Raw genomic sequence first — 55576 nt, 5'->3', positions numbered from 1 at the left:
CGCCGAACTTGCGCCGGTGGCCACCGATGCGTCCGCCAAACTCTCGGCCACTATCGCCGCATTGGAAGCCATAGCCTCCGCGTGAGCAAACACATCTAGCAGTCCGCGATCTGAGGAGTACCTACGAGCGCAGTCACGTTCTGTTGACCCGGCATGCCCGTTCGCCTCCTCGGCATCATGTTGGCGCAGAACCGCGTTGGACCAGTGGCATGACGGTGGTGGTGAAAGTGATCGGAGCGGCATAGGTAAAGCCCAGTATTGCTCACGTCAGGGGCGGCCCATCGGGGCCGTGGTCATGACCACCCACGCTGCGTCGGGCACGCTGATCTTCGAACTAATCGCCATGGCGTGCAGCAGCTCGAGGCCTTCGGTGGAGGACGCGTTGTTGTATTCCATCAGCATGCCGACGGCGACTGCGATCGTGCAACTGACCTCGAGGGCCGCGCGAACCTCATCGCCGTCCATGGGGTCCTGTCCGTTGATAGCCAACGAAGAGAACTCCTCGCCCGCTTCAGTGTGCGCCCCACGGGCGACGTGGGCGGTGACCTACCGGAAACAGGGGAGTTCATCAGATCAGAGAGCGTCACTGAGCTATGCGCAGACCCCCACCGCAGCGAGGCCTGAGGGTGTACCGCCTTCGGCTAACTACTACTTCGTATAGTAGTTTCGCGGCGTGGGACAACACGAATCTGGACGCGCGTCATGGCTGGTGACTGTAGGAAGGCTGGTCGCGATTGCCGCGCTCGCCGCAGTGGGCACGTTGCTGCTGGGTGTGGGGCAGGCGTCGGCGCATAGTGCGCTGACATCGTCGACCCCGACCGATGGGGCGGTCCTGGAACAGGCTCCGGCAACGATTGATTTGGTGTTCAACCAGTCCATCTCCAAAAATTTTGCCGAGGTAGCGGTCCTGAGCACTGAGGGCGAGCCGGTGCAGGTATCTGCCCCGGCGGTCACCGGAGCGCAGGTCAGTGTCAAGGTGCAAACCGCTCTGGGTTCGGGTGCCTACACCGTGAATTACCGGGTGGTCTCTGCGGACGGACATCCGATCACGGGCCAGGTCGCTTTTTCGGTGGCCCCGTCGTCGTCAGCGCCGACCGCGTCGGTGCCCTCGGCGACAGGTGTTGAACCGCCACCGCCAGCGGGCACGGTGACGGGTGTGCCGGCGTCGACAAGTCCGTCAACAGGTTTGCATCCCGGCGATGATCCCGAGGGCAAGCTGGCAGATAACTGGGTGGTGATGGTGGTGATCGTTCTGGTCGTGGCGGGGTTGGGCGCGATTGCGCTGCTGTTGGTGCTGCACTCCCGCGATGACCACGACAAGGATGACCACAACAAGGCAGTGCCGCCGCCGGCGGAGCCTTCAGCGACGACGCCGCAACCCCCGGCATCGCCAACTCCTGACTCTGATCAGCCTCCGAAGGGCGATAGGTCAGGACACGATGGTGCAGAAGAGGGCTGAGAGCGCGGCCATGGTCGCCACTGCGGCGGTGGCCGCGATGGCCGCGGGCATCACGGCGTACGCGGTGTAGGTCAGCGCGGTCGGGTGTGGGGTGAGGGGAGCACCCAGGGTGCGTAGTCGGCGGTCGGTGGTGGTGTGGGCTCTGTGCGTGGCGCAGCCCTGGCTGGGGCGGGGGGTGATTGTGCTTTGTTGTTGTTCGATAACCCGGCTCAACGCTGACCGTAGGACTGCGGCGCCACTGGCGGTGGCGGCGGTCTGATCGGCGTCGAGTTCGACCAGGGCCGCGATCGCGGTCGGCGCTTGGGTCATCAACGGCACGAACGGCAGCGCGCTGGCCAGCACTTCGCAGACTGCGAGGATGCGGTGGTGGCGGCCGTTGAGGTGGGCCCTTTCGTGGTCGAGTACGGCTTGAGCCTCTGAGGAGGTCAAACACTTTTTCAGGCCTTCGGTGGCGACGACGAATCCGGGGTTGCCGGCGATGCTGTAGGCGAAGGGCAATGGATGATCGAGCCACAGGATCGGGTACGGCCCGTCCTGCTGGCCGGTGCGCGCCAGCACGGTCACGATGTCGTGGTGATAGTCCAATAGTTGAAGGCGCGAGCGACGGTGGCGACTGCTGACGATCGCGACCCGAACCGCGATATAGGAAGCCACGGCCACTGCGACCGAGATGATGATCTCGGTGACCCAGGGACGCATGGTGTGTTGCGCTGAGCTCAAACAGCGGATCCACACGTCGGTGAGGCTTTCTCCGGGAGCGTGGCGGGGCCAGGCGGCCACGACCACCGCCGAGACGGCGAGGAGGAAGAACGCGGCGATACTGCCCAGCCAGAGCGCGACCATCGACCTGGGCGCGGTGGTCGCCAGGGGACGCAGCAACAGCCGCGGCATCAGCACTGCGATCAGTGCCGCGGCCAGTCCCAGGGTGAGGGCCAGGGTCACCGCCGAGCCTGCTTGGTGCGAAGACTTTTCCGTAGAGCGTCTTGTTCTGCGGGGGTGGCGGTTTGGGCGAAATGCATCAGCACCGCCGCCGAATCGTCACTGCGATCGAGGATGTCTCGCAGGGCCTGGGAGGTGGCTTCTTCCCTGGTCTGCACCGGTGAGTACAGGTACGCACGGCTCACCTTGACGCGGTTGAGGAAACCCTTGGTGTGCAGGTTCGTCACGACGGTCAAGATGGTGGTGTACGCCAACTGCCGATCCGCAAGAGCATCGAGGATATCGTGCACCGACTGCGGTTGCGGTCCGGCGCTCCACAGGACGTCCATGACGTCCGCTTCGAGTGCTCCCAGCCGTTTCATACCTTTATTGTCTCTGCCACGTCGGGGCCCGTCCACCGAGGCTCATCCGACCTCGACGCCGCAGCTGCCTAACCATTGCACCGGATCGAGTTTTCTGTGCCGCCCTCCATCGGTTCCACTGCCGCACCCGACGGCAAACTCCCACCACCGCGTGGTGCGGTGGCGCACCGTCTCGTTACCGCAAGTGGATAGCCGGCAATTCCCGACCTTGGTTCAATCAGGGTTGAGATCCCGTAACGTGGCCTGTCGAATGTTTTCGTCGGTGTCCGGTATGTCCGCTCTGGTTCCGTAAACTACTAATCGTCCTAGTAGTCACGACGGAGGAGTGTTCTTAGTGCCGACGCAGCGGTCTGGGTGGAATGGGGTGCAGCTCAATCGCCGGAGTGTGCTCGTGGCCGGGGCCGGCGCGCTGATCACTGGCGTGGCAGCAGCGTGCTCTTCCAGTAACGGGGGATCCTCCTCACCGCCGTCGCGTTCGGGGGCGTCGGCATCGGTGGACGCGCCCGCCGTGACATTTGCTCCCGCGCCCGGTGCCCGCGATGTCGACCCGCTCACCGCGGTGATGGTGACCGTCACCGGCGGCACCCTGGCGGAGGTGGTGATGACCAACGACGACGGTCGCCTCATCCCAGGGATCATGACCCCCGACCGGCTGACATGGAAACCCGATACGCCGTTGGGCTACAACAAAACCTATGAGCTGGTCGCAACAAGTACCGACGCCCAAGGCCGGACCGCCGACCACACCAGTGCGTTCACCACGGTCGCACCGAACAACCTGACGCAACCGTCGCTGTTGACGACTGGCGGCGGCACGCTCAGTTCCGGACGCGCCTACGGGGTAGGGCTGGTGGTGGCCGTACGGTTCGATGAGCCGATCACCGACCGGGCCGCGGCCCAACGAGCGCTGTCAGTGCAGACCGAGCCGGCGGTCGAAGGGCAATGGAACTGGATCGATGATCAGACCGCGCACTACCGGCCCCGCGACTACTACGCACCGGGCACCGCGGTCACCGTGGCAGCCGACGTCTACGGAGTGGACCTGGGCAACGGACTATACGGCCAAGAAGACGTGCGCGTGTCCTTCACGATCGGCGATGCCCACGTCTCGATTGCCGATGACACCACCAAGCAGGTATCGGTGTACGCCAACGGGGAACTGGTGCGCACCATGCCGACCTCGATGGGCCGCGGCGGCACCGAAACGGTGAACGGCCGCACCATCCACTTTTGGACTCAGCCGGGCATCTACACCGTCCTGGACAAGGCCAATCCGGTCATCATGGACTCCTCCACCTACGGGCTACCGGTGAACTCTCGACTCGGATATCGCCAATCGATCAACTACGCCACCCGCATCAGCAACGACGGTATCTACTTGCACGAGCTCGTCGATACCATTGCCCAGCAAGGCAATACCAACATGTCCGCCGGCTGTCTGAACCTCAACCCCGACAACGCCCGGTGGTTCTACGACTTCTCGGTCACCGGCGACGTTGTGGAAGTGCGCAACACCGGCGGGCCTGCCTTGGAACTGTGGCAAAACGGCGACTGGAGCGTGCCCTGGGACACCTGGGTAGCCGGCAGCGCGCTCTAATTCGTGCCGCTCCGCGCGGGCACGCCGTCTGTCCGTGGGTGTGAATACACCCCGAACAAAACTACTATTGTGCGTAGTAGTTAGGGTGGTCGTGTCCGGTGTGTGCACGAAACAGCGAGGAGGGCGCAGGTGTCCGACTTTGCGGTGGCCGGGGTAGGCGAGGCGTTCTCGACCGCAGCGGCCGGTGGGCCGCTGCTTCTGGCGCTGGGTGCATGCCTGGCGGCCGGACTCATCTCGTTCGCCTCACCCTGTGTCATTCCGCTCGTGCCCGGGTATGTGTCCTATCTCGTCGGCATTTCCGCAGGCGGAAACTCCCCGGAGGCGGACGGTCATGCGCTGCAGGGTATTCGGCGGTTCCGGGTGGCCGGTGCTGCACTATTGTTTGTCGCCGGGTTCACTGTGGTGTTCGTGTTGGCCACCGCCACCATTTTTGGTGTCACCTCGACGTTGATCGTCAATCGCGAGATTCTTCAGCGCGTCGGTGGCGTCATCACCATTGTGATGGGGCTGGTGTTTATCGGTGCTTTTCCTGTCCTGCAACGGGAGGCGCGGTTTCATCCTCGTCAGGTATCGCACCTGGTGGGTGCCCCGCTGTTGGGCGGGGTGTTCGCTTTGGGGTGGACCCCGTGTCTGGGGCCGACGCTGGCGGCGATCATCGCCACCGCCAGCGGTACCGCTGACACCACCGCGGCTCGGGGGGTGGCGATGATCGTGGCGTACTGCCTGGGTTTGGGGCTGCCGTTCGTGGCGATGGCGTTTGGCTCGGCGTGGGCGGTGCGGGCTGTGGGCGTGTTGCGGCGCAATTCGCGGCGCATCCAGATAGTGGGCGGGCTGCTGATGGTGGCGGTGGGTATCGCGCTGATCACCGGCATCTGGGACCACTTTGTGGTGTGGGTCCGGGACATGTTCATCACCGACACCACCCTGCCGATCTAACCCCACCCCAGGCGCGCGTGCGTCGGTGAGGAGTACGAGGTCAGCCCAGAGTGGACCAGTACCACCAGAACTCGATGATGATGAGCGTGAGGATGCTCAGCGCCCACACGACCGGGACCACCGAGTGCACACTGATCAATGCATCGACCAGACGCCGTGCCCGGCCCCTGACGATCATCTGGTCAAGGTTGCGCAGGGTGACGTACCAGAACGCCACCACCACCACGATCCATACCGCCATGCAATACGGGCACAGCGCCCCGATCTCGTACAAGCTCTGCACGATCAGCCAATGGACGAACACCACGGCCGCGCTCAACCCCACCTGGGTGCTGATCCATATCCAGGCGGGAGTGGCGGGGGTGAGCAGCACTGCGATCGCGAGGACAGCGGTGAACCCGGCGATACCCAGCAGAGAATTGGGAAAACCGAACACCGCAGCCTGCGGGGTATCCATGATCGACCCGCAGTTCACAATGGGGTTGAGGCTGCAGGTGGGGGTGTAGTCCGGGTCGGTGGCCAGCTCGAACTTTTCCACCGTCAGCGTGAACGCTGCGATCAGGCCGATGACCCCGCACACGCCCAGCACCCACCGAAGCAACCGCGGAAACAGCACAGCGCGTCCCCCAGGATCGTTCCGCACACCTGGATCATCACCGGTGCCGGACAGGTGCGACGACATCGAAGTCACTGTGCCAGAGCGTCGTTCAATGCGGCCTTGAGTTGATCGTAGCTGCCGGCCTCCACCTCAGCGTCGTCAATGAAGAAGGTTGGGGTGCCGCGGACCCCCAGTTCGGCGCCGTCGCGCAGGTCGGCATCGATGCGCGCCCGTGTGGCCGAGGATGTGTAGTCGGCCTGGAACTGAGTCATGTCCAGGCCGAGGTCGGCGGCGTAGGACGCGAACAAATCATCCAACGGCACCTGCTGTTCACCCCACTGTTTTTGGCTGTCGAACATCTTCCGGTACATCGCCTCAAACCGGCCCTGGTTCGCAGCCGCGACCACCGCCCGCGCCGCCCGGTCGGCGTTGAAATGGCCCGGCAACGGAAAGTATCGAACCACGAACGTGACCCTGTCACCGTACGTTTGGCGCAGTTGCTCCACGGCGGGGTACATGGCCCCACACGCCTCACATTCAAAGTCTAGGAACTCGACGAACGTGGCCTCAGAGTCCGCCGGCGAGGTCAACCGTTGCGAGTCCGAACGCACCACCGCGCCGTCGGACTCGGTAGCGGTGTCACCGGCCCGGGTCACCACGAACACTGCGGTCAAAGCCAGGCAGAATGCAAACACCACCCCCAAGGTGACCTTAACGCTACGGCTCATCAGCAGGCCCCGGTCACAGCAACACCACCGCGGTACACAGTCAAGTCATCGCTCCTCACTTCGTGCTACTACGATGCTTAGTAGTTTACGTGGTGTGGCCGCCGGGTCAGCGGCCGGTAGTCGATGGCGAGTAAGCGAAAGGATGGCGGTATAAAGCGATGGGCGTTGCGTTGATGGACTTGCCCCAGGCGCCGCCGAACCTCCTGGCGATGGTCGGATGGGACCTGCCCGCGATTCCGCTGTTGCCCGCGGTGGGCGCTGTGCTTGGAGCTGCTTACTGTGCGGCCTTGCTGCGGCTACGCCGGCAGGGTCGACGATGGCCGTGGCATCGTTCGGTGAGTTTTCTGGCCGGGTGCCTCATCCTGATCGCGGTCACCGGGCTGGCCATCGAAAGCTATGGTCTCGGACTGTTCAGCGCCTTCATGTTCCAGCACATGACCCTATCCACCCTGGTCCCCCCGCTACTGGTCCTGGGCTCACCCGGGTTGCTGCTCTTTGCCGTGGTACCGAACCAGGGCACGGGCAGAAGTATCCGGCGAGCCATCCTCCGCGCGGCCAGGTCACTGCCGAGCCGGGTGCTGCTGCACCCGGGTTTCGCGATCCCGGTGTTCTTGTTCAGTTTCTACGGTCTGTATCTGTCACCGATCTTCGATGCCCTCAACACCACCTGGGTCGGCCACACCGCCATGGAAGTGTTCTTCCTCGTCAGCGGTCTGCTGTTCATCATCCCGATTCTCTCGATCGGTCCGCTGCCGCGACGACAATCGAACATCGGACGGCTCCTCGACATCTTCTTGGAGATGCCGCTACACGTGTTCTTCGGAGTGGTGTTCATGATGTCGCCGACCGTCCTGGTAGCCAGCTTCGCTGACCCACCGCCGCAGTGGGGCATCGATCCGGTCGAGGACCAGTCCATCGCCGGAGCGCTGGCGTGGTCCTACGGCGAGCCAGTGGCGTTGCTGATCGTGCTGGTCTTCGCCTCCCGGTGGCGCCGCGATGAAGAAAAGATGTCCTCTGCTGCCACCGCGGCCCAGACCGCGCAGCACGACGACGAGCTCGAGTCCTACAACCGTTTTCTTCGTCAGTTGGGAAGCAGCCGATGACCACCACGACATCGTCACCACCGTCGCGCCCCAGGTGGCGATGGGCCATCGCGGTGGTGGCGGCCCTCACACTGGCCCTCGCTGGGTGCGGTACCGGCGATGATGCGGTCCGCCAAGGCGATTCGTTCGAGTTCGTTTCCCCGAACGGGCAAACTGTCATCTTCTACGATCCGCCCGCCAGTCGCCAGAAGGTTGCCGCGCTGCGTGGCCCCGATCTGTTCGCTGATCAGAAGACCATTCGCCTGGACGACTACACCGGGCAAGTGGTCGTGATCAACGTGTGGGGCTCATGGTGCGGACCCTGCCGCGCTGAGGCCCCGGTACTCGAAGAGGTCTACGCCCAAACCAAAGAACGCGGAGTTGCGTTCTTGGGGATCGACTTTCGAGACCGCAAAGAAACAGCCCGCGATTTCGTGGTCGACCGCGCGGTGACCTACCCGTCGATCTACGACTACGACGGACGCACCCTCGCCGCGCTGGGAACCCCAACGTCAGTGGTACCCACCACCGTTGTCTTGGACCGCCAGCACCGAGCGGCGGCGGTGTTTTTGCGGGCGGTCACCGCCGCGGATCTCTTGCCCGTCGTGCAACGCCTGGCCGACGAAACCTGACCCACTGTGAAAGGCCCTCTGCTGTGAACGATGACGACGTCAGCAAGTCGTGGAATGATCCCACCGCCCTACGCACAGGCGGCGCCTACCTCGCGACCGTCATGGCCGCAGGTCTGGCCGCGGTGATCTTGTACAACAAGACCGGCTGGCCCATCTGGGGTTTCGGGGCGCCGGCCATCTTCTTCCTCGGCGGGCTGGGCGCATTGGCCCAGACCTACCGCGTCTGGAAGCGCGGCGGCACCTGGCCGATTTGGCAAGGCATCGGCTGGCTGCTGCTCATGACCATGCTGGTCGCACTCGGAGTCCCCGACATCAGCTGACCCCGTGCGGGCGGCCACCCGTGCAGGTGTATGCAAAGTCCGCCGGCGCCCGGTGGGGCAGAGGGCTGCTCACTCACCACGACAAGTCGTGGCAGCCCGACCCCTGCGCGGGTTCGACCTGCACGGTGGCGTGCTCGAGACCGTGCCGGGCAGCCAACATGTGCTGGACAGCAGCGAGCACCACAGCAGAGTCGGCATCGGGTGTGATCACCACATGAGCCGAGGCCACCTCCATGCCCGAGGTCAGCGTCCACACATGCAGATCGTGTACCTGCACCACTCCTTCCACGGCGACCACATCCGCGCGCACCGCGTCGACATCGATGCCTGCCGGGGCATGCTGAAGCAAGATACGCAGCGCCCCACGAGCGAGGGTGAATGCTCGCGGCAACACGAACAGGGCAATACCGACCCCGATGAGCGGATCGGCGTACCGCCACCCAAACAGCACCGTGAGCACCCCACTGACCAGCACGCCGAACGACCCGATCATGTCGGCCATCACCTCGAGGTAAGCACCCCGAACATTGAGACTCTCTTTGGCGCCAGATCGCAACAGCGCGAACGCGGTTACGTTCATCACCAGCCCCACCACCGCGACCGCGATGACCGGGACTCCCGGAACTTCGGGCGGATCGGAGAGCCGCTGGGATGCCTCGTACAAGATCCAGGCGGCGACCGCAAACAACAGCACCGCATTGAACAACGCTGCGAACACCTCGGCCCGGTACAACCCGAACGTGCGATCAGCTCGAGCAGCGGCCCGCTGAGCCACCATCACCGCCACCAACGCCATCGACACCCCGAGCACGTCGGTGAACACATGCGCCGAATCAGAAAGCAACGCCAGCGACGACGTCGCCAAACCCACAATCACCTGAGCCAGCAGGGTAATGAGACCCAGCCCCAACGCCATCCACAGGCGACGAACATGGCGTCCAGATGCACTGGCCGCACCCCCGGGCTCAATGCCACTGTGCGAGTGTCCGGCCCCCATCAAAACTCGTTACGTAGTCGTATGCGCATGCGTGCAAGTATGGCCTGGTTGCGGGTCGGCTCGCAAGACATGTTCGTAGTGTGGGCGGTCTCAACTTAGACAGCCAACGGGGTGGAGGCATCAAAGCTATGCGCCGTCGACGAAGCCGATTGGCGATAGCCGACGCTCCGGCTCGTCGGTCCGGGATTCGGATCAGCGGAAGCGTACCAACCCGCCGCGTGCTCGCAGCAGGACCACTGTCTTGCAAGCGATTTCCGACGGACTGTCGAAGCAGACCTAGCCGACTACGGTGGGATAGATCAACGCCACATTCAAAACGATGATGACCACCGCGGTTAGCCACGCCATGGCACTTGTGACGCGATGATTGGTGTCCCGTCCCATTAGCGTGCGATCGCTGGTTAACCGCACCAGAGGAATCAGCGCAAACGGTATTCCAAACGACAACATGACCTGCGACAGGTGGTTCGCTTGCACAAAAAAGTTCAGACGATAGGACGTTCGAGTGCCGAGTTACGCAAAGAGTGGCGTAGCAGGCTAGGAAGCGAAGAAACAGTACGCCGCCGACAGGGTGGCCATCGCTACGATCGCGGAGATGGCCGCTGTCGCCAGGGGCAGGAGTGCCGCAGCGGCGTAGATGAGGTGGTGTGGGGTCGGTAAGGTGGCGGCGCTCAGAACGTGTAATCGTCGGTCGTTGGTGGTTTTGAGGTCAGGTGCGGTAGATGTGTAGCCCATGGCCTCAACAGAGGGTTCGCCACCTTGAACCTCAAGGACTCGACATAGGGCTGAGTGAACGTTGGCAGGGCTGGTCTTACGCGCGGCGACGCGGTCGGCGTCGAGTTCGACGAGTATGGATATCGCCGCCGGAGCGCGGCTGAACAAAGGGACGATAGGTGCCGTACGTGCCAGCACAGCACAGATCGCCAGGATGTCGTGATGGCGACTGTGTAGATGGGCGCGCTCATGTTCGAGGACGGCGGCCGCTTCTGTGGGCGTCAAGAACGTATTTAGGCCCTCAGTCGCTATGACCAGCCCGGGGCTACCGGCAATACTGTAGGCAAATGGTAGGGGATGGTCGAGCCACAAAACCGGGTATCGACTGTCGGGATCGGGTTTGATGCGGGCGATGACTGTAAGTACATCGTCGTGGTAATTGCGGACTTTCATTCGGGAACGGTGTAGCCGTCGCCCGGCAGCAGTGAACTTGCCCGACAAAAACACTGCGACGAAAGAGGCTGCGCCTAACGCGATCTCGGATACCCAAGGCGACATTGTATGTTGCGCCGAGCTTAGGCATCGGATCCAAATATCGGTGACGTTCTCGGCGGGAGCGTGGTCGGGCCAGGCGGCCACCACCACCGCCGACAGTGCCAAAAACACAAATGCGGCGATACTAGCTAGCCAGCAGATAATCATGAGACGCGGCGACGCGGTGGTTTGGTGAAATGTTAGGAGTCGGGGCATAGTCACCCCGATGAGGGCCGCCGCCAGGGCCAGCGTCACTGCAAGGGTCATTGGCGGAGCCGTTTTCCAGGCAGACCATCGCGTAGCGCCTCGGTCTCTTCGGAGGAGGCGGTTTGTGCGAAGTGAACTAGGACTGCTGTGGGGTCGTCGCTGGAATGGAGTATGCCGCGCAAGATTTGCGCGGTCACCTCTTCACGGCTGTACGTCGCGCAGTATCGATATGCCCGGCCGAATTTTTTGCGGGTCAGGAAGCCCTTGCCGTAGAGATTGGTCATAACGGTCGAGACGGTGGTGTACGCCAGTTGTCGGTCGGTCAAGACGGCTAGGATGTCGTGCACTGACAGCGCTTCAGGAGCGCCATTCCAGACGGCGTTCATGACGTCACCCTCCAGGGTGCCCAATTGCTTCATACCACTAAAGCCCCACAATCGTGTGTAGTCCCGCTTAGTGGACTACTCGATTACGATTCCCCGGTTGCTTAGCCACTGTGCGGGGTCGAGTTTGAGTCCGTCTTGCTGCCAAACCTCAAAGTGCAGGTGCGGACCGGTGGAATTGCCACGGTTTCCCACCGTCGCTATCTGTTCGCCAGCCAAGACCCGTTGTCCAACACTCACCAATGTCTCGTTGATGTGCCCATACACGCCGATCGTTCCGTCGTCCTGGAGGACGCGAATCCATAACCCAAAGCCATCGGCGGGCCCTGAATCGATAATTTCACCGTCGCTGGTCGAAACCACCGGTGTGCCAATGGTATTGGCTATGTCAAGACCGTAGTGTGTAGTGTTCCAGCGCGACCCATAGCTCGATGTCAAGGTTCCGTAGGTGGGTGCGGCTGAGCGCGGCCGCGGCGGCGCGGGCGGCTCGGGAGGTAGCCCTTGTTTTGGCTCGACTAGGTCCCGCATGGCTGTGGTCAGCTCATCGAGCGGCGGTATCGGCGGCGACGTGGGGGAGCCTTCTTGGGTGTTTGCGGCAGCGAAAGGCTGCGGCGAGGTGACGGGCTGGCCGGTGACGGGCTCGCTGATGGTCTGGGCCACCGGGGTGATTGCGAGATCGGGTCGATCAGCGAGTGCAGTAGCCGCCGTGCCCCCAGCCGCGAGCAAAACCACAGCGGCAACGAGGGAGCCGCTGATGCCGGCAGCAGTGGTCGATCGAGCCGACGTGCCCGGCAGGTCCTTGTTGTCAAGCCGCTCCAAAAAACTAGCTGTCGCGAGCTCGCAGCCTCTAGCAGCCTCGTCACACAGCGACCGCTCCCAGGGGGCAAGGGGTGTCAGGGCGGTTGAACCATAATTGGCGATGATCGGGTGCTGTGGGCGAGGCCTCGGCGCGAAGTCTTGATAGTCAGGGCTGGCAGCATGGCGACGGGCGGGCGGGGTCGCAAAGGTCAACGCAGAGGGCGCTTTCGTCGATCGAGAGCGCAACGCGTGTGGTGGCATGACAGTTTTAATCTGAGTGGGCGCAAGTGGCTCGGAAGGGCCCGGCAGTCGATGCCGTCCAGGTTGGACCAGCGCGACTGTCTGCTGTGACCGCCTCGATCTGGTGGCGAGGGGGGCCGGCGCGGCCACCACACGGGCGGGTCGAAGATCAAGCATGCCAGGAACGGGCAGTGTCGGATCGGTTCTGCGGTGTCGTGCCAAGGAAATGTCCTTCAGTCCAACGGCGGGCAGGATGGAAACGGTTTGATATCGAGGAGAGCACGGACAGGTTACTACTATCCTGGCTAGTTGTTCAGCGGCGGTGTCGGAACGGGGAACCGTGTCGTTTGTTCTGGGCAGGTCAGAGGCAAGTGGCGCGATCGATCATGGGCGTCGGGTGTTGCCGGGCCATGCGAGAATGGTGGTGACCGCCCAGCGAAGGACGTTGCCCGGGTTTACCTCCTGATGAGTCGTGATGACGAAGACGGTCAACAGCCATGTCGTCCACTCGACTCGCCCGAGGGCCGTGTTTAGAGCACCACCGCTGGGCCCGCCAGGCTTCTTTCTTCGATGCCTCATCCGCCCTTTCACGGCGTAAGCCACGGCACGGATGTACGCATCTGTCGCCACAACTCTGGTGTCAGACTCCGCACGAAGGTTGCGCTGAGATGGTGCCAGTCGTGGTATACGACAATGTTGCCGATCACAGCGGGGCACATGCTCTTATTGCATAAACCTTCAGATAGGTCTAGCGGCAACACGTTGGGGTTGGAGGCGAGGATCGCCAATGTTGGATTGGTCGGTTCGAGCGCGAGCGATCGTGGGGTGCCGCAGTCGTTTGCGCTGCCGCCTTCGGCCAAACACGTTGGGGTATCGATGAGACCGTCGTCGTTGTGCGGCCAGACAGTATCGCGCATGCCGAGTACGGGGATGCCCGCAGCGGCGAATCGGGCGAAGATTGGCAAATAGGTCGGGGGAACCCAGTCTCCCGGAGCAGTGTCGCGAGGTCGGGTCGTGGTGGTGAAGACAGCGTCTGGACGATCCGCGATGATCTGTTGCATGGCTCGTTGAACCCAATCGAAACAGCCGGGGTAGGGAACGCCCCGCTGGGTGGGCATAGGGTCGGTTGACAGTGGGCATCCCATTTTGAGATAAGTGGTGACCTTAAAATTGTTTCTCTTTCCCAACTCATCGAGTGCAGTAATCCAAAATTCGGAGTGCGACCCGCCGGCCAGCGCGATCGTGCGGCTGGCGGTGGTATCTCCGTAAGTGCCCACGCGGACCTCCGGGTCGGCGAAATCGCTAATTTCTCCCCGCAGCGATGTGATGGGGAGGTCTTTGACCACTTCGAGCGGCGACGGTTGCGGATCGACGGGTGCCACTGGCATGCCGTCGAGCAGGGCGCGAGCTCCAGGGTAAATTGTCGGGTCGAGATTTGCAGTGTCGACGCGAAGGCTACTGACATGATGGTCCCAAACTTTGATAGCAACGCCGCAGGCCAGCACTCCGACGAGCAGCAGACTTACGGTGACGCTCGTGTACGTCATGGGTCTGCGACGACGTAGCTGGCCACCCTGCTCAGTGACGTCGCACGACGCAGTCGAAAGCGCGGTGTGCGAGCCCGCGCGTAGGGGTTGCTCGATAAACCGGCAGGTTCCCCATGCCAGAGCGATCGACGTGCTCAGAACGAATAGGCCGCCAACAACGCCGGCATGATTGGACTTGCTCCAGGACAAATAAAATATCAGCAGCGGCCAGTGCCATAAGTACATCGCGTAGGCGATCGATCCCAACCAGACTGGGACAGCGGTTGCCAGTAGCCGGTTAACGGGAGTACCTGTACTGCCTGCGGCCGCGCGACTCACGCTCCCGGACAGAATTAGCGCCATCGTGGCCAAGACCGGGACCAGGGCCCAGGGCCCAGGATAGCTTCGCAGTCCGTCTATCCACCAGCCGCTGGTCAGAATTAGCCCTAGGCCGGTGAATGCCATCGCGCTGCGCAGCCGGCAAGACTTGATCGTCGGAGCCCAGACAGCCATGAGACCGCCGGCCAGCGGTTCCCAGGTTCGGGCAACGGTGTCGTAGTAGTTGAACGGCTGGTTGACCTCCATCCGCATCGTCGCCCAATACAGCGACACCGCCGCCACACCAGTGATCGCAATGCCTACCATTACGCGTAAAACCGCTGGATGTGCCGCAGCCGAGACTTTACGGGCGGCGAGCTTGAGCAGAGCGCCGATACAAAGTCCCGTGACCAATGTGACAACAAAATACTGGCCCTGCACTGCCATGGACCACACGTGCTGCAACGGGCTGTTGACCGAACTTGCAGCGGTGTAGTCCTGGGACCTGAAGGCCAGATACCAATTCTGGTAGTACAGCGCACTGGCCACAACCTCACGCCCTGTAGTGAGCCATCGCGTCTGAGGGAAGACGACTACAGTTCCGATGACGACCGCGATCAGGACCACAGCCAAGGCCGGCACTAACCGGCGGACCAACCGGATCAGACGTGGGATTGGCGAAATCGTGAACCACCAGCCGGCGGAGGGCGCCTGGCTGGCAGTGACATGCCGCAGGAGTGATCCGACAAAAAAGTAGCCCGACAACACCAAGAAGACATCAACACCGCCTGAGACACGGCCTAACCAGATGTGAAAGCACGCGACCAGCATGATCGCAACCCCGCGCAGCCCGTCAAGATCGAGGCGGTGAGACTCGACGGGAACGGCCAGGTCTTGCTTCACGGTTGTAGCCGGCGCGGTGCCCGTCCCCGGTTGTGCCACTAGCTGCCCTACTCTCCGTTGTGCTGCTCGTCTGCGCTGGCCGTGGTAGTTCGACGCGATCGCAACGCGGAATAATACTATTTCGCATAGTAATTACAGGCCGTAGTGGTTGTGTGGGACGCCTCGGCCGACGTCAAGGCCGCTAATCGATGTCAGACGAGACTGCTACTTCGGCTGGCGGTAGATCAACAGGCACTGTTAACTCGTGCTTCAGGTCTGAAGAGGTGTATCAGACGGCCAGAACTGGGTTGCAACTCGAACACCGACACCCTCGGGTAGCTTCGGTTTCAAGACCCATACCAGTGAGGGAAAGTGCCTTTCGCGTCGTGGTGGCGCGCCCGGCACCTGCTGGGCCTGGGCTGGCACGTTGCTACTATAGTAGATAGTAGTATGTGCGGCGTGTATGACTTTGCCTCTAGTCGGCTGATCCGCGACGTCATCGTTCTTAACGGTGCCCGGTTGGGTGCAGTTGCCCTAACGGTGGCCATAGTCTATTTCGGTGGCCGTCTGGTGGGAGTGGATGTGCCCCTCTTCGTTTCTATGATGTGCGGACTCGGCGTCGCACTTGCTGCTTCAGCATCCGTTCTGCGTCCCCTACGCAAGCGGGTCAATGACGGTATAGCTGCGGTGGACGCCGAACGCAACGTGCGCGACTCCTTCCTCCAGTAGTGACCTTCAATGTGGTTCTCCCTACATCCACAGCAGTCGCCTTCAGGTCACGCACAGAGCAACAATGCGGTCCAGCTGTTCGGTGCCGTCCGCGAACGTGGTACTGGGTGGACTAGCCCGGATACTATCCGGGCTAGTAGTTAGCCTCACTAGGGATGGCCATGCAGTCTGGATCCTGCCCCGAGCTGGTACACCTAACTACTATGCTGCATAGTATCTGTGTGACGGTTGATTGGTTCTCGGTGAGTTGGGTGATCATATGAGTCTTTTGGACGAACCAGCGAAAGTGGAACCGGCGCGGCCGTTCCCGGCTCGTACCGGCCCGAAAGGGTCGTTCATCTACAAGATGCTCACCACCACCGATCACAAGACGCTAGGCGTGATGTACCTGGTGGTGTGCTTCGCGTTCTTCCTCATCGGCGGATTGATGGCTCTGTTGATTCGGACCGAACTAGCTGCACCGGGGTTGCAGTTCCTGTCCACTGAGCAGTACAACCAGATGTTCACCATGCACGGCACCGTGATGCTCTTGATGTATGCGACCCCGATCGTCATCGGCTTCGCGAACGTCGTGCTGCCGTTGCAAATCGGCGCCCCTGATGTTGCGTTTCCGCGCCTCAACGCGATGAGCTTCTGGCTTTTCGTGTTCGGATCGAGTGTCGCGTTGGCCGGCTTTATGACCCCGGGCGGCGCTGCGGACTTCGGCTGGACCGCTTACACCCCGTTGACCGACGCTGTGCACTCGCCGGGCCCTGGTGCTGATATGTGGATCTTGGGGCTTGTGGTTTCGGGGTTGGGCACCATCCTGGGGGCAGTCAACATGATCACCACGGTGGTGTGTCTACGAGCGCCGGGTATGACGATGTTCCGGATGCCGATCTTCACCTGGAACATCTTGGTGACCAGTGTGCTGATCTTGCTGGCGTTTCCGCTGTTGACAGCGGCATTGCTGGCCCTGGAGTTCGATCGGCAATTCGACGGCAACATCTTCGATCCCGCCAACGGCGGCGCGCTTCTGTGGCAGCACTTGTTCTGGTTCTTCGGCCACCCCGAGGTGTACATCATCGCCCTGCCATTTTTCGGAATCGTCTCAGAGATCTTCCCCGTCTTCGCCCGCAAACCGATCTTCGGGTACACCGGATTGATCTACGCCACCCTGGCGATCGCGGCACTGTCAGTGGCGGTGTGGGCCCACCACATGTACGCCACGGGAGCGGTATTGCTGCCGTTCTTCTCGTTCATGACCTTCCTCATCGCAGTACCCACCGGGGTGAAGTTCTTCAACTGGATCGGCACCCTGTGGAAAGGAAACCTCACCTTCGAAGCCCCCATGCTGTTCTCGATCGGGTTCCTGGTCACCTTCCTGTTCGGCGGCTTGACCGGCGTGCTGCTAGCCAGCCCACCATTGGACTTTCAGCTCTCGGACAGTTACTTCGTGGTCGCGCACTTCCACTACGTCCTATTCGGCACCATCGTGTTCGCTACTTACGCAGGTATATACTTCTGGTTCCCCAAGATCACCGGACGCATGCTCGATGAAAAGCTTGGAAAGATCCATTTCTGGCTCACCTTCATCGGGTTCCATACCACATTCCTCGTGCAGCACTGGCTCGGCAACGAAGGCATGCCACGCCGCTACGCCGACTACCTGGCCTCGGACGGATTCACCGCACTGAATATAGTCTCCTCCGTCGGTGCATTTATTCTCGGCGCATCGACGCTGCCATTCCTGTGGAATGTGTTTCGTAGCTACCGATATGGTGAGGTCGTTACCGTCGATGACCCCTGGGGATTCGGTAACTCGCTAGAGTGGGCGACCAGCTGCCCACCGCCACGCCACAACTTCACCGAACTGCCCCGAATCCGTTCCGAGCGTCCCGCATTCGAGCTGCACTACCCGCACATGGTCGACCGTATGCGCGCTGAAGCCCACGTCGGTAAGGGACACGGCAGCAAGAAGACAGAAGAGGCTCGCCGCGAACCGCTCACGGTTGGCACTCACGAATCGTCAACCGACCCGAATACGTAAAAGTAATGCGACAAAGGCTCGCAACGTCTTCATCAACTCGGTGGACAGTTGCCGCTCTAATTGTGGTGCTCGCATTGATAGCAGCGATTTGGCCGCGTGATGCAACAGACCCGGGTCCGGCGGCGAACCCGGGCAGCACTAAATCCTTGGAGGCTTTCCCCGGCGAGCAGGCTGAGGTGCCCACAGAAGAGCTGGCTGCCGCTCGAGAAAAGGCCGCCCTTAGCCCGTGCCCATCGGGCACCGAGACACCCCGCCCGAGTTCGGTCTTGGCAGGTGTGAGGGTGCCCTGCTTGTCGGACGGTTCGGACGTTGATCTCGGAAACGCGACCGCGGGCGCCATGTGGGTGATCAATTTTTGGGCCTACTGGTGCGCGCCCTGCCGCAAGGAGCTGCCGATCTTCGCCGAATTCGATCGCGTTGCTGGTGATCGCGTCAACGTTCTAACTGTGCAAGGCAGCGACGGCGCGCAGAATCCGTTTCTTTCACTGAACTTGCTGATTGACATTGGTGTGGATCTACCCACCGTGGTGGACACCGACGCAGCGATGGCCGCCGCACTGGGTGTTCCCCGCGTCTATCCTTCGACGGTCCTTGTGCGCGCTGATGGTTCGGTCGCTGCCGTTCTGCCCCAGGTCTTCGCCTCCACGGACGAGTTGATCCAAGCAGTCAATACCCATCTCGGACTCACGCTGTGAGTACGACAACGCCGACACTGATTAAGCCTCGGCCAGATCGCCAGCGTGCGACCCGGCACTTGCAGCGTTACCTGTTCTGGCCCGCCCGGAACCTGTGGCGGTCACTGACCTCCATGCGCACCGCCCTAGCACTGCTGTTCTTGCTCGCTATTGCTGCTGTACCCGGGGCCCTGCTGCCGCAGCGAGACCTCAACGCTACGAAGACCACCCAGTACATCGCCGACAACGGCGCCGTGGGTGACGTTCTAGACAGACTTCAGATGTTCGATGTCTTCTCCAGCATCTGGTTCACCTCCATCTACGCTTTGCTGTTCATCTCACTGGTGGGATGCCTGACCCCCCGCATCGCCGAACATGCCAAGTCGCTACGGGCTCGGCCGGTCGCCGCACCTCGCAACCTTGCACGGATGCCACGGCACGAAGTTCGCGACACCGATGGCACACCCGAGCAGACCGCAGCCCTAATCCAACAACGGCTAAAAGGGTGGCGCACAACGGTGCGCACGGTGCACGGGCCTGGCTCAGAGCGTGGTTCGGTCACTGTAGTGGAAGTGTCGGCCGAGAAAGGGTACCTGCGGGAGTTCGGCAACCTCGTCTTTCACTTTTCGTTGCTCGCCCTGCTCGTGGCGATCGCCGCGGGCAAGATGTTCGGCTACGAGGGCACCCGCATCTTGGTTGCCGACGGGCAAGAAGGCTTGTGCAACACCTCCACTGCCGTGTACGACTCGTTCCGAGCCGGCAATCTCGTCGACGGCACCAGCCTCAACGAGTTCTGCATTCAGGTGCAGGCGTTTGAAGCCAGCTACCTCGAGACCGGACAACCCGACATGTACACCGCCACCCTGAAATATCAGAGCGGCAACGAGATCTCGAAGAATGAATGGAACGAGCGAGCGCTCCAGGTCAACGACCCACTGCGCGTGGCCGGCGATCGGGTCTACCTGTTAGGCCACGGCTTCGCGCCCACGTTCACCGTCACTTTCCCTGACGGCCGCACCCGCACCCAGACCGTCCCGTTTCAGCCCGACGAACTGCAAACAATGATGTCTAGTGGAGCCGCACGTTTCGACACGCCAGCTGGCCTGTATCCCGACGAGGACGAGCGGCGGACAAAACAGATCGCCGTGGAAGGACTGTTCGCACCCACCGCAGTCTTCAACGGCGGCTTGATGACCTCGGCGTGGCCGATCCCGGACAACCCGGCTGTGGCCATCGACATCTATCAGGGCGACACCGGACTCGACACCGGCAGACCGCAAAATGTTTACAGCCTCAACGTCGACATGATCAACCAAGGCCGGCTCCTCAAAATAGAACGCGTCAACCTCCTCGCCGGCCAAGACACCCGCCTGCCGGACGGAACAGTCGTCCAATTCGACGGCTACCAACGCTGGGTATCGCTGCAGGTATCGCACGATCCCGCCCAGAAATGGGTGCTGGCGTCCTCGATCGCCATGCTCGGCGGCCTGCTGATCTCCCTGCTGATCAAACGCCGACGGATCTGGGCCCGAATCACACCCACACCCGGACCCGAGCATCCTCGATGCACCGTCGAAATGGCCGGGCTGGCCCGAACCGACCAAGCCGGATGGGGCGAAAACTTCACCCGGATGGTGGACGCTCTTGTCGACGGACCAGCCGACAAGGCACTACCGAACCAACTGCCCACCTAGACAGCCTTCAGCATTCAAACTGCAAGGCCGCGCCCTCGACCTACCCCAATGGTGGCCTCCCTTGGTCGCAGGCGAGCGACAATTCAGTCATGCAAAGCCAGCAGTTGCGGAGGTGGTCATCGGTCTCACGAATCTTTGAGTGAGAAGGGTCACCGATTGTCGCAAATACTATCAGGCGTAGTATTTTGAGTTCGTGATCTTCTCATGGGTGGTCAAGCGGAGTGTGGTGGTCACTGCGGTCGCGCTTCTGGTTTGCATTGTTAATGCAGGCTCGGCTTCGGCGCACAGTTCGATCGTGGCAACTAATCCGCAACCCAACGCGGTTCTTGACCGGGCGCCGTCATCGATTGATTTCGCCTTCGACCAGGAAGTATCAGGCCACTGGCTGCCGGTTATCACGCTGAGTGACTCCGTCGGGCGCAATCTCGAGATCTCGGTGCCTGCGGTCAATAAGTCGTTCGTCACTGTTCAAGTACGTTCAAAGCTCGAGCCCGGCGCATACACTGTCACCTATGGTGTCGACTCAGCCGCTGGAGAGTCTGTAGCAGGGGAGTTCACCTTTAGTGTGGCGGAGTTGGGGTCAGAAGGTACGAGCCAACCCGTTGAGGGGCAGCGCCGTACCGGCGATCCGTCTGCCTCTGACTTGGTACTGGCAGATGTGTCGACACCGACTCACATCGGCTCTGACGGTTTAAAATGTGCATGGCTCTGGGGCTCCATGGCCTTTGCCATCGTCGTGTTGGCAACGGGCATAGGGATGTATCGAGTAATCAGCGCTCGAAAGAACCGCTAACCTAACGTTTAAGCCGCTGGAAGAGTCACCAGGCTGGGCCAGCGTTCCCATGGTTCACTTCCCATGGAGACGGGGTGCTGGCGGCGTCCGCGCGCGCGAGGGCCGAGGCGATATCGTGGCATGGGTTATTTGACCCATGTATAGAGGCGAGCGTTATTCCCTCCAATGCCCGTGGCACCGATAAACCGCGTCTTCCGCGATCGCCGGGCGCTCCATGCATGCAGTCGGCGCACCGCACCGCGACGCCGGTATCAAGAAAGGCCTCATCTGAGGGCGCCTGAACGCGGGGTCGTGGCCTTTACCGTCCCAGGCACGGCCGATTTTATTTGCCGCCAGAACAAACTGGTGCGGCGCACTGACCCCCACAGGGTAGGCCAGAAGCGGTTAGTTGATTCGTCGGAGACGCGGGTGATGCCGCGATCCAGCAGAGCGGTGAGGACGAGCCCTTTGTATCCATGCCGGGCATGTCACTCGGCGAAGTATCGCCGTGTGTGAGGGTCGTCGGGCTGAGTCTCACAACTACGCGCTGTTTCACACGTATGTCACCGCCGGCAGTCGGTGTCGTCAGCGCCCCGGTGTGGGCACGGGCGCGGTTAGGGGCGATCATGGGGGTGGATTGTGATGTGGCGCGTGAGGCGCTATCAGCTCGGCTCGATGGTGAGCGGGAGAGCCGGTCCCTGCGGTTCGGGTCGATGAGCACCTGGAAACGTGCCGTCAGTGCTGTGCCTGGTACATCCTGGCTGACGACCAGGTCCGTCGGCTGCGGCGGGCAACGTTCGCCGAGCCTGACCCGCGTGCGGCCGCAGCTGTTATGGCGGCCGCGGGCCTGATACCCTGCCATCGCTCGACCTCGCTGCGGCGTTCGTTGGCGTGGGCCCCGATCAACAAGTGGGCGCGGATGGATTTGGTGGCCGTGGGCGCTATTCAGACCGGTCTTGCGGCGGTCCAGGTCGCTGGTGTCGATTTCGGGATGATGCCGGCCGGGCATCACATGCCTGTGATGTCGGGGGCTCATTTCTTTAACGAGTCCACGGCATGGTCGGGTGCTTTGGGTTGTGGGGATGATTGTGGCCGGGATCTGGCCGATCGCTGCGGCGGGCCTGTGCGCGGTGCTGGGTATTTTCGGGTTGGTTCTTGGGGGTTATGTCATCGTCGATGCGAGTGCGGGGCAGGTGACGGTGGGACGGATGCTCAGTCATCTGCCGGTGCTAGCTGGTCTGATTCTTGCCGTGGTGGTGTTTCGGCGAGCGCAGTGATCAGATGCCACCGTCGTCGGCGGTTGCTGCCACAAGTGAGGCCGATGGGGAGATCGAATTGCTCGGCACTGCCCGTCGTGGTCGGCGCCGCGCGGGCATCTGTGGCCGACTGATGGTTCGGCCGCCTGAGGGGTCCGACCTAGCGTGCGCAGCACCGTGGTTCTTTGCGATGTGGTGGCCTGGGGCAGAGACGACGGGCCCGGCAATCTCGTCGAGTGCGTCGAGGGTCGCCGGACCCGCCTTACCCTTACCCTTACCCTTGGCGGCATCTCCTCCGCCGCTCAGAGCGTAACAGCGGACATGATCGTCATGCCTGCGGCCATCGATCGCGGCGCTCATCATCGTTGTGGCGATGATTGTGGCGATTTGGCCGCGAGCTTCTGAGACTGCCTCTGAGCCAGTCGATCCGGGAGTCAACCCCAGTGCGCCACTGCCGGGCATCAACGCGGACGTCAGCGCGCAGGACATGGCCCAGGCCCGCGAGCGGGCGGCTCTGCAACCCTGCCCAGTCGGTGATGGCACCCCGCCCGCGCCGGGGTCGGTGTTGACCGGGATCGTCCTGTCCTGTCTGGCCGACGGCGCCACCGTGGACCTCGGCGGCGCCACAGCCGGGCAACCGCTACTGATCAACATCTGGGCGCACTGGTGCGGACCGTGCCGCACCGAGCTGCCGGTGGTTGCCGACTTCGCCGCCCGAGCCGGCGACCGCCTGCAAGTGCTCACCGTCCAGGGACAGGAGGGTTCCCAAAACCCGCTGCTGTCACTGAATTTACTGATCGAGACCGGCGTACACCTACCGACTGTCGTCGATACCGACGCCCGACTCGCGGCGGCCCTGTCGGGATCGGGTTTATCCCTGCACCGTGCTGGTACGCGCCGATGGAACCGTGGCCGCAGTCCTGCCGCAGGTCTTCGAATCAACCGACGAACTCGCCGACGTGGTTGACAAACACTTGGGCCTACAACTCTAGCGACGCTCAGGGGTTTCTGACTGCGTGGCCGCTGGCGGGCTCTGCGGCGCTGTGGCAGCGGCGGTAGCGGCCGAATCCGTTACGGTCGCCGGGCCGGCTGAGGTACCGGCCATCTGCGCCAGCATCGCGTTGTAGCTGACCAATTGCGCATCGCCCTCGCGATCCTCGCGGCGATCAAAGCCGGTGGCCTGGCGCTGATCCTGGCGAGACCACTGGACCAGCAACGCCAACATCACGAGCACCAAAGGGATTTCACCGGCCGCCCATGCGATACCTCCACCTAAACGCTGATCGCTCATCAGATCCGGGTTCCACGGCAACATCAGACTGTTGTAGTAGGTGCGGGCAATGACGCTGTCGGTACTCATCAACGCAACACCGAAGAAAGCGTGAAAAGGCAACGAGCCGAACACCATCGCCAGTTTTGCGACCGGGGAAAGCCTCCGCGGGGCAGGGTCGATCCCGATCACCACCCAGTAGAACAGGTAACCGCTGAGCAGAAAATGCAGATTCATCGCGACGTGCGCCGCATGGTATTCGGTGAGGACGTCGAACAGCCCACCGAGGTACAGCACGTAATAGCTACCGACGAACAGCACCGACGCCACCAAAGGATGGGTCAGAAACCGCGAGAACGGGCTGTGCAGCAGGGACAGGATCCACTCGCGTGGGCCCGGGGGAGAGGACCGGCCAGCCGGCGCAATGGCCCGCAGCGCCAGCGTCACCGGGCCGCCGAGGACCAGGAGCACCGGCGCCAGCATCGACAACATCATGTGCGCGATCATGTGAATGCTGAACAGTGCCGGAGCATACTTGCCCAGGCCTGAAGAGGTCGCGAAGAGCACTGCGGCACAACCCAGCAGCCATGCGATGGTGCGTCCCACCGGCCAGGCATCACCGCGTGTGCGGAGCCGGTAGACCCCCCGCAGGTACAGGGCGGCCATCACGATCGCGAGGGTGCCGAACAGCAGATCGAAGCGCCAACCGACGACGATCTCCCCGAACGTGGGTGCTCGGTCGAGGCTGTACCCGAGGATCAGTTCGGTCGCCGGCATGTCTGCGGGATTCACATTCTCTGGCGGCGGTGTCCGCGACAACCCGACCGCGATCCCGAAGGTCGCTGCGAAGATCAGCAGTTCGACGACGGCGAAGCGGATCAATGGTTGACGGTCACCCCCGTTGCTGGTCACCGCCGGGATAGTGGTGCGCCGGTGCCAGGCACCACAACCACCCAGTAGGAGCAGCGCTGCGACTTTCACCAGGATCAGCTGCCCGTAGGTGGTGCTGAACAATTGGTCCAGGTGTACCCGGATGAGTGCGTTGATGACTCCACTGGCTCCGACGACGACCAGGCACCACAGGGCAATTCGGGAGTAGCGCCGGACCGCGAGTGCGGTGAAGTGGCCGTGTCCGCGAGCATAAACGAGGACGGCGAACAGACCGCCCATCCAGATGCATGCGCCCACGATGTGCAGGATCAGGCTATTGGTCGCGATGTCGTGGCTGCCGCCGGTCGAGGAGTGGCCGGCCAGGGCTGTGGGCATCAGGGTCAGCAGAGCCAGCGGGAACGCGACCAGCGTCCACGTCCAGCGCAGCGTGATCCGGGCAACAACCGCGCACATCAGGGCGAACAGCGCTGTCCAGAGCCAGGATCGGGCGTCGGCGACCTGGCCGACCGCTGTGATCAGCCGGTCCACCGACACCACTTCCGATATCGCGAAGCCGGTCGTGTCCGAGACGGTCAACGGGACCATCAGCAGTGCGCACACCATCCACACCATCGCGCCCACAGCAGCAGACCGCAGCGCGCGGTAGCCGCCGACGTCGAGGATTCCGTTTGATTGTGGGGGGACGAAGAACGCGGCGAACAGTGTTCCACCGACAGCGACCACTGCACCGATCTCACCGATGGTCTGCACCGCGGGCAGCCCGTAGCGAGTCAGAATGCCGGGATCGCCGACCCCCACTAGATCCAGGACGGTACTGGCAGAAATGGCCGTTACCGCAATGGCCACAGCGGCCCCGACCCAGGCCAGCGCCCATCCGATGCTCGCTGCTGCCGCGCGTCGAACGTTGATCGAATCGGCCGGCGGTGTGCTCATCCCATCAGCGTAGGCACCGGGGCGAACCTGGAGAAATCGCCGATGGTCGACGCCGATGGTCGAGCATCGGGAGTGGCGGTGCAGGAGCGTCAGTGTGGGCGAAGGCGGGCTGCTGCCACGGCAACCGTGCACGGTGGTCGAGCGGTAGCGATCGCTGCTTTAGCCCAGGACAGTGAGATAGATCAAGGCAACATTCAAGACAATGATCACCGCCGCGGTGAGCCAGGCGAGTGAGCTGGTGACGTGGTGATTGGTGTCCTCACCCATCAGTGCGCGGTCACTGGTAAATCGCACCAGGGGAACTAAGGCGAAGGGGATGCCGAACGACAAGATGACCTGAGACACGATCAGGGCCTGGGTGGGGTCGATGCCCACGGCAAGGATGGCGATGGCGGGAATCAAGGTGACCAGCCGCCGCACCACGATCGGTATCCGGCGCTGCAGCAACCCGTCCATGATCATGGCGCCGGCATAGGCGCCGACAGATGTCGATGCCAGTCCAGAAGCAAGAAGACCCAATGCGAATAGCAATGCCACGACTGGTCCGAGGGTGTCCCCGATGGCCTCGTGGGCGCCTTCGATGGTGTCGACGTCGTCTCTGCCTTGCAGGTTGGTTGCTGCTAGCAGGAGCATCGACATGTTGACTGCTCCTGCCAAGAGCATGGCCAGTGCCACATCGACGCGGGTCACCCGGAGCAGTCGTCGCCGCAGTGGTCCAGGCCCGTTGACACCGTGGCGGTCCCGTACCAGTCCCGAATGCAGATACACAGCATGCGGCATGACCGTGGCACCGAGCATCGCCGCTGCCAGCATCACGCTCTCGGTTCCTTCGAAACGTGGAATGAGGCCCTCAGCTGCCGCTGCCGGCGATGGTGGTTCAACGACCACACTGGTGAGGAACCCAATCGCGATGACTGCCAACAACCCAATGATGACCCGCTCGAACGGGCGTTGGCCGCTGCGGTCTTGCACCAGCAACAGCCCCATCGAGACCAGCCCGGTGATCACCCCACCTACCAGCAACGGCAGATCGAACAACAGGTTCAACGCAATGGCGCCGCCGACCACTTCGGCCAAATCGGTCGCCATCGCCACCAGCTCGGCCTGTACCCAATACCCGAGCCGAGTCGAACGAGAAGAGCGGCCGCGCACCGCTTCGGGCAACGACATGCCCGTGACCACACCCAACTTCGCCGACAGATACTGCACCAGCCCGGCCATCACATTCGCGGCCACGATGACCCACACCAGCAAATACCCGAACTCTGCGCCAGCGCTGATGTTCGATGCGACGTTGCCGGGATCGACATAGGCGATTGCCGCGACGAAAGCAGGCCCGAGCAGCGTGGAACTCACCCGAACCCGGGCCAGCCGGGGACGCACTCCACTCGTTGCCACCACAGCGCCCTCCTGTTCGATGCCCCGCAGTCTAATGGCTAGCCGAAACTATATATTCGGCCAGCCGAAGTTGCCGCGCGGAGGATTTATGTCGGCGGTGGCGGCCCGGTACGTACTGCAAGCGGGCGGGCGGACGCTAAGGCCGTATCGGCTCGTATAAGAATCCGCGTTATACACCCCGATACTTTGCTAGTGTCTGCTGGTGGAATCTGGTCTCAATCCCTTCACGCCCGGGTCGGGTACTCGTCCGCCTGAGCTGGTGGGTCGTGCCCGGGAGTTGGAGCGTTTCGATCTGCTGGTCGCCCGGGCCAAGCAACGCCACTATGACCGGGGGCTGATGTTGCAAGGACTGCGGGGAGTCGGCAAGACCACGTTGCTGGCGACCATGGCTGACCAAGCGCGGCGCAACGATTGGGTCGTTGTGGAGGTCGAAGCGCAGACGAGTCAGGAAGGCGCCGAAGCGCTGCGTAGGCGGATTTCTAAAGACGTCACCCGGGCGCTTAGGCGCCGCAAGTTCGCACGGGCAATTGCAGATCGGCTTCGGGCGATGACCGAGGAGTTTTCGGTGTCGGCGACTGCATTCGGCACCGGGGTCAGTGTGTCGAAAGCCGCACCACCGTCGCAGGCATCATTGGGAGTCGAGTTCGAAGATCTCGTCGAAGAGTTGTGCGATGAACTCCGCAAGGAGGGCAACGCATTCGGGTTGTTCGTCGACGAGATGCAGGAGCTCGAGGCGCCGCTGCTACAAGTGTTGCTAGCAACCCAGCACCGTGCCGCGCAACGGGGCTGGCCGTTCTTCGTGGTCGGTGCGGGACTTCCGAACCTCCCCCAGGTGCTAGCTGATGCACGGTCCTACGCCGAACGCCAATTTGACTACCGCACCATCGGACCTGTGTCCAACGATGAGGCGCGGGCGGCCATCGTCGCACCGATTTCTCGGCTGGGTCAGGCCGTTTCCGACGAGGCCGCTGATTATGTGGTCACTGCCAGTGCCGGCTACCCGTATTTCCTGCAAGTCTTTGGCTACGAATTGTGGCGTGCGGCAACAGAATCACCGTTCAGGCTGCTTGAAGCCGAAGATGCGGTGAGCACCGGCCACGCCTCTCTTGATGCCGGGTTTTATAGCTCGCGGTGGCTTCGTGCGACCGAGACCGAACGGCGGTATTTACACGCCATGGCGGTGAGCGGCACCGATCAACCGCGGTCGTCTGCGATCGCCACAGCGCTGGGCAGCTCCATGCAGTCGGTGGCACCGCACCGCGACGCCTGTATCAAAAAAGGCCTGATCTGGGCGCCTGAACGCGGAGTTGTGGCATTCACCGTTCCGGGTATGGCCGAATTCATTCGCCGCCAGAACAACACTGGTGCGGCGCACTGACCCTCCAGGTGGTGGGCCAGTAGCGATTTAGTTGTTGTTCTCGGACATGCGGGTAGCGCCGGGTTCGAACAGAACAGTGAGGACCAGGACGACTACGCCGCAGGTGATGTAAGTGTCGGCGAGGTTGAAGGTGGGCCACCACCCGGTATGGAAGTAGTCGGTGACTTTGCCGTCGAGGAGACGGTCGATGACGTTGGCGGCGGCGCCAGCGACAATGGCGGCGAAGCTGACGGTCTGCAGCGTTCGTTGCTCAGATGCGGTGCGCCAGGCATAGATGGCAAAGCCGAGGGTGATGAGGCTGGTGAGGGCGAGGATCACCGCGGTGGGCAGCTGGTTGCCGAGGCTGAAAGCGACCCCGGTGTTGTAGGCGAGGTCGAGTTGGAGCAACCCGAGGTCAACGGTTCGGCCGTCGGACAGGGTGTTGCGGGCGATGGGATCGAGGATGAGTGCGACGGCGGCCAAGGTGGCAGTGACCGCGACCAGGACTCGCCGCCGTTGTGCTGATGCGGTGACGATCGACTGATCGTGGTCGGCGGCGTTGTCGTCAATGTTCATTGTGTGGTCTTTGCTAGTGGGCGGTCGGTGGTCGTCGAGTTGTCGGGCAGGTGCAGACGTGTGGTGCGTCCCGCGCGCACCCCGTTGCCGATGACGACGATCTCGGCGATTTCATGAACGAGGACAACCGCGGCAAGGCCTAGGACACCGAACAGGGCCAGGGGCATCAGGACGGTGATGATGGCCAGGGAGAGGCCCACATTTTGCAGCATGATGGTGCGTGATCGGCGGGCGTGGGTAAGAGCTGAAGGCAGATGACGTAGATCCTCGCCCATCAGTGCGACGTCTGCGGTTTCGATCGCGACGTCGGTGCCCATGGCGCCCATGGCGATGCCCAAATCGGCGGTGGCCAGAGCGGGGGCGTCGTTGACGCCGTCGCCCACCATGGCGGTGGGTTGGTGGGCGCGCAGCGTGTTGATGATGCGGGCTTTGTCCTCTGGCCGTAGATCGGCGTGCACGTTCTCAATGCCGGCTTGTTCGGCCAGCGCGGCGGCGGTGCGCGCGTTGTCGCCGGTGAGCATGGCCACCGAGTAGCCATCGCGGCGTAGACCAGCAACCACGGTGGGTGCTTCGGGCCGAAGTTCATCGCGCACGGCAATGGCGCCGATGACGGTGCCGTCGCGTTCGATGAGTACGGCGGTGGCACCTGCTCGTTGCATGCGATCGATGTCATCGGTCAAGGCGCCAGCCTCGATCCAGCCGGGCCGTCCCAGCCGAACAGGGTGGCCCTCGACAGATCCGACGAGGCCGGCGCCGGTGACCGCGTCGACGTCGTCGGCGGGAGTGACCGGGTCAGCGGCGGCCAAAATCGCCCGGGCGAGGGGATGTTCACTGCGCGCTTCGAGCGCCGCAGCGACGGTAAGTACCTCGGCGCGTGAGGCACCACCGGTGGTTGCGATCTCGACGACTGAGGGTTGATTGCGGGTCAGGGTGCCGGTTTTGTCGAGCGCAACGGTACGGATTCGGCCGAGCGCCTCGAGGGCGGCGCCCCCCTTGATCAAGACACCGAGTTTGGAGGCGGCCCCGATCGCGGCGACCACGGTCACTGGTATGGCGATTGCCAGCGCGCACGGCGAGGCAGCGACCAGCACCACCAGGGCCCGTTCAACCCACACTCGCGGGTCTCCGAGCGCACTGCCAACCCCGGCGATGACACCGGCAGCGATCATCACTGAGGGAACCAACGGGCGGGCGATCTTGTCGGCCAACCGCTGGGCCTGGCCTTTGCGGGACTGTTCGGCCTCGACGATCCGCACAATCTTGGCCAGAGAATTGTCGCGTGCAGCAGCAGTGACCGTCACTTCCAGGACGCCGGTGCCATTGATGAAACCGGCGTAGACCTCGCTACCGGGTCCCGCTTCGGTTGGAACCGACTCACCGGTGATCGCCGAGGTGTCGAGCGCAGTGTGCCCGGAACTGATCGTGCCGTCCGTGGCAAGGCGTTCACCGGGTTTGACGATCATGGTGTCGCCGACCACGAGGTCGGTGGGGGACACGACAAGTTCACGGCCACCGCGTCGCACGGTGGCGGTGTCAGGCACCAGCGAGAGCAGTGCCCGCAAGCCGCGGCGGGTCCTGGTAACGGCGTATTCCTCGAGTCCTTCGCTGATCGCGAACAGAAAAGCGAGCATGGCCGCCTCGCCGACTTCCCCGAGCACGACCGCCCCGACCGCGGCGATGGTCATCAAGGTGCCGACCCCGATCTTGCCTCGGGCTAGTCGGCGCAGTGTTGAAGGCACAAAGGTATAGCCGGCGATGACCAGCGCACCTACTTGCAGTCCCAGCTCCACATACTGCGGTCCCTCGGCCACGCTGCTGATCAAAGCTGCCACGAGCAGTGCCCCGGCAACGATCGCAGCTCTGATCTCTACGACCTGCCACCACCGCGCGAGGTCGGCTTCTGCTCCATCGTCATCGGGGGCTTCGTCATGGCCGCAGCCGCACGCATCACTCATCGCCGACCACCCCAGATGCAATACCGTAATTCGGGCACAACGTGACCGCATTACCCGTTGCTGCCAGCAAGGTTTCCGCTGACGCCAGCAGATCCATCAGTTCAGGGCGCGAGAGTGAATAGAACACCTGACGGCCCTGCGGCCGGCCCTGTACGAGGCCGCAATCACGTAAACACCCCACGTGCGCTGACACCGTCGACTGCGCCAAACCGAGCTCGGCCACCAAGTCAGCCACCCGGGCCTCCCCGCCGGCCAGTTGCCGCACGATAGCCAAACGTGTTGCGTCCGAGAGACTATGGAACAGCGCAACTGCTGCATCGACACTTGAGTCCGCGCCTCCTGTAGCCGGCACACACCCCTCACTTTTAATCGCCATGCGACGATGATAGCCGTTGTCACCGATCTTCAAAAGGTCTATTCATCGTTGATATTCGATGTTATCGTCCGAATATGGTGAAAGTCACAGTGGCGACGCGGCCACGCATCGGTCTAGCCCCTGGCTCGGTGTTGTCTCGGTGGGGCAGATGGGTGAGCCGGCGGCGGTGGCCGGTCCTGGTGAGCTGGGCGTTGATCATCGTGGTCTGCGCCATGGCGTTTGCGCCATTGGAGCGGCGCTTGACGGCAATGGATTTCGGGATTGCCGGGTCTGAGTCCGAACACGTCGACGCGGTCTTGGCGCAGCATTTTCCTCAGTTGGGAGCCGAGCAGGATGTCATCGTCTACGACGGTGCCGGCGTGTCTGTGGATAGCCCTGAGTTCCGTCAGGTTGTCGACCAGGCGGTCGCGGCAGCTCGCTCGGTGGAGGGTGCGCGCGAGGTGACTAGTCCCTACGACGTCGGTGGGGAACAGATGGTGTCGCCGAATGACCGTGGTGTAGCTGTCGGGCTGGTCGGTATCGACGGTGACATGGCCGACCGGGCCATGGTGGCACGCACCCTCCAACATGAGCTGTCACGCTTTGAGACCGCACAGATCAAGGTTGCAGTCACCGGCTACTCATTCGGCCAGTACTCTCAAGCGGCCGCGCAGCCAGGCATCGGAACGGCGCAGATAAATGTGCTATCGATACCGGTACCGCCCCTTTCAGAGCAGCACGCTATTGCTGACTACCTCGACCGCGAGACCGCCCGCATCGACACGCTCATCGAGGAGCAGCAGCGCCTGATCGAGATGCTCCGCGAGCGACGCCTTGCGGTGATCACCGAGACTGTGGAAGGTGCCTCGACGACGAATCGGGTTGCCAGCAAAAGCGGTTGGTACCCAAGCCTTCCGGTCGGTTGGGGGCGAGCGCGTGTCAAATCCGTTGCGACACGCGTAACTGACGGCGCTCATATCTCCCCTGACACAGATGGCGGGGAGTTCGATTTCGTATCGACGCGGGATCTAGACGGTGGATCTATCGACTTCGAAGGCGCGTTGAAGACAACTCGAGACACGTACGAATACATGGTCAAGACTGGCTGCCAACCATACGATGGTGATGTGCTGTTTTCGAAGGATGGCACTGTTGGTGAGACGGCTGTGGTTCGTGGCACGCACCAATTTGTTGTCGCGTCATCACTGGTAATTATCTCTCCGGATCGTGAACGGATCGTATCCAAGTACCTCGCTTACGTCTTCGCATCCAAGACGGCGCGGGAGCAGGCGGCCTCCATGATGCGAGGCGCTGGTCTGCCACGGCTATCGGTCGGTAACCTCGCGCGCCTCGAGCTTCCAATTCCGCCGCTTGGTGAGCAGCTCGATGTTGTAGCTTACTTGGATCAGCAGACCTCGAAAGTCGACACTCTCATCGCGGAATCGGAGCACTTTATCGAACTCGCTCGCGAACGCCGCGCGGCGCTGATCACGGCCGCGGTCACGGGGCAATTCGATGTACGGGAGATGGTGTGATGGCCGATCACCACGAGGTTGTGTTCGAGTCTGAGATCTGTGCCTACCTGGATGCCCATGGCTGGCTGTATTCGACCAAAGACACTGGCTATGACCGCGAGCGGGCGCTGTTCCCCGAGGACTTGTTCGCGTGGCTGCGGGAGACCCAGCAGGTGGCCTACGAGAAGGCACTGAAAGCTGCCGGGTCGCAAGCCAAGTTCCTCGACGTGCTGACCGCAGCCCTCGATAAGCCCCTCGAGCACGGCGGCGGGACGCTGAACATTCTGCGCAACGGCGTGCAGTACATCGGCGGCGGCCGGCTCAAAATCGCGCAGTTCCGCCCCGAGACCAGCCTGAACGCCACCACCAACGAGCAGTACGCCGCGATGCGGGTACGGGTGATGCGGCAGGTCCATTTCTCCACCGCCGACCAGCGCAGCATCGACCTCGTCTTCTTCATTAGCGGCCTTCCGGTCGCCACCGTCGAACTCAAGACCGACTTCACGCAATCCCTTGACGACGCCACCAACCAATACCGCATGGACCGGGGCCCCATGACCAACGGGCGCCCGGAGCCGCTGCTCTCGTTCGGGCACCGGGCGCTGGTTCACTTCGCGGTCTCCAACGACCTTGCCGCGATGACCACCCGGCTCGAAGGCCCGAAGACGCACTTTCTGCCGTTCAACGTCGGCCACAAAGACGGCGCGGGGAACCCGCCGCCCGAGGCCGGGCGGTCGGCCACGGCGTACCTGTGGGAGCGGGTCTGGGACAAAGACGCCTGGCTCAACATCATCGGCCGGCTCATGCTCGTGGAGACCAAGCAGGAATGGGACGTGGCGACCGGAACGTCGCTGCGCCGCACCAGCATGCTGTTCCCTCGATTCCACCAGTGGGAGGCAGTGACCAACGTGGTGGCCGCAGTCCGCGAGGAAGGGGTGGGCAAGCGCTACCTGATCGAGCACTCCGCAGGATCGGGCAAGACCAACACCATCGCCTGGACCGCGCACCGCCTCGCGCGGCTGCACGTGGACGCCAAGAAGGTCTTCGACTCGGTGATCGTCGTGGTGGACCGCACCGTGCTCGATGGGCAACTGCAGGACGCGATACGACAGATCGACGGGTCCGGCAAGATCGTGGCCACGATCAGCCCGGAAGACGTCCGCAAAGCGGGCGCGAAGTCGAAATCCGGGTTGCTGGCAACGGCGCTCAAGAACAAAGAGCTAATAATCGCGGTGACAGTGCAGACCTTCCCGTTCGCGCTCGATGAGATCCGCAAGGATTCCTCGCTCAAGGGCCGGCGGTTCGCGGTCATCGCCGACGAGGCGCATTCGTCACAGTCCGGTCAGATCTCCTCCAAGCTCAAAGCGGTGCTGACCGCCGAGGAGGCCAAGGAAATCGAGGAAGGCGCCGACGTCGACGTCGAGACGATCCTGGCCGCGGAGATGGCGGAGCGCTCCGAGTCGGACAACATCTCTTTCCTCGCGTTCACTGCGACACCCAAGAACAAGACCGTAGAACTCTTCGGCCGCCAGGGCCCCGATGGCAAAAAGGTCAGGTTCCATCTGTACTCGATGCGCCAGGCCATCGAGGAGGAGTACATCCTCGACGTGCTCAAGGGCTACCAGTCCTACGACACCGCCTTGAAAATCGCCGGCAAAGCCGAAAGCGGCGACGGCGGCGATGTGGAGGAGTCCGCCGCACGTAAGGGCTTGATGCGGTGGGTGCGGCTGCACCCCACCAACATCAGCCAGAAGGTTCAGATCATCGTGGAACACTTCCACGCCAACGTCGCGCACCTGCTCGAGGGCCGAGCCAAGGCGATGGTCGTGACCGACTCTCGCAAGGCCGCGGTTAAGTACAAGAAGGCGATTGACGCCTACATCGCCAAGCGGACAGCCGAGGATGCCTCGTACAACTACCGCACCCTGGTGGCGTTCTCGGGGTCGGTGACGATGGACCAAGACGAGACCTGGACGCCGGAGTGGGGGCAGCAGCCGAGCAAGGACGACGAGTTCACCGAAGCCAACCTCAACCCCGGTGCCGGCTCCGACCTGGCCGCAGCCTTCAAGGGTACGACCTACAAGATCATGCTGGTCGCCAACAAGTTCCAGACCGGATTCGATCAGCCACTGCTCACCGCGATGTACGTCGACAAGAAGCTTTCCGGAGTCACGGCGGTACAGACGTTGTCCCGGCTCAACCGCACCCACCGCACGGCGGGCGGAGAACGCAAGCGCAAGACGTTTGTAATCGACTTCGTGAACGAACCCGAGGACATTCGGAGCTCGTTCGAGCCGTACTTCGCGGGCGCCACGTTGGAGACCGAGACCGACCCGTACGTCGTCGCGCACCTGGCGACCAAGCTTGCGCAGGCGGGGATGTACACGCCTGAGCAGGTCCGTGAGGTCGCTGAGCTATGGGTCACCCGGAAGGGCAACAGCGCGCTGTCGGCGGCGATGAGACCGGCCAAGGATGATTTCGCTCGCCGCTACGCGGCAGCGATTCAGGCCGGCGACACTGTTGCGCTGAACACTCTCGATCTCTTCCGCAAGGACGTCGCCACCTACGTCCGGCTGTATGACTTCATGAGCCAGATCGTCGACTACGGCGACCCGTTCATGGAGATGCTGTCGATCTTCTTGCGGTTGCTCGACAAGCTCATCGCGGACTCGTCGTGGGCAGCGGAGGTGGACCTGTCCGACGTGGTGTTGGTCGGGGTCAAGCACACCAAGGTCGGCTCGGTCGACATCTCGCTGACCGGCGAGGGTGAGCTCAAAGGCATCGGCTCCGCCGGCACCGGCAGCCGAAAAGATCCCAAATACGTTGCCCTGCAGGTTGTCATCGACAAGATGAACGACCTGTTCGGAGCCGAGGCGTTCTCCGCGGCCCAGGTCCGTGAGTTCGTACAGGGGCTGGTGGTCCAGCTGTTGACCAATCCGGACTTGGTCAATCAGACACGAGTGAACTCGAAGAAGCAGTTCGTCGAGTCTCAGGACTTCCAGGCGGCGGTCACCGAGGCCGTCGTCGACAATCAAGATGCTCACAACACCATGGCCGACTACTTCTTCAGCGACGGCCCGGGCATCAGTGCTGTCATCATGGCGCTCGCGGACGCCTTCTACGAGGCAGCAATCGATCAGGGATCGGATGTGTGAGTGGTCAGCTGTCGGAGCCCCGCCGCCCTAAATGAACCAAAAGCAGGGTGTTCTCGCGCCTAGGCCGAATACATTCTTGACCACTTGGAGACGGTCGAACGTAGCCGCTCGGGGTAAGGGTGGCCACGGCCAGCGGTACGGGGGATGCTAGCCTGCGCTTCAAACAGAGCGACTGCACATTCGGTCATGTTGACCGAGGCCGCCAGTCCGTCGGCGATCATGCCCATGATATTTCGTTGGTCGCCGAGATAGTCCGTCAACCATTTCATACCATGGGTGGTGCTTGATCCGAGGCTGTAAGACAGTTTCATTCCATGGGTTAGATTGCGATTCGCAATTTCGCCCCGGTCGTGAGCCGGGACGTTCTGTTCAATCCAGTCGGCTGCGGCCGTGATGATCGGGCGGAATTGAATTCCGGGTAGGCCGGATATAGCGTCTAAATACGCAAGCCGCTCGTCGAAGTCCTTTTTGTGCGCGAGCAGAGGGTTGTAATCTGTGTTGGTATAGCGGCTTTTGCCCTCGTCATTTTCAGTCTCAAGTTGTCCGACAAAGTACTTCTGTTGACCTAGTTCGTGTTTGGTGATTGCGAGGCATCGTTTGCGGCGTTCCTCACGATCAGTGGGGGACAGCAGCCAAATTGTGCGGGAGGCGGACTCAAGTGCTGCACGGCAGAGGGTGAGGTTGGCGACCGTGTGCAGATTCCGACTGTCACGTCGTTCGCCGGCGTTGGTGCATGCGATGGCGAGACTGTCTGTTGCTGCCATTGCGGGGAACAGCGCAGTGCTGCTGACGAGGTTTTTGTAGTTGAGTTCGGGGGCGAAGTCGTTATCGTCCTGATCGAGGCTGCTACCCGGTTGTACGCGTGTCCCACCCAAACCCCACCGTTGAAGCAATAGCCCACGTTGGGCGCGGGAGTCGATACGACGGCTGACATCACCGATCCCTGCCAGTGCTTCGTTTTCCGATGTTAGGGGTGGCCGCTGTTTGGTCATTCCCCAAGTTTGGCAGCCCGGTACGACACCTTCGGCGTCATCGCTTGACGGTTACTGATGAACTCTCCGCGCGGATGGAGTAAGTGCTCCAACAGGCGCAGCAACAGATGGTCGACCGGTTCCCGCTGGTTATCGCCGTTGGTCAGTCCGCAAGCGTGCTGGACGTAGCTGAAAGAGACGCCGAGGTTCGGGCACGAACCTGCGCGGCATGAACCCCGCGGTGCGAACCTGACTGAGGCGATGCTCGATGGCGTGATCGGATTGTCGTAACCCCACATTGGTACTTATCCAGACCCTGAGACCTGTCGTCGCTCGATAGAAGACCGAGCTGTCCGGGGGCCATCACGGGTACGTTTCGTCACTGGTGACGAAACGTATTGCAGCGCAACCCGTTACGCCGATAATAGTAATTATGTCAAGTAGAGGCTAAAAAGTGCTGGGAGAGAGCACTATTCAAGTCCGCTCTTGATAACATCATGTCTGTGAGTAGATCCCGTACCGACAAGAACCGTGCCCGCAAAGCGCGGCTTGCGGCCGACGAACGCCGGCGCGAAGAACACGCACGGCTGGTCCTCGAGCGCCACGGCGATCCGCACTACGTCCAACGAGACGTCGACCCGTCATCGGGTGATATCACCTTGGCGATGTCTCCGGAGCATCCCCAGGCCGCGGAGATGGCCGATGTTTTCGCCGCGCTGCAGCGGGACTTCGTGGAGCGGTTCGGCCGCGAACCCGGGCCGAATGATCCGCTGCTGGTCGACCCGGACGCCACCGTGCCGACGCCGATGTCCGCCGATGCGTTCGACTCGATGCTCGATCGACTCGCCGACGGCGTCGACGACCCAGTCATCAGGGCCAAAGTCCTCGCCAGTAAAGACGTTGGCTACATCCTCACCGAGGACACTCTGCATCTATTTAGTGCCTACGAGATCGATCTGTGGGAAGCCGCACTCGACCGACACCTCGATGATCTGCAGTGATGTAGTGGGCAGGTTTCGTCCCACTCAGGAACTGCTGTCGCCCGCTCCCGCGGCCATCCATTTGATTGCTGCGTACGCCGGAAGCAGGCCACCCACCGACCGGGTGATCCTTCAATCGTCGAGCACTGACGTGCCGACACCCAGACCCCAATGGACCTCGGTAAAGTAGCTGGCCGTGACCCTTCCCAAGCTCTTTATTGGCTCGTCTGTCGAAGGTCGCGATGTCGCACACTACTTACAGGTCGTCTTAGAGGACCGCAAGATATGTGACGTCGATGTATGGGACCTAGGCGTGTTCGACGCGGGCGGGTATGCACTCGAGACATTGGAAGAACGCGCTCAGAGCTCGGACTTTGCGGTTCTCATAGCCTCTCCGGACGACGTCACGACGAGCCGCGGCAACACAACATCCTCAGTGCGAGACAACATAATTCTCGAGTTCGGACTCTTCTTAGGGGCGCTCGGCCGGCGTCGGACCTATCTTTTGTCCACCACCCGCGACATGAAGTTGCCGTCGGACATCCTGGGACTCACGCGGCTGCCATACTCAGCACGACCAGATGGGAATTTTCACGCAGCGGTGAGCGCGGCGGCACTTGAGATTGGCCAACTGGTCAAAAAACATGGACCCAGAGTCGAGGACGGCCAATCACAGGCGGGCCGAGACGTCCGACTCCTGGAGCTTGAAATCGAGCTTTTGTGTGCCAACGCTGAGGCACAAGGATGGACAGTAAAAAAGAACAACGAGACGACGCTACGCCTCGTGCCTCCCAACCGAAAGAACGACGGGCACACGCTCAGCAGACGTGGTGCTCGCTCCACCCGCGAGGATCTGCGTAAGTTCGTTGCTGAGCTCCGTGCTGACGGTCTACGGATCAACAGTGCGATCAGGTTCTGACAGGTACGCCACGAGGCCCCCTGACGCACTCGTGGCAGAAGCGCGCACCACCTGCCCTATCCGGACCGCAACGAGTCACTGACCGTTGTATTTTGCGTAGATCCGTTTCAAGCCGTCGAGCCGATGCCCGCCAGCGCCGAGGCCGACGAGATAGCCGGCCAGGAACGTGAAGGACACACCTTCCTGGACGAGCAGCGTCAGGTCCTCGTCGATGCGCTGTCTCAGGGAGGAATCCGACACCGAGTATCCGTTGTTTCCAGCGTCGTGGATCGACTCGAACGCTTCACGCAACGCAGGATTCACCTCAGGCGCAGGCGCGCCCGTGGTCAGATCGATCGCTCCGACTGCCGCAGCCCATCCGGCAACCTCGCCGCTGACGTGCTCGACCACACCGAGAGCGTTGCCGTCTGCCAATCCGACCGCGTCCGCCAGGAGCTCCAAGGTCGGAGCGAGAGCGAGTACCGGACCACCCGTTCTAACCGACAAACTGCCGCTACTGCCCACATTGCCGTTCGCGATGAACCGCTCAACAGCAGGACTCGGGTGTCTAAGATCCCCCTTCCGGGGAACAACTAGCCCACGCCGCTCATAGTTCTCGCCGGCGTCAGCGAGCGACGCCGCGACCACCTCCACGGCCCGATCGAGATCTACACCACGGCTGATCCAAACGTTCGTCGATGGCGCCACGGCGTAAGGATAGACCGCCGGACTATCACCGGACGGGTCGTGCACTGCTCAGCGGTTACGGATGTGGTGGGGAACCAAGACCGCCAATGGAGGCGGGGCACGTCTCTTGGTCCCTGGGCCGAATCACAGGCGGGTGCTCGTCCGCTGGTCAGCGTGAGTCCGGACTCACGACTCCGGGGTGATCGACAGCAACGACGACTCTAGATCATTCCGGTCGCTCTTTGGGCCGCGCCGGCAACTCATCGGTGTCATGCACCAGCCACCGCAAGAACGCGATGACATGCGCATTCAAATCTGAATCCACCTGTGCCACAGCTATTTGCGCACGACGCTTCAACTCCGGATCAGGCCGAGGCGTGATCGCGGGAAAGCGGTGCTGGCTGGGCATGTAGTCAGTATCGCACGGTGGCTTGCCACCCACCAGCCCATCGCCTACACTAGGTGGCTAGCCACCTTCTACCTGTGCATATGGCCAGCAGTAGAAGGGGTGTCGGGCCCAAATGGAACACTTGGGTTGCAAACTTCGAAGGGGGAACTTTGACTGTCGAGCACGCAATCTCATACCTGCTCTGTGGCGCGGCCATCATCATCAGCAGCGCAACGCTATTGAACACCCAGCGACGACACCAGCGAGCCCGCACCAGCGGCAACCCAACCGCGGCCCGACTCGTCGGATCAATCATGACGGGCCTGATGATCCTGGGAGCCGCCTCCGCCATCGTGGGCGCATGCGGGCTCGTCGCCAACTGGCTCGCCTAAAGCAACCGACTACTGCACCACTACGGAGGAAACGATGACCGAACTGCCCATCCCCTATGTAACAGCCGATGTCCCAGTCCCGACGTCCGACCCGACCTATCTCTCAATTCAAAAGGTGCAATTTCCTAACGGTGACATCCGAACTTTCGCAAGTCCCGAACCGTTTCCCGTAGGCACCCTCATGACGTTCACCGATCACCACGCGGCCGATGGCGCTCTCCTTGTAGGCGGCATCGCGGTTGATTACCTCGTACCCAACAACTTCCAGGACCACCGATGAGCTACGAACACAGCAGCGTCTACGTCGTGCGAGCGCGATGACTGACACGATCGGGCCAACACCGACAGCCCCACTTCCGGTGTTCAGTCGTGAGGCCGAACCAACCAAAGCAGCAGCCATCGCAGGTGCAATCGAGGCCCTGGAAGCTCTCAAGGATCACAACAGCATTCCTCGGCTTCCCCCGCCGCCGGCAACTCGCGCGTACGTCAATCACCTCCCGGTGTCCGCTGACCTGCGCGCACGCCTGCAGCTCGCTGTCGACGCAGGCTATGTCTTACCGTCGCACTCGTTCACGACCGCCAATGGTGAACTGGGTGTGCGCTTTCCAGCCAGCGACCTCCGCGCCGACGCAGGAGGGGGCGAGCTCTCACGGCGCATCCGGTTCACCGCCCGCCGTGGCCTGCCCGACCGGGACGCTCCGCGGCGATGGGGCGTGTTCCGCCGACCCGGCCGCAGTGAGCAGCCAGCCGCCGACAAGGGTCCGTTCACGCCGCAGGACCGCACTGAACTGGCCGCCGCACTCCCCTCTGAGACCGAACTGGCCGTGACGCTCTCCTCCGAGGACATCTCGAACGTCCCGCGCGCCAATACGTACGAACGCATCGCCTACCTCGCCCACCGCCTCATCAGCCAGCTCCTCGCTACCCGCGCATGGAACAGCCCGTACCTCGACACCGCACACTCGACGTTTGATCCCGCGCGCGAGCTGGCCGAAATCACCGAGCATGCCAGCCGTCTGGCGTACTTCTACAGCCAGATCTGCCCACCTCTGACCGGAGCCGGAGCCGAGGCCGTCACCGCGCGGCACCACCAGGACTACCAACGCGGACAGCTCGACGTTCTCACCCACAGCCTCATCGAGAGGGTCGCCGCACTTCAGCACTATGTGACCCTGCTCGACGAGCTCTCCGAGCGCATCACAGCACTCGACCAGCTTGAACGACTCACCACAGTCGGTGGCGAGCTCGACGCCCTATTCACCCAGTACGGCGCCGATGAACTGGCGAAAGATAACTACCGCCGACTCATCGACGACGTCGAGGCAACCAGGGCTGGCATCGAGGCCGTCACCGAAATACTCAGCGGACCGGCGAGCACGCCATGACAAGAAACCCGCTACGATCCAAACCATCTCTAGAACAAAGAGATTCAACCCGCGTAGCGGGGGCTACATCTCGAATCCCGGACCGCTTGTGCGCTGAGATGGACAGTTTGCCAATCTAGCCAGTTTGTCCACGACGGACTCTTCCGTCACCCATTCGGCCATTGAGTCCCGGCGCGAGGCGGGCTTGTGTACGTCGACAACGGCCGGCGCGGCTAGCAGCCGGTGGATTGATGCATCCCTGGTCGATTGAGCACGATCCTCTTCGTCGGCTTGGCGCATCTTCCGGCGCTGAGCCTCCTCGCACCTGTTGTACTGCTCTGAGTCTTCTCGGTGGTCGGGGTGGTCGGAGTCGTCCAGAGGGCACTTCTTCATCATTGGTCGACCATACCCGAGATCGGATCGGCGCAGACGAAACAGTGTGCGTAGCAAACAATTTCAGGTCGCACCGTTCGAACTCGCAGGACTTTGTCAGAATGGCCACCGACGTGCGCTAATGCGGCAGTGGCTGATTCTCCGCTGGGAAACTATCGGTCCTTGGTCCGACGCACCAAGGACTCTCCAGCGCGGGTTCGGTCGTCAGACTGTTCGGTGGGTGATTGTCCTGCGGTCGAGTGCGAGCCAGGTGTCCGGCGTTTCGCCCCCACGGTCCGCGCACTGCTCGGGGGTCGCGAACAGCACACAGCAGTCGACATCATCGACCGCTGTTGAACGCCATAGGATGCCGTCGACGGGGCCATTGGGGAGGCCGTAGCGCAGGAATTCCGTGATGATCTGGGTCGGGATGTAGGTGATTTCACTTTGAGTCGCGGAGCCACCCGGACGGGTGGGTTCACCGATTGAGTCGATGAATTCCCGTAGGAACACGGTCGCCGACCTCCGGTGCCTGTGCACGGCGTTGAACAGGGACGGAACGGGCGGAGGTGTTCGCAGATCGAGTACCTGAAGTTCACGGTGTAGAGCGAATTCACCCACGCTGAGCGCGCTTCCGGGCGCGGCGTATTTGCTCACCTCCTCGACGGCACCGGCATGCGTCGAGGCGCCGTAGAACGCGCTGATCCCCACTGCCGTCATCCGATTGTTGCGCGCGTAGTCGGACGGCGGTGGGCCGATGTCGCGTGCGGTGGCGAACGTCTTCCCCTCCTCGTCGACCCGTGCGCGCCACCAGGTGCCACCGGCGGGTAGGTCGATGACCAGATCGGCGAGTTGGACGGCTTTGGTGACGGCGGCGGGAACCTCGTGCACCAGATGCATCCCCGGCTCGTCTTCCTCGGCAGGGTCGGGCAGCAGGAACGTGTAGCGGCGCCGCGTGCGAACCTCCTCACGAAACCGATCCCAGCTCCACGCAAGGCCCATGCCCATCGGCGGCACGGCGAGATCGCGGTCGCACCACTCGGTGGTGTGGATGCTCCGCGCGATCGCCTCAATGACGGCATGATCGCTGCTGACGTCGTTTTCGTAGAGCAGTTCCTCGGTGTCCTGCGTTGCGACCTGATACCCGCCCTCCCTGGAGTCGTACAAAGCCTCGTTGATCGGGTCGGTGTACTCCTCCCTCAGACCGCCGACGACCAGCTCGAGGACAACATCGAGCGACGCGGCGTCTCGTGCCCGACCGCAGAACGTGCACGGTCCGAGCGAGGCGTCAGCGGCGTGATGGACCGCCTGCTTGAGAATCGGCTCTTCGAGGCACTGCGAACAGACGACAGCATCGGAGTAGGACCAGCCCTGCTCCTCGGTCTGCATCACCATTCGCTTCGTAAAGCCCATCTCAGAATTATCCCGTGGCCCACCGTTCCGCGCGACCGAGAACGTAAGAAGCAATCAGCCCCTCGGCAGGGTGCCGAGAGGCTGATTGTGAGCTGGCCAGCCCATGGTCGACGTTGATTCACCAGCCGCCGCTGGCGCCTCCCTGCTCTGGTTCAAGTGCGTTGAGGCAACGGGTTGCTGCGAGCGCAGCCCAGGTGGGATTGCTGAGCGGCGGGTGGTACGTCTCGAGATCCCACGTCGGGCCTGCCGGCCCCTTGAAGGGGTATGCCTGGTGACACATGAGTTGTTGCCAGATGCTGTCCGCGACGTCGCCGTAGAGCCCTGGAATGCATGCCTGGATGGAGTGCCACATCTTCACAGTCACGTCTCGGTTTGCAACCCTGTGCCATGCTGCTTCCGTTGGGGTCACGACGATCTTGGTGTACTGGGCGTAAGGCTCGTCCGGGTGATCGGGATCAACGCTTTGAACGTACTCGTTTTGGCCGCAGCCGCTCGGGGAGGCGACGTCGGCGGTGGCAAGTGCGGGCACAGTACCGGCGAAGCCCAGGGTCGAAGCCAGAACGGCGGCGGAGACGAGGGAACGCTTAATGAGTTGACGCATCTAGTGGGTACCTTTCAGCAGAGACGGGACCTCGCCGGGCAGCTAACTTGCTGCTGCCCGGCGGGCCTTGTTACCAACATCCCCGGGTGTGGCCGACTCCCCGTGTACTCCAACGGATTCGTGGTCCGATGGCAGGAAGTGTGGTCGTTCCGGAGAACTTCAATTATCCCATCGAGACCGGCCCGTATTGTTACAGCAGGGTTACATTGTTACGGACATGAGTTGCCGCGAGGGCTGCACGTTGACGCCGCGACGGGCTGGCCCGCAGATCTTGCCTTTTCCACAGGTGATCGGCGTAAGATTCACCGTTGTCCGACGTTTACGCCGGACAACCGGTACCGCTCCGAGCGGGACTGTTACCAACACCCTGGTGGTCGCGTGCCGACCCACCGGACCCGAAGACCCCCTGGTTCGTGGCCAGGGGGCCTTCTTCTTTGTGTGGGTTGGGGGGCTGCCCGCCGGACGACGAAGGACCATTGGAGTACCTGATGTCGGCGGTGGCGGGCCATGATGACCTGGTCGAAGAAGTAGCACAGCGAGGCGCACGAGGGTCTCGCTAGCGGTCGACGAGAACGGCGCATCAGGTTTGATTACCGCGAAGATCGCGCGAGGCACGCGAGTCTTACTGTCCCTTGGGTTGGTCGACTAGGTCGATGTTCGTTTGGCGGCCAGGGCCTCGCGGCCGCGTCGCACGAACTCCTCGAGGGTAATGAGGCCGCGAGTCAGGGCGATGAGGTCAGCGACGTTGCCTCGGGTCGGTTCCCACCCTTCCATCACGTGGCTCGCGATGTTGTTGTGTACGTTCCACTTTTGCTGATCGGTCAACCCGGCGAACAGATCGGGGTAGCACTGCGCCCATTCGGGTTCGGGAGTCATGTCAGCACCGTATTTTCTCCTCGGGGTGCGGTATCGATCTACGGGTTGGGGCGTGCGCGGATTGCAGCGAGCAGTGTGGCCACTTCCTGATTGGCGGTGGTTTCGCCGCGGGCGATACGTCGTATGGCGGCGCGGTCGGCGTCGGTGAGCGGCACGCCATCCATGTCGTGACCGGCGGCTACTGCGGCGAGGATCTGTTCCTCGGTGCGGGCGGAGATCTGTTCTTCTGTTGGGCGTTGGAGTGTCATCGTGTCGGGCCTTCGGTGCGGGAGCGGTGGCGCAAGGCGCGCCGGATGGTCTCGGCAGTCACGCTGTCCATGACCCCACAGCGATATTCGGTGCCGACGTACAGGACTGGATGGGTGTTGTGTGGTCCCCACCCAGGTCCCGCTGGTGCTGCAAGTAGGTCGCCAACGTTCGGGTAGTAGAACCACCACAGCCAGGCGTCGCCGGACAGGCCCCGCGTGAGATTGGTGAGAATGACTTTCATCCCCCGCTGCGCGTTTTGGTAGACCGCGTCGATGCGTAAGACGTCAAGCCGATTCATGTGAACCACGGCGTCGAATTGAGCGAGCCGTTCCGCGCACTGGCGGTCACGTCGTTTGCCCCCGAACATGAGATACAGCCTTCCAGATTCCGCGGCTAGGACTTCTGTTGCGTGTGAATGCAATAGTGAAATTCTGCGCCGTCTCTGCGCGGCGGGCCACTGTGGCAAGTGACCCGCCTTTTGCAGCGCGGTGTAGCGCCTCGCCGTTAGATGATCTGTGGGATCTCGACGCCCTGTTGTGCCAGCCACTCGAGCTCATCAGGGGAGGTCGCATGCCAGGTGTCGGGGTCTAGGTCGCCGGCGGGTATGCCGTTGACGTTTCCGTGGGTGATCCGCTGGTGGGCGTAGTCGAACCGATATTGCACGGCAAGGTAGTTCACGCCGCCCTTGTCCACGACGTAGTAGTGGATCGGGATTGCGCGGTCAACCTTTAGGCGGTACTGGCGTTGAATAGTGACCGTAAGCTCGTCGCCTCCGGCCGGAATGCCGATGCTCGAATCACCGGTCGTGGGATTGGGAGACAACACGTTTGCCGACCAAGCGCCAACTACCCCGGCATCGCTGTCCTCGAGCACCTGGAGCGGGGTGCCCCAGTCGATCGGCGGCTTCTCGGGATTCAACCCATCCGGGCCCACTGGGAGATCGGTGACCCTCAACGTGCCCCGAGCATCGCGGATCCCGTCTCCGTATAGCGGCTCCCCCGGCAGACCCGTGTCGTCCTTGCGATCAGTTAACGCTGTTAGAGCAGAGGTCGGACCCTGCACGGGAGCAGCTGGCACCGGCATTGACTGATCCGCGGCCGCCAGTCCACCACCCGTAGCTAGCAGTGTTACGGCTGCAGCGGATGAGAGAAGTAGCCGCGCAGAGCTTTTTGCTCGTTTCATGCTCACTCAATCTTTCTGTTGTGCCTGGTCGTCCAGCGCGTTTATCTGAACGCGGCGGTGTGTTAGTCAGCGCAGTAGCGGTGCTAGTTCGAAGTGCGTTTCGTCGGGGAGGTCGGCCCAGTCGCCGCCCCAGACCAGTCGGCCTCCGGCTTGGGCGACCTTGGCCCGGATGGCAGAGGTTTGGGCGTCGCTGAATGTGCCGCGTTCACCCTGGGGATGCTTTTGGGCATTGACGTCGACTGCGGTCGCCGAACCGTGGTTGGAGTAGGAGGCGTAGGTAGGGCCGACCAATTCAGGTTCTGCCCAGGACCATTCGTCAAATCCGCCTTCATTGAGTGACTCGATGTTCAACGAGAACCACGAGACGAAGTCCTGGAGGATCGTCGTCGCATCGCCTGGTGCGGTCCAAAAGTTGGTGCCCTCGACGTTCCACTGGATGGTCGATTCGAGCGGAATGACGGGGTGCCCGTTCATGGTCGTTTCCGGGCTTGCTTGGGCCACACCGCCGCCGAGGGATAAGGCAGCAACTGCTGCGGCGACTGCGAGGCCAGTCATCTTGGCCCCTTGTTGTCTACTGACAGAGAACATTTCGAGTTCCTTCCATAAAACACCAATGACGACCACACCCATGTGGAGACATGGGTGTGGACTTCTTTTGTGTCGGACGCCAATCTGACAGGTAGATGGTCTACCACCTAGAACACTACCGGCTAGAGACTCGAATGATCCGTAGATGCATGCGGCCAATCAGCCGATCTGTTGCGCGCGCCGTGAACCTGGACGAGCTCGATAGGCAGCGTCTGTGCCGCAGGGCATTCGAGCAGCTGCCTACCGATGTCAGTCGGTGGCGGCATCATGGGCCTGGAACCGAAGGAGGGATGTGTGATGGCACCGACAACGTACCCGCAACGGGCGGTTCACTTCCGGCGTGCTGCCGAGAGTGCCCGCGCCGAAGGCGACTTCTCTCGGGCAGTGGACCTCGAGGAGTTTGCCGGCCGCTGCGCCAGCCACTACGACCAGGTGCAGGAGACGGAGCTGGGTGTGTGGGCGCTAGCCCAGGACGGCCTGATTTAGGCGGCGCGGGCGAACAGGCCGAACACCAGCACGAACAGCATCAGGACGCCGATGAAGACGGTGATCATGAAGAACAGGATCGACACCGACAGCAGTGCGGCCGACAGCCCCGAGAAGAACACTGCCCGGCCGGTGATGTGGCGCTTGCCCCAGGCATCACGGGGGCTGATCCGGAAAAGCTGGATCGCAAACACGACGGCGAAAGCGATGATCGCCGCCACCACTATCTGTGTGTTCATCACGTGCTGCCCCTCCCCCGGTGCCGTCGCCCTCCCGGCGGCGGTAGAACCTCAGTATGCCATTGCTGGAGCCGATTTGGACATCGGGGCCCGGTAGCAGCGCAGGTCAGTCACTGAGATGAACGAGCCCAGCCATGCAGTTGGCCAGGGCCTCTGCTTGCGTCACGGGAAAGGGGTAGGACGCCTCGACGGGCAGGGTGTCGCCGACGAGCACCAACATCACGCCCCGGTGGTGCACGTCGGCGAGCCATTGTGCGGAGTGGGGGTTGGGGAACACCGCTGAGGCCAGGGCCCGCCGATGACGATGCCCCCGGTGGTCGTACATCTGCGACACCTCGATGGTTGTCGGCGAGGTGATGTGCGCACTCATTACCGTGTGTGGCAACGCCGACCGGCCGAACTCCACGAAACCGAGGACCGAGGGAAACACGGGTAGATCCTCGAAGTCGAGCCAAAGAACCGGAACATCCGAGTCCAGCGCCTTGCGTTCGATGCGGTACCAGGTCACAGCGCCAGCCCCGAAATGCGCTCGATGAGACTCACTGTTACGAAGGGCGTTTCGGTGTGTTTGGTGCATCCTGTTCGGCGAACAGGTCGGCTACTGCAACGCCGAAGTGATTGGCCAACCGAAAGACGTACTCCAAGGACACGTTGTTCTCGCCGCGTTCAACCTGGGAGTAGAACGGCCGACTGACTTTGAGGGCTTGTGCCACCGAGGCCTGTGTTTCCCCGCGCCCTTCTCGTATATGTCGAATCCGCAGACCGAAGGCACGCCGGTCGGGCTCGGTGTCATAGGGCGCTGTCTGCTCACTCACAACCCCTCCCCTTCCTCGTCGATAGCGCCAAAAAGAGGCACCGCCAGGTGTTGCATATACCGTACATTAGCATGTACGATATATCTAACACCCACTGATGAGAAAGGTTGTCACGCAATATGTTTACTCACACCACAGGAGCAGGGATGCCCGTTAGTAACGAACTCGATGCGCTCGCTGAACACGCCCCCAATGTGGCCGCTGTTCGTATGGTCGCGGACCTACGAGGTGTCAGCGTGCATCAGGTGCTCGTCGACCAGCTCGCGGAATGGCGCGGTGCGCTGGATGATTCGATCGAACGGCACTCGGCCGAGGCGGCGATCTACATCAGTCAGGCCGAGGACGCTACCGATACCCGACAGAAGATCGGGTTCTTTGCCAATGCTCAAACCCATCTTGACCAGGTCGCACGGTTGGCCAATGCGCGAGTGGTCGCAGAGCAGATGCTTTCCGACAGCGCCAACAACCCGATCGAGTGCGGTCGGACTCAACACCCGGCTTCGCCCAGCACCTCCGCCAACTGAACTGGCCAGTCACCACAAGGAGGCAACCGGGCCAGCGACTATCTGGCCCGGTTGCCACCCCCTTACGAACTTTAGGAGAACAGCACCATGGGAAACAACACCGCGACCATCACCCCTGCCGGCGAGATCGTCACCGGCGAGCTGGTGCACGCCCACCCGGCCGAGGTGGTCATCGATGACAACGTGCGCACCGACGCCACTCTTGACGCCACATTCGTGGCCTCGATTGCTACCAGGGGCGTGCTGTTGCCGGTCCTGGCCACCCAAGATGCCAATGGCACTCTGCGGGTGCGTGATGGGCAGCTGCGTACGCTCGCCGCGCGTGAGGCTGAGCTTGCCAGCATCCCGGTCTACGTGATCAGTTCGGCGGCCGCCGACGACGCCGCGACCATCGAGCGGATCAGTGACCAGCTCCAAACCAACGAGCAACGCACCCAGTTGAACAACACCGACCGCGCCACGGCGTTTCAGCAGTTGCTCGACCTAGGGCTGTCGCGGACCGCGATCGCCAAGACCACCCACACGCCGAAAAGGACGGTGGATGCGGCCCTGGCCATCGCCGGATCCCAACACGCGATGGCAGCGGTCAACGACCTGCTCACACTCGAGCAGGGCGCGATCATCGCCGGATACGAAGCAGACGGTGACACCGACGCGGTCACCGAGCTCCTGGATGCCGCAGCCGACGGGCGGTTCGAGCACAAACACGCCGAGCTGATCGAAACCGCCGACAAGCGCACCGCGTTGAGGTCGGCGCTCGCTCTGTACCGCGAGCAGGGCTACCACGTCACTGACACTTCCCCCAGTGCCAGCAGTGCGTGGCACAGCATCTACCGGTTGGTAGTGATCGAGACCGGCGAAGACATCGTCGACGACGATGTCCCCACCCTGACTCGCGAACACGTCATGGCCCGCGTCGGCGTGGAGAGCCACACCGAGCTGGTCGACCCGGCCGGCCAGCCCGTCAACGATGACGCCGTCGATTGGGACGTCGTAGACGAGGCCCCCGACGTCGCTGCGGCCGAAGGAATGATCGACCCGCGAACTCTCACCGAACGGGAAGTGTGGACCCACTACGTCACCTGGTACCACAACGACCCGGCGGTGGACGGCCTGGAAACCGGCGCCCAGCACCGCCAACGCCGCGCCGATGCGCTCACCGATGATGCGCCCGCCGAGGTCGAGAATGCCGACGAGAGCGCGCAGGAGCGGGCCGATCGGATCGCGCGTGAGCAGGCCGAGCGTGAGCGGGAGCGTGAAGAGGCTGAGAGGCAGGAGCGCCGTAAAGTCATCACGCTCAACAAATTGGGTGTGGCCGCGCAGAACGTGCGCCGCAAGAAGCTGACCGAGACGTTCGCACGTAAAACCTTGCCCAAGGGCAAGGCTGCTGTTATCGCGGCGTTCTTGGCAACAACGGTGTGGCGCAACGCCGATCTGTATGACGTGGCCCGCGAGGGCGCGAACGCCAAGCAGATCGCTGGCGAGCTGCTCGGTGCCGATCCCATGCAAGCGCTCGATGGAGCCGCCGCCGAACGCGCCCAGCTGATCGCGTTGGCGATCACGTGCGCCGCGCACGAGGCCAACCTGCCCAAAGACGCCTGGCGTGGTGGCCACGCCTACTACCGCAACGTCGGTGAGGCGCGTACCCGATACCTGCAATTCCTCACCGAGGCGTTCGGATACGCCCTGTCTGACATCGAGAAGGTCGTCACCGGCGACATCAACGCCGACGACCTCGACATCAGCTGAACCAGGATCGCAGCGGGACAGGTGAGACAACCTGTCCCGCTTCGACCCGGGCCGATGTTCGGACATGAAGATGTCGGTGTCTGCTGCTAACGTTCCACCCGAAGTCTGGCCCGTACACGTGGTACTTCTCCCCTGTTGGACCGCGTGACGCACTCCCTCCCCCCGGAGTGCTACGGGCCAGGCTTCATTTCGTTCTCCGGAACCCTATTGCATTCAGGCAATTCGTTCTTTCAACTGTTTGTATCGAACCCCGCTATCTCGTGCTTCGTATAGTTTAAAGAGCGCTGAATAGAAGGGGGTGTTATTGCGCGAAGTGAACGCATTCTTTAGACGCCGCATTAATGCCCTGAAAGGTGATCGGTTTGTTACCTGAATTCTGTTGTAAGACTGGCTATTACGGCGCGAATGGCCTATACTAAAAGGGTAAATTAAACCATTCGAGATTGGCGTCCAGAATGACTATCACCGTTTATACCAAGCCCGCCTGCGTGCAATGCAATGCCACGTACAAAGCGCTCGACAAGAATGGCATTGCCTACGAGGTCGTGGATATCACAGAGAGCACCCAGGCTCGCGAATACGTGATGAGCCTGGGCTACCTGCAGGCACCGGTTGTGGTGGCCGGCGACGACCACTGGTCCGGTTTCCGTCCAGATCGGATCAAGGCACTCGCTGCTCACGTGGCGGCATGAAGAGGGGGAAGCAAATGAGCGCTGACACTGTCGAGTTCGCACCGGAGAGGGATGAGATCGAGGAGCGGCGCAAGCAGTACATCGCGTCGACCCGTGACGAGTTGGCGACGGCTCTACGTGCGGTGGAAGAACACCTCGACCACGCTGAGCGGTTGACCGTGTTGCTGGGTGAGGGCCACCTGTACGACATCGAGTACACCAACGACATTGGCAGCGAAGATGCAGAGCGGTTCATCGACGACGCTGCACGCAACATCCGAGCCGCCTATCGCATCATCACTTCCCTTCCCTGAGCAGTCTTTTCGATTGGAGAACCACACCATGACGAACACCGCCCCCCACGCAATGAGTGCGGCAGCCGAGGACCGGTTGGTAGACCTCGATCACACCGCGGCGACCAACCACTTTGCCGGCCCGTTCTGTAGCTGCGGTGACTACAGCTGCCCGCGCATGGAGAACACCAACGCCCTGTGCGTCAACCTCGACCTCGGCACCACCGACTACGCAGGCGGCCGCGACCTCTGCGACTGCGGAGACCACCTCTGCGGCGGCACGAAAGACGGAAAGACCGACTGCGACTACGCCCAGCTCTAAAACTCCACCACCGCAACCCCAACCGGAAGGACCACCAACCCATGAGCACCAGTACCGTCCTGACCCGTTCGAGCTACGCAGATCGTGCCGCCCACTACCGCGCACAATCCGGCAATTGCGACGCCGCCGTGTTCGCAGCCCGCGCCGAACACGCCCACATCACCCGCCCGTGGCTGCGGGCAGTTGTGGAACGGGACTACGACGATGACGACTGCTGCGTCGAATGCGGCGAACACATCAGTGACCCGCACGCGCCGCAATGCCCCCACGCCGACCTCGCGTACGCCGAAGCCGACGACTACGCGGAGGCCGTGCGGTGAGCGCGTTGGACCCAGGCACCAGGGTGCTTTGGGCGGACCTGCACGACAGCGCGTTCGCGAAGCACGGCACCGTCACCAACGGCACAGAACCGGCCTGGACGCCCAACGATCTGTCCACCACGCCGCCGGACGCGGACATGATCACCGTGGTGTGGGACGGCGATGTTCAACCGTGCTGGGAGTACGTCCACGAACTCGCCCCGGCCCCGAAGAGCTGACCGGCGATGAGCCCCACCGATGCCTTCTCGCTCGGCGAGGCTCTGTCTGCGTTGCCCGAACCCGAACAGCGGTGGGCGCCCTCGGACGACGACGCGCCCGAACCCGAAGAACTGTTGTTGTGCGCGCTGCTGTGGAACCACACCGCGCCAGACCGCGTCCGCGAACACACCCGACTACTCCGCGACACCGACTTCTTCTCACCCACCCACGGCAAACTCTTCACCACTATCCGCGATCTCGCGGACCGATCAGCACCGACCGACACCGAGGCCGTCCTGACCCACCTTCAGGAGTCCGGTGAGCTGGCCGGCCACAAAGGCCACCTACTTGCCTCTGCCTTGGCCGCTGCCGCCCTCGCAGGCGCGGACCCACTCACAGTCAGCGACCACACCCTCTCCGTCGTGGTGGCCGCGTACCGACGCGGCTACCGATCAGCCGGTCACGCAATGTTGGCCGCCGCTGACACCTACACCCACACCGAACTGGCCTACCACTTCGCCTCAGTGGTCCGGTCACACAACGCTGCACGCCATCGAATCGCCGCCATCGCCCACACCCTGCACCGCGCCAACCCGCTGGAGGACACCTGATGACCACGACCGCGCACTCAGCACCCGCCGCCGCCGACCTCGAGGTGGGCCGCCTCGCGCAAGACCAACGCGAACTCGGACGTGACTGGTCCACCATCACCACCGATCTCGGCGAAACATCCCCGGCATACGTGCGACGCGCCGTAGCCGCCTACCTCGAGCACGTAGCCGCCACCATGCGCCAAGACCAACTCGAATTGTTCTGACACAGCTCATTTCGCACCACCCAACAACGCGAAACCAGACTCACCTTCGTGACCTACATCGGTCGACCCCTCGCCGGGCGAGCTGTTAGAACAGGTGCAGCTGGTCGAGACGGGCAGCGCTGCCGAACAACAGATGCGTGCGGTCGGGGTCCCCGCCACCGCGTAGATAGTCGCGGATAGCCAATGAGCGGGCGACGCGCGATTGCAGAGCGGTGGGGATCGGTCCGCGGTGCCGGCCGAGCATCACCGCGTACGCCAAGTTCGTCGCCTGGGTGCCAGGCTGGACATGGTCGGGATCGACGCGAACACACAACGGTTCGTTGCAGTGATGCTCGCCGATGGTTTCCAGCGCCGATGTCCCGGTGTCATCGGTGATCGCGCCCAGCTCGGGGTATTTGAGCAAGAGTGCGAATCTGTGGGCAGAGATTGCCCGTTGACGGTTGTTGCGGCGAAACGTGATTCGCCCATACCCATCGGGGGAGCTAACCGCTCCTGTCCAAAAGAAGCACCCTGTTGAACGCACCACGTGCGACCAAAACCGTTCTTCGGTTCCAGCATCAGGCAGCAGGGTTGGGTCGCCACGGACCGTGCGACTTGTTGAATCGTCACGGCCCGTGGCGACAAGGTCGCTGATGTCGAACAGCGACCACTGATGGTCATTCATTACGCGCATCGCCTACCAGCGCACCACACACCTACGACAGGGTGCGGTAGCGCGGCGGCTACGACGCCATGGCCGGTTCGGAGTTGCCCAAGGCCGAGGCCCCTTCGCCCGAGCCGTCCTGGCTCACCTCGTCGCGGTTGTCCCGGTCGGTACTGGTGGCCGCCGGATCTGCGGGTTGAGCATTGCCCTCTACGGATGGTGCGCCCGCTGCTGCGGTGTCAGCCAGCTGCACAAGTGCTTTCACCCGCGAGGGAGAAATGCCGAGCAACTTGGCAGCGGCACTAACACTTCCTTCACGCTCAACGATTTCCGCAAGCGCCAACCCCATCTTGTGTTGGGATTCGGCGGTCACGTCCTTGAGGTGTTGTTCAGCCGCCTCGATCGCTGACTCGTGTTGATAGAACGAGACCATGGCCTCTTCGTTGGCCGTGAGTCGCTGCTTGCGTTCAGCTTCACGCAGCTCCCGCTGTTCCCGTTCTTTGCGTTCCACCTCCGCTTGTACTGCCGCTTGGCGCGTTCGCGCTAGCCTCCGTGCATCTTCCTTAGTTAACTTCCTGGTCGCCATACCCGCCAGGGTAGCGCCGAATGCCGATAGTTCCCACTGGGTTCGCTACTCGGCTGGCCCATCCGCTAGCCACCCGGGAAACACCCGATCAATGGCGGCAATCAACTTCTCATGCGGCGCAAGGTCGCTACCAAGAAAATCCATCGTGAATCGAAGTGCCTTGTAGTACGCGACAATTGCCAGCTTGAGCCGTCGTTCGAGAGACTCGATCTGGAGCCCGCCGCGCCGCATCTGGCGAGCTTGGTACAGCGACGGATGCGTGCCAGCACACAGGAATGCGTAGATGCCTTTCGCCTGATTGTTGTCTACGGAGCCGCCACCGAACCGTTCGAGAAGATCAAACATCCATTCCACGCCCGCCGTTGGGCCCACTAGGACCTGCCCGTCGATCGTGCGCCCCGGCTCGCCCCCGTTGATGTGGGCGTGCTTGCCTCGATCCAAATGGGACGGAGTGGTTCCCGGGAACGTACTCATTGCCCGATCGCGGACGATGGTCCAGCGTGTGCGGGCGACTGGGTAGGCAGTCGACTCTTTGCCGTGCATTTTGGCGGCGGCGTCCATTCCGGATTCGCAGCTGGCGAACTCTTCGAGGTATGCCCGCGCGAGCATGGCTTGCGGTGCGAAATTCGGATCATCGCCGATGACCCACATCGCATGCGCGCTGAGTTCGACGATGGACCGGATAAGAGGGATCGGCGGGAACATTGCCTGGCCGCTGCGATAGAGGGCAGCAAGACCTGCCAGATGGCCGGCGGCGACCTGGAGATAGGTGACGACAACGTCTTGCACCAGTTCAAATCCCGCAGGAATGCCGTCGGCGGCCGTGCCGTCTGCAGTGACTGCGGGATCGACGGTATTCAGTGCGTCACGGACCTTGGCGCCATCAGACCCTGGAGCTGGTTCCCAGTTCGAGGCCGAACCGACAGCGAGAAAGGCCGTTCGGCACGCCTCGGCAAGGCCCGCCAGTTCACCCAGCCGAGCCATCACTCCGTCAGACGACTGCTGCTCCACGCCGATCACGATAGCGAGCACACGCTCGTCCAGGCCATCCATTTCCGCCCACCACTAACACATGGTGGCCTTCGCCATAGGAGCGTCCACCGCCCTCCCAGTCGCGTCCCGTCCCACCCCAAAACCACCCC

Annotated in this window: 65 protein-coding genes (1 of these 65 cut by a window edge); 32 read left to right on the top strand and 33 right to left on the bottom strand. The window is 62.4% G+C overall.

Annotated features, from left to right (window positions below; genetic code table 11):
* Positions 1–85, top strand: partial view of a DUF302 domain-containing protein gene (locus WIMU1_RS25290; protein ID WP_062801233.1) — the end only. Its footprint begins 326 nt before the window's first position; the window shows 85 of its 411 coding nt (coding positions 327–411); the start codon falls outside the window, past its left edge; it ends in the stop codon at positions 83–85.
* Between the two features lie 182 nt (positions 86–267).
* On the opposite strand, the gene WIMU1_RS25285 is transcribed toward WIMU1_RS25290, so the two are convergent.
* A complete protein-coding gene (locus WIMU1_RS25285) occupies positions 268–489 on the bottom strand; it encodes an ANTAR domain-containing protein (protein ID WP_133248756.1) in 222 nt (73 codons plus the stop codon).
* Between the two features lie 220 nt (positions 490–709).
* Between WIMU1_RS25285 and WIMU1_RS25280 the strand changes: the two genes are divergently transcribed.
* Complete coding sequence (locus tag WIMU1_RS25280; RefSeq protein ID WP_165842601.1) at positions 710–1459, top strand: copper resistance CopC family protein; 750 nt, start codon at positions 710–712, stop codon at positions 1457–1459.
* On the opposite strand, the gene WIMU1_RS25275 is transcribed toward WIMU1_RS25280, so the two are convergent.
* Both WIMU1_RS25275 and WIMU1_RS25270 read right to left on the bottom strand, forming a co-directional pair.
* Positions 1430–2401, bottom strand: coding sequence for a M56 family metallopeptidase (locus WIMU1_RS25275; RefSeq protein ID WP_030174552.1), 972 nt, complete (start codon positions 2399–2401; stop codon positions 1430–1432). The genes WIMU1_RS25280 and WIMU1_RS25275 overlap by 30 nt on opposite strands.
* Entirely contained in the window at positions 2398–2760 is a 363-nt protein-coding gene (locus WIMU1_RS25270; protein WP_030174555.1) for a BlaI/MecI/CopY family transcriptional regulator, read from the bottom strand. Before WIMU1_RS25270 ends, WIMU1_RS25275 begins: the two co-directional genes overlap by 4 nt.
* Positions 2761–3124: 364 nt before the next feature.
* On the opposite strand from WIMU1_RS25270, the gene WIMU1_RS25265 reads away from it, so the two are divergent.
* Positions 3125–4357: a L,D-transpeptidase gene (locus tag WIMU1_RS25265; RefSeq protein WP_051722010.1), complete on the top strand. Its 1233-nt coding sequence runs from the start codon at positions 3125–3127 to the stop codon at positions 4355–4357.
* A 129-nt stretch (positions 4358–4486) separates the two neighbouring features.
* Positions 4487–5293 (top strand): cytochrome c biogenesis CcdA family protein, encoded by an 807-nt coding sequence (locus tag WIMU1_RS25260; RefSeq protein ID WP_062801230.1) that lies wholly within the window; start codon positions 4487–4489, stop codon positions 5291–5293.
* Positions 5294–5333: 40 nt separating this feature from the next.
* Here WIMU1_RS25260 and WIMU1_RS25255 read toward each other — a convergent pair whose 3' ends face one another.
* Positions 5334–5975, bottom strand: coding sequence for a vitamin K epoxide reductase family protein (locus WIMU1_RS25255; protein WP_084248565.1), 642 nt, complete (start codon positions 5973–5975; stop codon positions 5334–5336).
* A gap of 5 nt (positions 5976–5980) precedes the next feature.
* Positions 5981–6619 carry a DsbA family protein gene (locus WIMU1_RS25250; protein ID WP_062801228.1) on the bottom strand — a complete coding sequence of 213 codons (639 nt, stop codon included), beginning with the start codon at positions 6617–6619 and terminating at the stop codon, positions 5981–5983.
* A gap of 158 nt (positions 6620–6777) precedes the next feature.
* On the opposite strand from WIMU1_RS25250, the gene WIMU1_RS25245 reads away from it, so the two are divergent.
* The 3 genes from WIMU1_RS25245 to WIMU1_RS25235 are packed head-to-tail and all read left to right on the top strand — an operon-like array spanning position 6778 to position 8653.
* Positions 6778–7722 carry a cytochrome c oxidase assembly protein gene (locus WIMU1_RS25245; protein WP_030174570.1) on the top strand — a complete coding sequence of 315 codons (945 nt, stop codon included), beginning with the start codon at positions 6778–6780 and terminating at the stop codon, positions 7720–7722.
* Positions 7719–8333, top strand: a complete 615-nt coding sequence (locus tag WIMU1_RS25240) for a TlpA family protein disulfide reductase (protein WP_030174573.1) — start codon at positions 7719–7721, stop codon at positions 8331–8333. Before WIMU1_RS25245 ends, WIMU1_RS25240 begins: the two co-directional genes overlap by 4 nt.
* Before the next feature lie 23 nt (positions 8334–8356).
* On the top strand, positions 8357–8653 hold the full coding sequence (locus WIMU1_RS25235) for a hypothetical protein (protein WP_030174576.1): 297 nt from the start codon (positions 8357–8359) through the stop codon (positions 8651–8653).
* A 73-nt stretch (positions 8654–8726) separates the two neighbouring features.
* Here the strand turns inward: WIMU1_RS25235 and WIMU1_RS25230 are convergent, their stop codons facing one another.
* The 6 genes from WIMU1_RS25230 to WIMU1_RS25205 all read right to left on the bottom strand — a co-directional run bounded on the left by WIMU1_RS25230 (position 8727) and on the right by WIMU1_RS25205 (position 15273).
* On the bottom strand, positions 8727–9650 hold the full coding sequence (locus WIMU1_RS25230; RefSeq protein WP_030174578.1) for a cation diffusion facilitator family transporter: 924 nt from the start codon (positions 9648–9650) through the stop codon (positions 8727–8729).
* Between the two features lie 276 nt (positions 9651–9926).
* Positions 9927–10139 (bottom strand): divalent metal cation transporter, encoded by a 213-nt coding sequence (locus WIMU1_RS25225; RefSeq protein WP_370623765.1) that lies wholly within the window; start codon positions 10137–10139, stop codon positions 9927–9929.
* 48 nt (positions 10140–10187) lie between these two features.
* Positions 10188–11165, bottom strand: a complete 978-nt coding sequence (locus WIMU1_RS25220) for a M56 family metallopeptidase (RefSeq protein ID WP_030174581.1) — start codon at positions 11163–11165, stop codon at positions 10188–10190.
* Positions 11162–11524 carry a BlaI/MecI/CopY family transcriptional regulator gene (locus WIMU1_RS25215; protein WP_030174582.1) on the bottom strand — a complete coding sequence of 121 codons (363 nt, stop codon included), beginning with the start codon at positions 11522–11524 and terminating at the stop codon, positions 11162–11164. The genes WIMU1_RS25220 and WIMU1_RS25215 overlap by 4 nt, the downstream gene beginning before the upstream one ends.
* A gap of 42 nt (positions 11525–11566) precedes the next feature.
* Positions 11567–12307 (bottom strand): M23 family metallopeptidase, encoded by a 741-nt coding sequence (locus tag WIMU1_RS25210; RefSeq protein WP_030174584.1) that lies wholly within the window; start codon positions 12305–12307, stop codon positions 11567–11569.
* Between the two features lie 806 nt (positions 12308–13113).
* Positions 13114–15273 (bottom strand): acyltransferase family protein, encoded by a 2160-nt coding sequence (locus tag WIMU1_RS25205; RefSeq protein ID WP_030174586.1) that lies wholly within the window; start codon positions 15271–15273, stop codon positions 13114–13116.
* Between the two features lie 438 nt (positions 15274–15711).
* On the opposite strand from WIMU1_RS25205, the gene WIMU1_RS25200 reads away from it, so the two are divergent.
* From WIMU1_RS25200 to WIMU1_RS26795, 6 genes are all read left to right on the top strand, one after another.
* Positions 15712–15981 carry a DUF4229 domain-containing protein gene (locus WIMU1_RS25200; RefSeq protein ID WP_165842600.1) on the top strand — a complete coding sequence of 90 codons (270 nt, stop codon included), beginning with the start codon at positions 15712–15714 and terminating at the stop codon, positions 15979–15981.
* Between the two features lie 259 nt (positions 15982–16240).
* The gene (ctaD, locus tag WIMU1_RS25195) at positions 16241–18010 is read left to right on the top strand and encodes an aa3-type cytochrome oxidase subunit I (RefSeq protein WP_030174590.1); all 1770 of its coding nucleotides are present in this window, start codon (positions 16241–16243) and stop codon (positions 18008–18010) included.
* A 290-nt stretch (positions 18011–18300) separates the two neighbouring features.
* Positions 18301–18705, top strand: coding sequence for a TlpA disulfide reductase family protein (locus WIMU1_RS26800; protein ID WP_197038096.1), 405 nt, complete (start codon positions 18301–18303; stop codon positions 18703–18705).
* 113 nt (positions 18706–18818) lie between these two features.
* Positions 18819–20378 carry a cytochrome c biogenesis protein ResB gene (resB, locus tag WIMU1_RS25185; protein ID WP_081907091.1) on the top strand — a complete coding sequence of 520 codons (1560 nt, stop codon included), beginning with the start codon at positions 18819–18821 and terminating at the stop codon, positions 20376–20378.
* Between the two features lie 193 nt (positions 20379–20571).
* The gene (locus WIMU1_RS26015) at positions 20572–21171 is read left to right on the top strand and encodes a copper resistance CopC family protein (protein WP_030174596.1); all 600 of its coding nucleotides are present in this window, start codon (positions 20572–20574) and stop codon (positions 21169–21171) included.
* Between the two features lie 1061 nt (positions 21172–22232).
* On the top strand, positions 22233–22427 hold the full coding sequence (locus tag WIMU1_RS26795) for a hypothetical protein (protein WP_197038097.1): 195 nt from the start codon (positions 22233–22235) through the stop codon (positions 22425–22427).
* On the opposite strand, the gene WIMU1_RS26790 is transcribed toward WIMU1_RS26795, so the two are convergent.
* Positions 22428–22769: a hypothetical protein gene (locus WIMU1_RS26790; protein WP_051722005.1), complete on the bottom strand. Its 342-nt coding sequence runs from the start codon at positions 22767–22769 to the stop codon at positions 22428–22430. It lies immediately after the preceding gene.
* 10 nt (positions 22770–22779) lie between these two features.
* Between WIMU1_RS26790 and WIMU1_RS25170 the strand changes: the two genes are divergently transcribed.
* Positions 22780–23373: a TlpA disulfide reductase family protein gene (locus WIMU1_RS25170; protein ID WP_197038098.1), complete on the top strand. Its 594-nt coding sequence runs from the start codon at positions 22780–22782 to the stop codon at positions 23371–23373.
* 21 nt (positions 23374–23394) lie between these two features.
* Here WIMU1_RS25170 and WIMU1_RS25165 read toward each other — a convergent pair whose 3' ends face one another.
* Together WIMU1_RS25165 and WIMU1_RS25160 are read right to left on the bottom strand one after the other, a co-directional pair.
* Positions 23395–25500, bottom strand: a complete 2106-nt coding sequence (locus tag WIMU1_RS25165; protein WP_081907084.1) for a bifunctional copper resistance protein CopD/cytochrome c oxidase assembly protein — start codon at positions 25498–25500, stop codon at positions 23395–23397.
* A 159-nt stretch (positions 25501–25659) separates the two neighbouring features.
* A complete protein-coding gene (locus tag WIMU1_RS25160) occupies positions 25660–26898 on the bottom strand; it encodes an Nramp family divalent metal transporter (RefSeq protein WP_030174600.1) in 1239 nt (412 codons plus the stop codon).
* A gap of 202 nt (positions 26899–27100) precedes the next feature.
* Here WIMU1_RS25160 and WIMU1_RS25155 point away from each other — a divergent pair, with 202 nt between their 5' ends.
* Positions 27101–28276 (top strand): ATP-binding protein, encoded by a 1176-nt coding sequence (locus WIMU1_RS25155; RefSeq protein ID WP_030174602.1) that lies wholly within the window; start codon positions 27101–27103, stop codon positions 28274–28276.
* A 27-nt stretch (positions 28277–28303) separates the two neighbouring features.
* On the opposite strand, the gene lspA is transcribed toward WIMU1_RS25155, so the two are convergent.
* Genes lspA through WIMU1_RS25140 form a run of 3 tightly spaced genes read right to left on the bottom strand, consistent with a single transcriptional unit; the run spans position 28304 to position 31162 of the window.
* On the bottom strand, positions 28304–28831 hold the full coding sequence (gene lspA / locus WIMU1_RS25150; RefSeq protein ID WP_033336192.1) for a signal peptidase II: 528 nt from the start codon (positions 28829–28831) through the stop codon (positions 28304–28306).
* Entirely contained in the window at positions 28828–30786 is a 1959-nt protein-coding gene (locus tag WIMU1_RS25145) for a heavy metal translocating P-type ATPase (protein WP_030174607.1), read from the bottom strand. The genes lspA and WIMU1_RS25145 overlap by 4 nt, the downstream gene beginning before the upstream one ends.
* The gene (locus WIMU1_RS25140) at positions 30779–31162 is read right to left on the bottom strand and encodes an ArsR/SmtB family transcription factor (RefSeq protein WP_030174610.1); all 384 of its coding nucleotides are present in this window, start codon (positions 31160–31162) and stop codon (positions 30779–30781) included. The genes WIMU1_RS25145 and WIMU1_RS25140 overlap by 8 nt, the downstream gene beginning before the upstream one ends.
* A gap of 179 nt (positions 31163–31341) precedes the next feature.
* Here WIMU1_RS25140 and WIMU1_RS25135 point away from each other — a divergent pair, with 179 nt between their 5' ends.
* Together WIMU1_RS25135 and WIMU1_RS25130 are read left to right on the top strand one after the other, a co-directional pair.
* Entirely contained in the window at positions 31342–32676 is a 1335-nt protein-coding gene (locus WIMU1_RS25135; RefSeq protein ID WP_062801226.1) for a restriction endonuclease subunit S, read from the top strand.
* Complete coding sequence (locus WIMU1_RS25130) at positions 32676–35810, top strand: type I restriction endonuclease subunit R (RefSeq protein WP_062801224.1); 3135 nt, start codon at positions 32676–32678, stop codon at positions 35808–35810. The genes WIMU1_RS25135 and WIMU1_RS25130 overlap by 1 nt, the downstream gene beginning before the upstream one ends.
* Positions 35811–35869: 59 nt before the next feature.
* On the opposite strand, the gene WIMU1_RS25125 is transcribed toward WIMU1_RS25130, so the two are convergent.
* Positions 35870–36802, bottom strand: a complete 933-nt coding sequence (locus WIMU1_RS25125) for a hypothetical protein (RefSeq protein ID WP_157366813.1) — start codon at positions 36800–36802, stop codon at positions 35870–35872.
* 482 nt (positions 36803–37284) lie between these two features.
* On the opposite strand from WIMU1_RS25125, the gene WIMU1_RS25115 reads away from it, so the two are divergent.
* Positions 37285–37782, top strand: coding sequence for a hypothetical protein (locus WIMU1_RS25115; RefSeq protein WP_133248732.1), 498 nt, complete (start codon positions 37285–37287; stop codon positions 37780–37782).
* Positions 37783–37957: 175 nt separating this feature from the next.
* Complete coding sequence (locus WIMU1_RS25110; RefSeq protein WP_062801217.1) at positions 37958–38680, top strand: nucleotide-binding protein; 723 nt, start codon at positions 37958–37960, stop codon at positions 38678–38680.
* Positions 38681–38755: 75 nt separating this feature from the next.
* On the opposite strand, the gene WIMU1_RS25105 is transcribed toward WIMU1_RS25110, so the two are convergent.
* Together WIMU1_RS25105 and WIMU1_RS26315 are read right to left on the bottom strand one after the other, a co-directional pair.
* Positions 38756–39166: a hypothetical protein gene (locus WIMU1_RS25105; protein WP_157366812.1), complete on the bottom strand. Its 411-nt coding sequence runs from the start codon at positions 39164–39166 to the stop codon at positions 38756–38758.
* Between the two features lie 406 nt (positions 39167–39572).
* Positions 39573–39755: a hypothetical protein gene (locus WIMU1_RS26315; RefSeq protein ID WP_133248730.1), complete on the bottom strand. Its 183-nt coding sequence runs from the start codon at positions 39753–39755 to the stop codon at positions 39573–39575.
* 149 nt (positions 39756–39904) lie between these two features.
* Between WIMU1_RS26315 and WIMU1_RS25100 the strand changes: the two genes are divergently transcribed.
* The 3 genes from WIMU1_RS25100 to WIMU1_RS25095 are packed head-to-tail and all read left to right on the top strand — an operon-like array spanning position 39905 to position 41511.
* Positions 39905–40126, top strand: a complete 222-nt coding sequence (locus tag WIMU1_RS25100) for a hypothetical protein (protein ID WP_062801213.1) — start codon at positions 39905–39907, stop codon at positions 40124–40126.
* 34 nt (positions 40127–40160) lie between these two features.
* Positions 40161–40406, top strand: coding sequence for a hypothetical protein (locus tag WIMU1_RS26310; RefSeq protein WP_116917832.1), 246 nt, complete (start codon positions 40161–40163; stop codon positions 40404–40406).
* A 37-nt stretch (positions 40407–40443) separates the two neighbouring features.
* A complete protein-coding gene (locus WIMU1_RS25095; protein WP_062801211.1) occupies positions 40444–41511 on the top strand; it encodes a hypothetical protein in 1068 nt (355 codons plus the stop codon).
* A gap of 576 nt (positions 41512–42087) precedes the next feature.
* Here WIMU1_RS25095 and WIMU1_RS25085 read toward each other — a convergent pair.
* The 7 genes from WIMU1_RS25085 to WIMU1_RS25055 form a co-directional block, all read right to left on the bottom strand.
* Positions 42088–43275: a HEPN-associated N-terminal domain-containing protein gene (locus WIMU1_RS25085; protein ID WP_084248562.1), complete on the bottom strand. Its 1188-nt coding sequence runs from the start codon at positions 43273–43275 to the stop codon at positions 42088–42090.
* Between the two features lie 118 nt (positions 43276–43393).
* A complete protein-coding gene (locus WIMU1_RS25080) occupies positions 43394–43876 on the bottom strand; it encodes a hypothetical protein (protein ID WP_062801206.1) in 483 nt (160 codons plus the stop codon).
* A 645-nt stretch (positions 43877–44521) separates the two neighbouring features.
* Entirely contained in the window at positions 44522–44752 is a 231-nt protein-coding gene (locus WIMU1_RS25075) for an antitoxin VbhA family protein (protein ID WP_062801204.1), read from the bottom strand.
* 38 nt (positions 44753–44790) lie between these two features.
* Positions 44791–45000, bottom strand: a complete 210-nt coding sequence (locus tag WIMU1_RS25070; RefSeq protein WP_062801202.1) for a hypothetical protein — start codon at positions 44998–45000, stop codon at positions 44791–44793.
* Positions 44997–45299, bottom strand: coding sequence for a hypothetical protein (locus WIMU1_RS25065; RefSeq protein ID WP_133248729.1), 303 nt, complete (start codon positions 45297–45299; stop codon positions 44997–44999). The genes WIMU1_RS25070 and WIMU1_RS25065 overlap by 4 nt, the downstream gene beginning before the upstream one ends.
* A gap of 206 nt (positions 45300–45505) precedes the next feature.
* Positions 45506–46084: a hypothetical protein gene (locus WIMU1_RS25060; RefSeq protein ID WP_133248728.1), complete on the bottom strand. Its 579-nt coding sequence runs from the start codon at positions 46082–46084 to the stop codon at positions 45506–45508.
* Between the two features lie 165 nt (positions 46085–46249).
* The gene (locus WIMU1_RS25055; RefSeq protein ID WP_084248561.1) at positions 46250–46738 is read right to left on the bottom strand and encodes a M15 family metallopeptidase; all 489 of its coding nucleotides are present in this window, start codon (positions 46736–46738) and stop codon (positions 46250–46252) included.
* Positions 46739–47068: 330 nt separating this feature from the next.
* Here WIMU1_RS25055 and WIMU1_RS25050 point away from each other — a divergent pair, with 330 nt between their 5' ends.
* A complete protein-coding gene (locus tag WIMU1_RS25050) occupies positions 47069–47257 on the top strand; it encodes a hypothetical protein (RefSeq protein ID WP_133248727.1) in 189 nt (62 codons plus the stop codon).
* Here the strand turns inward: WIMU1_RS25050 and WIMU1_RS25045 are convergent.
* From WIMU1_RS25045 to WIMU1_RS26010, 3 genes are all read right to left on the bottom strand, one after another.
* Entirely contained in the window at positions 47254–47478 is a 225-nt protein-coding gene (locus tag WIMU1_RS25045; protein ID WP_116917830.1) for a hypothetical protein, read from the bottom strand. The two genes, WIMU1_RS25050 and WIMU1_RS25045, sit on opposite strands and share 4 nt — an antisense overlap.
* A 124-nt stretch (positions 47479–47602) precedes the next feature.
* Positions 47603–48004, bottom strand: coding sequence for a hypothetical protein (locus WIMU1_RS25040; protein WP_062801192.1), 402 nt, complete (start codon positions 48002–48004; stop codon positions 47603–47605).
* A 37-nt stretch (positions 48005–48041) separates the two neighbouring features.
* Positions 48042–48311 carry a helix-turn-helix domain-containing protein gene (locus WIMU1_RS26010; RefSeq protein WP_084248560.1) on the bottom strand — a complete coding sequence of 90 codons (270 nt, stop codon included), beginning with the start codon at positions 48309–48311 and terminating at the stop codon, positions 48042–48044.
* 146 nt (positions 48312–48457) lie between these two features.
* On the opposite strand from WIMU1_RS26010, the gene WIMU1_RS25035 reads away from it, so the two are divergent.
* The 9 genes from WIMU1_RS25035 (at position 48458) to WIMU1_RS24995 (ending at position 53205) form a co-directional block, all read left to right on the top strand.
* Positions 48458–48835, top strand: coding sequence for a hypothetical protein (locus WIMU1_RS25035; RefSeq protein WP_133248725.1), 378 nt, complete (start codon positions 48458–48460; stop codon positions 48833–48835).
* An 87-nt stretch (positions 48836–48922) separates the two neighbouring features.
* Positions 48923–50584: a ParB/RepB/Spo0J family partition protein gene (locus WIMU1_RS25030; RefSeq protein ID WP_062801189.1), complete on the top strand. Its 1662-nt coding sequence runs from the start codon at positions 48923–48925 to the stop codon at positions 50582–50584.
* A gap of 455 nt (positions 50585–51039) precedes the next feature.
* The gene (locus tag WIMU1_RS25025; RefSeq protein WP_062801187.1) at positions 51040–51276 is read left to right on the top strand and encodes a redoxin NrdH; all 237 of its coding nucleotides are present in this window, start codon (positions 51040–51042) and stop codon (positions 51274–51276) included.
* A gap of 14 nt (positions 51277–51290) precedes the next feature.
* Complete coding sequence (locus WIMU1_RS25020) at positions 51291–51569, top strand: hypothetical protein (RefSeq protein ID WP_062801185.1); 279 nt, start codon at positions 51291–51293, stop codon at positions 51567–51569.
* Between the two features lie 28 nt (positions 51570–51597).
* Positions 51598–51870: a hypothetical protein gene (locus WIMU1_RS25015; RefSeq protein WP_133248724.1), complete on the top strand. Its 273-nt coding sequence runs from the start codon at positions 51598–51600 to the stop codon at positions 51868–51870.
* Between the two features lie 41 nt (positions 51871–51911).
* Positions 51912–52190, top strand: coding sequence for a hypothetical protein (locus WIMU1_RS25010; RefSeq protein ID WP_062801180.1), 279 nt, complete (start codon positions 51912–51914; stop codon positions 52188–52190).
* On the top strand, positions 52187–52408 hold the full coding sequence (locus WIMU1_RS25005) for a hypothetical protein (RefSeq protein WP_062801178.1): 222 nt from the start codon (positions 52187–52189) through the stop codon (positions 52406–52408). Before WIMU1_RS25010 ends, WIMU1_RS25005 begins: the two co-directional genes overlap by 4 nt.
* A gap of 6 nt (positions 52409–52414) precedes the next feature.
* On the top strand, positions 52415–52999 hold the full coding sequence (locus tag WIMU1_RS25000; RefSeq protein ID WP_062801176.1) for a DnaB-like helicase N-terminal domain-containing protein: 585 nt from the start codon (positions 52415–52417) through the stop codon (positions 52997–52999).
* The gene (locus tag WIMU1_RS24995) at positions 52999–53205 is read left to right on the top strand and encodes a hypothetical protein (RefSeq protein ID WP_062801174.1); all 207 of its coding nucleotides are present in this window, start codon (positions 52999–53001) and stop codon (positions 53203–53205) included. The genes WIMU1_RS25000 and WIMU1_RS24995 overlap by 1 nt, the downstream gene beginning before the upstream one ends.
* Before the next feature lie 85 nt (positions 53206–53290).
* On the opposite strand, the gene WIMU1_RS26305 is transcribed toward WIMU1_RS24995, so the two are convergent.
* From WIMU1_RS26305 to WIMU1_RS24980, 3 genes are all read right to left on the bottom strand, one after another.
* Positions 53291–53608, bottom strand: coding sequence for a hypothetical protein (locus WIMU1_RS26305; protein ID WP_133248723.1), 318 nt, complete (start codon positions 53606–53608; stop codon positions 53291–53293).
* A 319-nt stretch (positions 53609–53927) separates the two neighbouring features.
* Positions 53928–54359, bottom strand: a complete 432-nt coding sequence (locus WIMU1_RS24985) for a hypothetical protein (protein ID WP_062801170.1) — start codon at positions 54357–54359, stop codon at positions 53928–53930.
* A 120-nt stretch (positions 54360–54479) separates the two neighbouring features.
* On the bottom strand, positions 54480–55487 hold the full coding sequence (locus WIMU1_RS24980) for a hypothetical protein (protein WP_062801168.1): 1008 nt from the start codon (positions 55485–55487) through the stop codon (positions 54480–54482).
* Positions 55488–55576 lie beyond the last annotated feature (89 nt).

The organism is Williamsia muralis NBRC 105860 (assembly GCF_001598915.1).
Lineage (GTDB): Bacteria > Actinomycetota > Actinomycetes > Mycobacteriales > Mycobacteriaceae > Williamsia > Williamsia muralis.
Note: the sequence above shows the minus strand (reverse complement) of the source record. Positions and strands in the feature narration are given on the sequence as shown.

Coding starts and splice junctions, on each gene's coding strand:
- WIMU1_RS25050 (WP_133248727.1), top strand. CDS start 47,069: ATGGCACCGACAACGTACCCGCAACGGGCGGTTCACTTCCGGCGTGCT.
- WIMU1_RS25010 (WP_062801180.1), top strand. CDS start 51,912: ATGAGCACCAGTACCGTCCTGACCCGTTCGAGCTACGCAGATCGTGCC.
- WIMU1_RS25140 (WP_030174610.1), bottom strand. CDS start 31,162: ATGGCGATTAAAAGTGAGGGGTGTGTGCCGGCTACAGGAGGCGCGGAC.
- WIMU1_RS25230 (WP_030174578.1), bottom strand. CDS start 9,650: ATGGGGGCCGGACACTCGCACAGTGGCATTGAGCCCGGGGGTGCGGCC.
- WIMU1_RS25055 (WP_084248561.1), bottom strand. CDS start 46,738: ATGACTGGCCTCGCAGTCGCCGCAGCAGTTGCTGCCTTATCCCTCGGC.
- WIMU1_RS26790 (WP_051722005.1), bottom strand. CDS start 22,769: ATGATGAGCGCCGCGATCGATGGCCGCAGGCATGACGATCATGTCCGC.
- WIMU1_RS26795 (WP_197038097.1), top strand. CDS start 22,233: ATGATTGTGGCCGGGATCTGGCCGATCGCTGCGGCGGGCCTGTGCGCG.
- WIMU1_RS25080 (WP_062801206.1), bottom strand. CDS start 43,876: ATGCGTCAACTCATTAAGCGTTCCCTCGTCTCCGCCGCCGTTCTGGCT.
- WIMU1_RS25060 (WP_133248728.1), bottom strand. CDS start 46,084: ATGCCGGTGCCAGCTGCTCCCGTGCAGGGTCCGACCTCTGCTCTAACA.
- WIMU1_RS25125 (WP_157366813.1), bottom strand. CDS start 36,802: ATGACCAAACAGCGGCCACCCCTAACATCGGAAAACGAAGCACTGGCA.
- WIMU1_RS25255 (WP_084248565.1), bottom strand. CDS start 5,975: ATGTCGTCGCACCTGTCCGGCACCGGTGATGATCCAGGTGTGCGGAAC.
- WIMU1_RS25215 (WP_030174582.1), bottom strand. CDS start 11,524: ATGAAGCAATTGGGCACCCTGGAGGGTGACGTCATGAACGCCGTCTGG.
- WIMU1_RS24995 (WP_062801174.1), top strand. CDS start 52,999: ATGACCACGACCGCGCACTCAGCACCCGCCGCCGCCGACCTCGAGGTG.
- resB (WP_081907091.1), top strand. CDS start 18,819: ATGCGCACCGCCCTAGCACTGCTGTTCTTGCTCGCTATTGCTGCTGTA.
- WIMU1_RS25015 (WP_133248724.1), top strand. CDS start 51,598: ATGACGAACACCGCCCCCCACGCAATGAGTGCGGCAGCCGAGGACCGG.
- WIMU1_RS25070 (WP_062801202.1), bottom strand. CDS start 45,000: ATGACACTCCAACGCCCAACAGAAGAACAGATCTCCGCCCGCACCGAG.
- WIMU1_RS25245 (WP_030174570.1), top strand. CDS start 6,778: ATGGGCGTTGCGTTGATGGACTTGCCCCAGGCGCCGCCGAACCTCCTG.
- WIMU1_RS26315 (WP_133248730.1), bottom strand. CDS start 39,755: ATGCCCAGCCAGCACCGCTTTCCCGCGATCACGCCTCGGCCTGATCCG.
- WIMU1_RS25075 (WP_062801204.1), bottom strand. CDS start 44,752: ATGACTCCCGAACCCGAATGGGCGCAGTGCTACCCCGATCTGTTCGCC.
- WIMU1_RS25000 (WP_062801176.1), top strand. CDS start 52,415: ATGAGCCCCACCGATGCCTTCTCGCTCGGCGAGGCTCTGTCTGCGTTG.
- WIMU1_RS25030 (WP_062801189.1), top strand. CDS start 48,923: ATGGGAAACAACACCGCGACCATCACCCCTGCCGGCGAGATCGTCACC.
- WIMU1_RS25020 (WP_062801185.1), top strand. CDS start 51,291: ATGAGCGCTGACACTGTCGAGTTCGCACCGGAGAGGGATGAGATCGAG.
- WIMU1_RS25095 (WP_062801211.1), top strand. CDS start 40,444: ATGACTGACACGATCGGGCCAACACCGACAGCCCCACTTCCGGTGTTC.
- WIMU1_RS25240 (WP_030174573.1), top strand. CDS start 7,719: ATGACCACCACGACATCGTCACCACCGTCGCGCCCCAGGTGGCGATGG.
- WIMU1_RS25145 (WP_030174607.1), bottom strand. CDS start 30,786: ATGAGTGATGCGTGCGGCTGCGGCCATGACGAAGCCCCCGATGACGAT.
- ctaD (WP_030174590.1), top strand. CDS start 16,241: ATGAGTCTTTTGGACGAACCAGCGAAAGTGGAACCGGCGCGGCCGTTC.
- WIMU1_RS25170 (WP_197038098.1), top strand. CDS start 22,780: ATGATTGTGGCGATTTGGCCGCGAGCTTCTGAGACTGCCTCTGAGCCA.
- WIMU1_RS25220 (WP_030174581.1), bottom strand. CDS start 11,165: ATGACCCTTGCAGTGACGCTGGCCCTGGCGGCGGCCCTCATCGGGGTG.
- WIMU1_RS25165 (WP_081907084.1), bottom strand. CDS start 25,500: ATGAGCACACCGCCGGCCGATTCGATCAACGTTCGACGCGCGGCAGCA.
- WIMU1_RS25035 (WP_133248725.1), top strand. CDS start 48,458: ATGCCCGTTAGTAACGAACTCGATGCGCTCGCTGAACACGCCCCCAAT.
- WIMU1_RS26310 (WP_116917832.1), top strand. CDS start 40,161: ATGACCGAACTGCCCATCCCCTATGTAACAGCCGATGTCCCAGTCCCG.
- WIMU1_RS25085 (WP_084248562.1), bottom strand. CDS start 43,275: ATGGGCTTTACGAAGCGAATGGTGATGCAGACCGAGGAGCAGGGCTGG.
- WIMU1_RS25130 (WP_062801224.1), top strand. CDS start 32,676: ATGGCCGATCACCACGAGGTTGTGTTCGAGTCTGAGATCTGTGCCTAC.
- WIMU1_RS25270 (WP_030174555.1), bottom strand. CDS start 2,760: ATGAAACGGCTGGGAGCACTCGAAGCGGACGTCATGGACGTCCTGTGG.
- lspA (WP_033336192.1), bottom strand. CDS start 28,831: ATGAACATTGACGACAACGCCGCCGACCACGATCAGTCGATCGTCACC.
- WIMU1_RS25025 (WP_062801187.1), top strand. CDS start 51,040: ATGACTATCACCGTTTATACCAAGCCCGCCTGCGTGCAATGCAATGCC.
- WIMU1_RS24980 (WP_062801168.1), bottom strand. CDS start 55,487: ATGGATGGCCTGGACGAGCGTGTGCTCGCTATCGTGATCGGCGTGGAG.
- WIMU1_RS25065 (WP_133248729.1), bottom strand. CDS start 45,299: ATGAATCGGCTTGACGTCTTACGCATCGACGCGGTCTACCAAAACGCG.
- WIMU1_RS25250 (WP_062801228.1), bottom strand. CDS start 6,619: ATGAGCCGTAGCGTTAAGGTCACCTTGGGGGTGGTGTTTGCATTCTGC.